The sequence below is a fragment of the Psychrobacter sp. LV10R520-6 genome (assembly GCF_900182925.1).
Classification (GTDB): Bacteria; Pseudomonadota; Gammaproteobacteria; order Pseudomonadales; family Moraxellaceae; genus Psychrobacter.
On record NZ_LT900024.1, the window covers coordinates 3113089 to 3170759 of the forward strand.

A 57671-nucleotide genomic window follows, 5' to 3' on the forward strand; every position below is an offset into this window, starting at 1 on the left:
CTGGTATTTGGGCTACTAGCGCTTTGGCTATTGTGGTTCTGATCGCTATTTTTCTGCGGCGCGCGGCTGCTCTGCTGACTGTTTGAGCGGCTATTTTCAGTATCTGTTACTTGACGTGGCTGGCGAGTTGGCTGCTGTTCAGGACGTTCTTTTTCAGCGGTTTGCCAGTCAACATTATAGCCAAGATCGCTGTGTTCTTGTTGCTGAGTGTCGGTAATACGCTCATAGCTTGTTGGGGCAAAACCATCACGGTTAAAATGCAATTTAAAGTTAGGTGATTCTAAATGTGCATGCGGCAAGATAGTAATGCGGGTACCACTGTCTTGTTCAAGATAAACCAAGCTGTCGCGTTTTTCATTTAATAAGAAGGCTGCGATATCAGTCGGTACTTCTGCTTGGACTTCCCCTTGGCGCTCTTTTAGGGCGATTTGTTCGATTTGACGCATAATCGATAGCGATAATGAACGCAAATCACGAATCATGCCGTTACCATGACAGCGCGGGCAAATATAGCCGGTCGACTCTTCTAATGAAGGGCGTAGACGCTGACGGCTCATTTCCATCAAGCCAAACTTAGAGATATCGCCAAACTGGACGCGCGCACGGTCATATTTAGTGGCATCGATTAGACGTTTTTCGACCTCTTTTTGATGCTTATTGTCATTCATGTCAATAAAGTCAATGACAATCAAACCGCCCATATCACGTAGACGTAATTGACGAGCAATTTCATCGGCCGCTTCTAGGTTGGTATGGTAGGCGGTCTCGGCGACGTCTGAGCCTTTAGTCGACTTAGCAGAGTTAATATCGATCGAGACTAGCGCTTCGGTTTGGTCGATGACGATTGAGCCACCTGATGGCAAACGAACTTCACGCTGGTAGGCGGTTTCGATTTGTTTTTCGATATTAAAACGGGAAAACATGGGCTCGTAGTCGGTATATTTACGCAGTTTTTCCGCTTGTTTTGGCATCACCGCATCGATAAAGCCAGCTGCTTCAATATAAGCGTTTTCGTTGTCAATCCAAATCTCAGCAATATCATCACGCAGATAATCGCGTACGGCGCGCGTGACGACGCCCGCTTCTTGATGAACCAAGCGCGGTGAAGGATATTTTTGATTCTGTTCTTGAATCGCCTGCCAGATATTAAGCAGATGGTTAAGGTCGTGCTGTAATTCGTCTTGGTTCTTACCGATACCGGCAGTACGAATAATGACACTCATGCCTTTGGGCAAATCAAGATTGCCCAGCATGCGCTTCATATTTTCGCGCAACTTACCTGAGATTTGACGTGAGATACCGCCGCCACGAGGGTTGTTGGGCATTAATACCAAATAACGGCCGGCTAAAGATACGTAAGTCGATAGGGCAGCGCCTTTATTGCCGCGCTCTTCTTTTTCAACTTGGACGATGAGCTCATCGCCTTCTTTAATCAGTTTTTTGATGTTTTCGTCACGTGGATTGCCGCTGAGATATTCAGCAGAAATTTCACGAATAGGAAGGAAGCCTTGACGTTGTGAGCCATACTCGACAAACACGGCTTCAAGCGAGGGCTCAACGCGGGTGACGTGGCCTTTATAGATATTGGACTTTTTTTGCTCGCGAGTACGATTTTCTAAGTCGAAATCGTAAAGATGATTGCCATTACATAAGGCAACACGAATTTCTTCGTTTTGGGTGGCGTTGATTAAAATGCGTTTCATATTAGTATCCTATGAGTACGCATGACAACGACGAGATTGTTTTTATGGTGGCAGGAGCAAGTACAGCTAATTTAAGATCAGCTGCAGATATTAAGGGACATTTAAAAAATGATAAATAAATAAGCTAGAATTGTTAACTTATAATGGCTAATTTTTTTAGCCACTAGTGGTTAACTTCAACCTAAAACTGTCAACCGGAATTCGTTATCAAGAACCAGAATAAATGAGACAGGTTGTAAGTCTGTCATCAGTCACTTTATAGCTTCATAAAAGAAGTTGTGGCTATCAAGTATCACTATTTAAGCACTGATATGCTAGTACGTTAGCGTTGTGCCAAGCTGTCAGTTGAATGTATGTCAGCTTCTTGCTATCTATATAAGTTGTAAGCCTATATCTAAGGCCTGGCATACTTTTCTCTAAGGTTTATATTTTAGATCCAATTCTTTTATTTATCAGTCTATCTTTCAAATATTATCAATATCAGCGTGAGCTTTTGTTAGGATGTTGCTGCGCTGTCATTCAGCGGGGCGTACTTGGCAAACAGAATAGTGACCGGATCATCAGCACGGTATCGTTGTGTCTTTTGTTGGTGTCGCTTAAAGATCATTATCTATTTGACCGCCAATAATCAGGCAGCGGTACATTTTTAACATCGAGCTACTATCACTTGTTCTACTGCGCGTGCCAATTAACCTTGCAAAAAAAATTGCAAATCAAATCATGGTCATGCGTTAAATGAGTAAATTGTGTGCTGTTATCGCTCAATAAATTGGATTTTTTGCCAATATTATCAATGCAATTATATGTGGTATTAATACCATTAATTGGGCACGATGCTATAGATTATCAAGCACTTCGCCCTAAAAATTAGATCAAACGTCCAACGTTATCGCGGTATATAGCGTGCACCTCGTTACTAACCAGTAATAAAGATGGCGATTGGCTGTTTACAACAATAACGATTATTGCCGTAACCTATGCGCAATTGGCGTTCAACATGCTAAACTATAGCAAATCTTTGTGTAAATACCTAACTAAAAATGACAAACTCTAAAATGACTGACGACGCACAGACCCATGAAGCCCCTGGCATCTTTAACAGCAAAACCCGTCCGCAAAGCGCCAATGATGAGATTAGTAACTTCGAAAAGGTAAATTACCTCGAAGTGACGCGCCATCAGCACGATCAGCGCTTGGATAACTTCTTGCTTAACCGTCTAAAAGGCTTGCCGAAACCCCACATCTATAAGATGATTCGCTCGGATGAGGTTCGCGTTAATAATAAGCGCTGTAAACCGCATGATAGAGTACATCGCGAAGACGTTGTGCGTATCGCGCCGGTACAGCTTGCGACCCGTGAAAAACCAATTATCAGTACTGAATTTGCCAACAGCTTACTGGCTCGTGTGGTCTATGAAGACGAAGGTATGCTGGTGCTGAATAAGCCATCAGGTATAGCGGTACATGGCGGTAGCGGGTTGAATTTTGGCGTGATTGAAGCCATGCGTGAAGTGACCGGTAAAAAGTACCTAGAGCTAATTCATCGCATCGATAAAGACACTTCAGGGCTGCTGATGATCTCTAAGAAACGCTCAGCGCTCAAAGCGTTGCAGCAACACTTAATAGATAAAACCATCCAAAAGCATTATTTATGTCTAGTAAAAGGGCAACCTGCGATCAACACGCAGCGTATTGATGCGCCCTTGCTACGTTATACCGTTGCTAGCGGTGAGCGCCGCGTCAAAGTGGATACCCAAGACCCACAATCTAAAGAAAGCCAAACGGATATTATCGTACATGGCCGTTTTATGATTAATAATTTGCCGGTAAGTCTGCTGGAAGCCAAACCACTAACAGGTCGAACTCATCAAATCCGTGTGCATTTAGCGCATATCGGTCATGCTATCTTGGGTGATGATAAATATAATGTGCATGACAAAACAGGCGTTCATCGTCTGTGCTTACATGCGTGGCGCTTAGACATTCCGGGTTATGAGCCGATTATCGCGCCGTTACCAGACGATATCGCTGCTTTATTACCAGAAGATGTTGAGTTGCCGTCAGTATAGCCAGCTGTGTTGAACCCATCCGATTTACTCAGTAACGGCTACTGTTTAGATGCTAATCTTTAAACATCAGTCGCTAAGGTCAATCTATGAGTCAGCCAAACGTTAATCACGCTACCCGGTCTACATCGATACATCTCCACCCTCAGACTGACCGAGCTATTGATACTTTGGCCACGCATGACTTAGCTGCTAAAACGTTGATTGTCTTTGATTGGGATGGCACGCTGATGGACTCAATCGGTTTAATCGTTGAGTCTATGCACGTGGCGGGTGAGGCGAATGGTTTTCATACTACTGATCAAGCGGTAAAAGATATTATCGGTCTGAGTCTGCTCACTGGGATCGAAATTTTATATCCTGAAGCAACGGATGCGCAAAAACTTGCCATCCAGCAAAGCTACGCTGATTATTATATTCCTAACAGTCACCGTACGCCGTTCTTTAGCCCTATAGAAAATATGTTGCAAACCTTGCAACAACAAGGCAAACAGTTGGCCGTAGCGACCGGTAAAAAACGTCGAGGACTTGATCGAGTATTAGAGGCCTCTGGCAGTCACGATTATTTTGAAATCACGCGCTGCGCGGATGAGTCTGGTTCTAAACCTGATCCGCAGATGCTCACCGATATCTTAAATTATACACAACAGCAAATATTCGATGCCGTATTTATCGGTGACAGTATTTATGATATTCAAATGGCGACTAAGCTTGGCATGACCAGCATTGCGGTCAATTATGGCACGGCAGCTAGTAATGAGCTCGCCGCACAGCAACCGACTTATCAAGTGGATACCCCGCAATCTTTGGCTGCGCTGTTATGTAAATAGTTCGTTATGTGAATAACTCGTTATGCGAATAGAGTAAAACATGACAAGTAAAATACAATAACAAAAAAAAGGGATTTATCGTTAATAGCGATAAATCCCTTTTTTGTTTATTACCAGCTGGGTTTATTTTGCGTCTTTCGGCTCATCGTCTGTTTGTGCAATACTGTCTTGTTCAGTAGAGGCTTGTTCATCAAAAGATGTTTTATTAACTTTCTCATCGTCAAGTTTGTACTCGTACCAATTTCCCATCACTCCCGCTAATTCATCGAGGCCTTCTTTCCTAAGCGCTGAAAACAGCTGAATAGTACAGTCTAACCCTAATTTTTTCAGCGCTTGACGGGTATTAAGTAGCGCGTTTTTAGAAGCGCCATATTTGAGCTTGTCTGCTTTAGTCAGCAAGATATGGACAGGTAATTCGCCCGCTTTTGCCCAAAATAGCATTTGCTCATCGAAAAACTTTAGGGGATGACGAATATCAGTCATTAATACCAAGCCTGCTAGGCTTGAGCGTGATACTAGATATTCCTCTAGCTCCACTTGCCATTCTTTTTTCATCTCAAGCGGCACGGCAGCGTAACCATAGCCTGGCAAATCAACCAACCGCCTATCGGTATCGCCAATGTTAAAAAAGTTAATCATCTGCGTGCGACCAGGCGTTTTAGAAGAACGAGCCAATTGCCGTTGATTGGTCAGCGCATTAATGGCTGAGGATTTACCGGCGTTTGAGCGACCTGCAAAGGCCACTTCTAGCCCTGCATCAGGGGGACAAAGACGAAAAGTAGGCGCTGAGGTCATAAACTCAGTTTGCTGTATGCGTTGACGGGCTTTGGTATTGAACGCCGCATGCTCGGCGGCAACATCTTTAAACGGGGTACTCATAAATGACTCGTTAACATTCAAAAAATTAAAAATAAAGTGGGATACAGTAGTAAAAGGTCTTAGATATAGTCAGAACTCAATAAAACGGATACACACATAGTTTCGTCGTATAACTGGCAGAAATTTTTCTAGCTTGCTGTGTAACTCCAGAGGCTTCGAAAATTTCTCCCAGCTATTCTGTACATGTTTTAAAGCGGTTTAACTATAGTTAGGTATTAAAGCATAGCTTTTAGTGGATATAGTATGAGAGACTGTTAGTCATATATAACTAGTTGTATGTAGTAATAAAAACGGTCGTTTTGAGTTACTGACCATTCTATACCATTAACTAACTGATCTATTGAAATACCTGCTACAAGCATCATATTAGTGACAGCATAACACTAAAATGTGCAGGCGCTTAGCAAAAGTTATCGGCATAATTAGCACCATTTACTAAAGTTAAACCTGATTTATCTATATTAAGCCGACATATATTGTTACAATATTTTCTTGAACAGTCGGTTAAACGGATTAAAAGAGGTGTCTCATGTATGAAATCACCACGCTTTTCTCTAGAATAAGTCGCCCTTTAGTTGGAAGTATCGCTGCGCTTGCAATTAGTACCGTAATGATAAGCACTGCTGCCGCTGATATTCCAACCACCTATAATAACTCATGTGCTGCCTGTCACGATAGTGGCGCGCTAGGTGCCATTAAAAAAGGCGATAGCGCGGGGTGGCAACAGATTATAAAACAAAAAGGTATGCCAGCATTAGTCAAATCTGTTAAAGGCGGTATGATTCAAATGCCAGCAGGCGGGCTATGTGACAATTGTAGCGATGATGATTACCGCAAACTGATTGATTATATGAGCAAATAATGGCTTGAGTGGATAAGATAAAGCGCAGGTTTAACGACCTTTATGCGCTTTTTGTTTTTTTAATCTGTATGCTGCCGCAGTGTAGATAGAAAAAACGCTAGGTGCTACGATTAAGTAGGCAAATACTATAAAGTCTTGCTATAATAATTGAAAATAAACCCTGAGATTATTAAGTACTTTCGGGCTGTTTGTGATAAAGACCTCAAAATGTATGGGTTACCTCGCTAAATAATAGATTGGCGCAGGGCTCGTACCGGGTGTCTTATTAGTATAATTACTCTAAGTGACTATTATCATAAGTGACTATTATCATAAGTGACTATTATCATAAGTGACTATTATTCTGAGTTATTATTACTCTAAGTTACAATCACTCTAAACAATGCTTACATCGAGTTAGTAGGATTTGTATCAATGAAAAAGTTAATCGCTGCCGCCAGCTTATGTGTTGCAAGTTTCAGCGTACAAGCTGCTATCACTGTTCCTAAATATGACATTAGTGCAGGCAAACAAATTGTAGAAGCGCAATGTGCCGCCTGTCATGGTGTTGAAGGGGTAAGTATTGTTCCTGCACAGCCTAATCTAGGTGGTCAAAACGTTAAGTATTTATATAAACAACTGGTAAACTTTAAGGCAGGCTACCGAAAAAACGGTCTTATGCAGTCGCAAGTGGCGAACTTGTCACAGCAAGACTTAGCCAATGTGGCAGGTTATTATTCTAACCAAGCACCTTGGGGTGTTGGTTTTGGTAATCCTGCAACCACGCAAGAAGCTTCTAAACTATTCTTAGGTGGTGACAAGTCACGCGATGTGATTGGTTGTGCAGGCTGTCATGGTCCAGATGCGGCGGGTAACGCTTGGGCTGCTTTTCCGCGATTAGGCGGTCAGCATGCTCAATATATTGCTACTCAGTTGAAACTGTTCCGTGCTGCTGGCCGTAACGATGATATCGATAGTGAAGATCAAAAAAGGGTCAATGACGCCGGTAAAGAAGGCGAAATGGGTATGATGCAAACAGTAGCTTCTAGGCTGTCAGATCGCGACATACGTATTTTATCCGATTATGTGAGCGCTATTCATTAATTGATAATTATCTAGTAATTACTAAATTAACTAGGGTCTAAAAACTTTTGATTTTAGAGCAAGTATTATTTAGTCATTAAACCCCGATTTCGGGGTTTTTTTATAGCTGGATGTCCCTATAGTATAAATAGTCATATGAGTTTTAGCTGATATGATTGTTATCAATTGCTATTACTATTTTCTGCCGTTTCTATTATTTACATTATTCACTTTTAGTCGTTTGGATTGAAATTATGATGATCCGCTATGCTTCGTATTTTGTCGCTGCACTACTGCCATTATTGCTATTTAGGTGGTTTGCACCGGCCTCAATTGGTGAAATTGATTTTTGGTTACTCTGGCTATTAGCAATGGTTTTGGTGTCGTTACCAGTCGTTTATGCTGAGATAGCATTGGCCTATCGTAGTGTGGATGCGCCTATGGCAGGAATGCAAAAGCTAACACGTGAGGCCGATGCCAGTCCATTATGGCGCAGTTTTGGTTGGTTGGCTGCGCTAGTAGCGATTGTTATTGCCGCGCTAGTGATATCAGGCGCCAGTAGCGGAATACTATCTGCTTTAACTGAGCTTAATAGTGCTCCTACCGTGCCAAGCTTTGCCGTTGCGGGTGGCTTGATGGTCATTGCTTTATTGTTAAGCTTGCTGGGTGTTGCGCCTTTGCCGATTGGCTTGGGGTTGATGCTCTTAGGGTTGGTACTGGGGGTCGCAACTGGTTTGCCGCACATTAACTTTGCCATGACTAATATTAGTTTGAGTGAATGGGCGCGTGCGGTCGCCTTAGCTCTAGTCAGTGTTGGCGCGGGTACGGGACTGTATTGGTTCGGTCAGAATTTGGTGACCAAGCAGACAACAACAGCGGTAGAAGAGGACCATTATAATACCTCAAAATCTCGCGCGCCAAAGGGACCTAGTGTCTATCGGGCTACTAAACTGGTGTTACCAATTTGGCTATTACAATTGGTTATTGGCGTTATTGCCTTATTGATTAGTGGTTTGAGTTTGCCCCCGATCGGCCAGTTATTATATTGGGTTGGGGTATTATTTGTCGCCAGCTATTTGTTACATTATAGCGCCCAACAGTTATCGCATAAATTTGGTTTAGTGGTCAGTTTGTTGATGACTTTAGTGATAGGTTTGGTATTGGTGATAGCGATACCAACTACTTGGCTGGTTGGGCTCTTGGTAATTGTCAGCAGTATAGCGGTATTATTATTATCTGTTTTTGCAGGTTGGCGGATGAAAATTAGCCATTTGCGTAAGTCTTTAAATTTCGGCAATGAAGCGTTCTATAATTTATGGCGGATAGCGATTCGTTTGATTGTACCAATAGCGCTGATCTTGGCATTGATAGGTTGGATAATTCAGTGGTTAAGCTAATGGCTAGTAGTACTGATAGTGATGCTGATGCTGTTATTAATAATAATAATGGTCTCATTGAGCCGCAGTCTCAGCAATCGAATTTGATAACGGTATATTTAGCTTATGCTGAGGATGCGCAGCGCCAACATTATTTGACCCTACAAGTTAGTAAGGGCGCGACATTATATGAGACGTTGGCGCAAGCGGGTTGGTTGGAACAGTTTGCAGAGTTAGCAATATGGTGTGAGCAAGTGGCAAACATTATTACGCCAGCTGCTAAGTTGTGGCATGTAGGCATCTATGCGCAAAAGCAGCCACTCAGCTATCAGTTGCAGCCTTTTGATCGTATTGAGGTTTATCGTAGTTTAAGCGCTGATCCGATGTCTCAGCGCAAAAGCAAAGTATCCGCTAAACAGTAAAATTGGTAATCAGTATTTAAGCTTACTTTATCTTAAGAGCCATAGTTTTTGAAACTATGAAGCAGGTAGAGACTCAAGGCCTTCTATGCGAGTGACCACCCCATTAGCATCAAAGTAAACGATTAAATGTTGGCTGGCGTTTTTGACATCGGCGATACCTTTACGTTGACCTTCTGTCCCTGCTTGGTAATCGTAGATATAATCCCAACGATTAGGCTTAAGGGTATCTTTGATCGCAGGGCTACCCAAAATATAAAGTACTTGGTTTTGGTTCATGCCCACTTTTAGCTTTTGTGCTTGTGTTTGAGTGATGGGCGTACCTTGCGGCAAATCAATCTTATAAACACTAAGCAATGAGCAGCCAGACATAGCCACAGTTGCGCTAAGCACACCAGTAATAACAAGCTTGCGTAATGCGCCTGAATGGCTTAGCGGACGAAGATTAAGCGGACGAAAAGTTAACGGCTTTATCATGATAAGATGACTCATAAAAAATGGGTTGGGCGCGGCTAAGTGCATTTGATGCTAGGCTTACCGGCAATCACCGATAAATGATACGTCATTTACTTGCAATTGCCTACCACTTACGACATTATTTACTAAATCCTATTTAATGTACCCGGCCGTTTATAGTTTAAATTCATAGACTTGCGGTAGGATTTATAGAGAAGGATACGCTAACAAAGGGCTTAGGATAAGCCGGTTGGACATCATTTTAGTTCCTAATCACCAGTAAATGACAACCATCAACGATTATTTATCTCATATTTTTTTAAGTTTTTATTTGCTAAGACTTTAACAGTCAGAAGGGATATTATGGCTTCTTTTACCAATCAAGATTTACGCAAAGCGGGATTAAAAGTAACGTTACCGCGTATCAAAATTTTAGAATTGCTTGAGCGAGCAGAACTTCATCACATGAGTGCAGAAGAAGTGTACAAGGCGCTGATCGCACAAGGTGAGGATGTGGGCTTGGCGACCGTCTATCGGGTGCTGACGCAGTTTGAGCAAGCGGGTATTGTCGAGCGCCATAACTTTGAAAATAATCTATCAGTATTTGAGATTACCCAAGATGAACATCACGATCATCTAGTCTGTGACATTTGTGGCAAGATTATCGAGTTTCATAATGAGACTATCGAAGAACAGCAGCTTAAAGTAGCAAAAGAGCATGGCTTTAAACTCTCGGGACACTCGTTGGTTCTCTATGGTATTTGTAATAACCCAGAATGCCAAGACAGTGCGAGATAGTTGTTTTAGATTTATAAATCTGTAGGTTTTTAAAAACTCAGGTTTATAAAAGCTTGGCATGACCAACAGATAAAAAACGGCTCTCACATGGGGGCCGTTTTTTTATTGTACCAATAATACCTATCTATGAATAATACCCATCTATAAGTAAGACTCAGCTATGACTAAGACTTACCCATGAACAGCACCTAGGTGATATCCAAGGATAACTTATCGGCACCTTCATTTAAGTTATGAGTGTTATTTTTACTGCTAAGTTTGATTTTTAAGCGTAAATCGTTAGGAGAGTCAGCATGCTTAATCGCCTCTTGATAAGTGATTTCGCCGTTTTCGTATAAATCAAAAAGCGCCTGATCAAAGGTTTGCATACCGCTATCACGTGAGCGGGTCATAACTTCTTTAAGTTCATGAACCTCGCCTTTGCGAATATAGTCACTGATCAGCTGTGAATTTAATAAAATCTCAATAGCAGCACGGCGCCCTTTGCCGTCGGGGGTTGGAATAAGTTGCTGTGCGATAATCGCCTGTAGGTTAAGCGATAAATCCATAAACAACTGATTGTGTCGTTCGGTCTCAAAAAAGTGAATGATACGGTCGACAGCCTGGTTGGCATTGTTGGCGTGTAAGGTTGCAAACACTAAATGCCCTGTTTCTGCATATTGAATGGCGTAGCTCATCACCTCGCGATTACGAATCTCGCCGATTAAGATGACATCCGGTGCTTGGCGCAAAGTATTTTTTAGACCGGCCTCAAAGGATAAGGTGTCAATACCTACTTCACGCTGGGTAATAATGCAGCCCCGGTGTTGATGTACAAACTCAATAGGGTCTTCTATAGTGATGATATGCCCATGAGAATTCTGATTGCGGTGTCCTATCATTGAAGCAAGCGTGGTGGACTTACCGGTACCCGTTGCGCCGACTAATAAAATAATACCGCGTTTTTTCATTGCCAGTTCTTTCAATTCTGGTGGCAGCCGTAGCTCCTCAACAGTAGGGATTTTATTTTCAATTTTCCGTAAAATCATCCCAGCCATATCGCGCTGCATAAAAGCACTGACTCGAAATCGGGCATTTTTTGCTTCATCGGTGATAGCAAATTGGCACTCGTTGGTCTCGTCAAACTCTTGTTGCTGAGTTTCTGACATCACACTTTTAACCAAATTCATGGTTTGCTCAGCATTAAGGGGTGTTTTACCGACCGCCAAAATCTGCCCATTTATTTTCATGGAAGGTGCCACATTAGCGGTAATAAATAAATCAGAACCGTTTTTATTGATCATTAACTGTAGCAGTTTATCAAAGTCCATATCGTACCTGTCTTCAGAATAAATGGAGTAAAAATGATCTCAAATAACTCTTTAACAATTATTCAAGCTAATTATTAAAAACTAAGGTCAGTAAAGAGTAAGACCAGCAAGCATAAAACCCGTCAAAAAGTTAATAGTCATACACTATTGATATTATAAAAATGCTTCTGGCTGCTTGGCGTAAGGACGGGCAACGTCTTTACTAATCGTGCCTTTGGCCACTAAGTTCTTCAGCGTTTGATCAAGCGTAATCATGCCATCGCCTGCACCGGTTTGGATAGAGGAGTACATTTGCGCGATTTTGTTTTCGCGTATCAAGTTGCGAATAGCGGGAGTGCCCAGCATAATTTCATGAGCGGCGATACGGCCACCTGTTTGACGAGGTAGGAGCGTTTGTGAGATAACAGCTTGCAGTGACTCCGATAACATCGCGCGAATCATATCTTTTTCGGCAGCAGGGAACACGTCAATCACTCGGTCAATAGTTTTAGCCGCTGAGCTGGTATGTAAGGTACCAAAAACCAGGTGTCCGGTCTCAGCTGCTGTCAATGCCAGACGAATGGTCTCAAGGTCACGTAGCTCCCCAACCAAGATGATGTCTGGATCCTCTCGCAAAGCGGAACGTAGTGCCGCATCAAAACCTAAGGTATCGCGGTGCACCTCACGTTGGTTAATCAAGCTCTTTTTGGATTCGTGAACAAATTCAATCGGATCTTCAATCGTTAATATGTGCTCTTTACGGGTCTCATTAATATAGTCAACCATTGCAGCCAGCGTTGTTGATTTCCCCGAGCCAGTAGGACCTGTCACTAATACCACGCCACGCTTAAAGTCTGAGACCCGTTTAAACACATCGCCCATGCCTAAGTCTTCCATCGTTAGAACTTTAGAAGGAATGGTACGAAATACTGCCCCAGCACCGCGATTTTGATTAAAGGCATTTACCCGAAAGCGTGCTAAATTAGGGATTTCAAAAGAAAAATCTGTTTCAAAAAACTCTTCGAAGTCGGCGCGTTGCCTATCATTCATAATGTCATAAATCAATTGATGCACGACTTTATGGGTCATCGTTGGCATATTGATACGTGTCATCTCGCCATCGACCCGAATCATCGCCTGCATCCCTGCTGAAATGTGTAAATCTGATGCTTTATGCTTGACAGTGAAGCGCAGCAAATCTTCGATACTTAAAGTACTTTTTTCAGCCATAATCGGACATTCCTATCAATTAATAAGGGTAAAATAAAAGAACCACAGAAGAGAGTTGTAATATGATTATAAGATCTCAGCGTATGATCTTATATTGAGTTGCTTTTATTACCCGCGCTATTATATTTAGCCGTAGACGTTAAATCATGTAACAATATCATAACAACACTGTTGGCATTTAACCATCTGCTACGCGAATAAAATGCAAAAATAGCAGCTGACTGGTTTGTTTTATCGAACTTTATTCAACACTAGGCTCCTCTAACAAAAACGGCCTAACAATATTCAAACAACAGTCGAATAACAATCAAACGTCTTATCTATGTGAGTCCTTTATGAATGCTACTTCTAATCATCACGATACTAATAGCTCCGACACCAATACCTTAACTAAAATTAAAGAGACTAAGAGTGATTTTGATGCAGCTCTCGATATGCACAGTCTTGACAAACATAGCCTAATTGATAACTGGCAACAAGTCCGTCAGCAAGTTGACGAAGCATGTGCGCAAGCAAAGGGTACGGCCACGGATAGCGTAACTGCGGTGACGTTACTGGCCGTCTCTAAAACCAAGCCTGCCGAGATGATAGCCACTCTAGCCCGTCAAGGACAGCGTCACTTTGGCGAAAACTATTTGCAAGAAGCTATTGAAAAAATGGCGACTCTAAAAGATCAGCCTGAAGGTGAAGAGATAGTTTGGCACTATATTGGTAGTATTCAGCGTAATAAAACCCGCGATATCGCTGAGCATTTTGACTGGGTACAAACACTTGAGCGCGACATCATTGCTAAACGGTTAAACGATCAACGTCCAGACAATATGTCGCCGCTTAATGTACTGATTCAACTCAATATCGATGATGAGGACAGTAAGTCAGGTTGCCTCTCTGAGCAGTTGCCAGATCTGATAGCCGCTATTAAAGGGTATGAGCGCTTGCAGCTACGGGGTCTGATGATTATCCCTGCTAAAGCCGATAATGACAGTTTTGCTCGAACCAAACAGCTATTTGAAGCGGTAAAAAACACCCATCCAGAACTGAGTGGGTGGGATACGTTAAGTATGGGTATGAGTGCCGACATGGCAGATGCTGTTACCAACGGCTCTACTATGGTGCGGGTTGGTACGGCAATATTTGGCGCGCGTGCTTAGAAATATTCAGCTGATAAAAGAGGATATATCTTTTGGTTACTATTAAACGATGCTTATTAAACAATATCTTCAAACTTGGTGACCAGCAGCTGAGTAATTTTAAGGTGATCTGTGGCAATAATTTCGAAGCGATAATTGGCATATTCGATTGTATCGGTTTTTTTAGGAATCTTACGCAGCATAAACATCATAAAGCCACTAATAGTTTCGTAGTTTTGGCTATTCGGCAGGTTGACGATTCCCAACGAGCGAATGACGTCTTCAATCGGCGTCATACCGTCAATAAGCCACGAGTTATCGGTACGTTGGACAATAGGCTGCTCCTCCAGCGTTACCAGTTCACCCATGACGATACTCATCACGTCCTTTAGGGTAATTACCCCAACGACCAGCGCATATTCATTAACGATGACCGCAAAGTCAGCGCCCGTAGACTTAAACATCTCTAATACCTCGAATAACGATAAGGTATTAGGAATAAACAGTGCCGGTTTTAATAGCGCTTTGTCTGTTAAGCAAACCTTTTGCTGCTCCAGCACTAAGGCCAAAAAACTACGCGACTCCACATAACCAATGATATGCTCTAAATCATCATCATGACAGATCAAAAACTTATTATGTGGCTGCTCAATCATTACCTTGACTACTTCTTCAGTGCTAGCCTGAGTATCAAAGTAAACAATATGCTCGCGTGGATTCATTACAGAAGTTACCGTACGCTCTTGCATCTCAAAGATATTTTCAATCAAATGATGCTCTTGATGCTTAATGACGCCCGCTTCAGCACCAGCGTCCATAACCGCGTAAATATCTTCTGAAGTCATATCGTCGTTGCGTACGGTTGAGATGCCTGTTAGCTTAAATATAAAGTTCGCCGCGCCATTAAATACCCAGATAATAGGCTTTAAGACAAAAATTAAAAAGATCATCGGCCGTACTAATTTTACGGCAATAATCTCAGTGTTTGACATAGCAAGGCGTCTTGGCATCAAATCAGCAAACAAGGAAAATATGCTAGTGATTAGGACAAACGACACAACAGATGCTAACGCTTCGTTATTAAACAAAAGCCCCAAATAAGGACTGATTGCTGACTCACCTATAGCACCCGCTGAGATAGCTACGGCGTTCAGAACCACTTGTACAACAGTGATAAAGCTGCCGGGATGCTCTTGCATATTCAGGACGACAAGCGCCCGTACATCACCTTCTTTTGCTAAGATTTGCAGCTTAACTTTACGAGCAGCCGCGATTGCAATCTCAGCACCAGAAACGAAGGCACTTAGCGCAATTAATAAAAGAATAAACACACTAGCAGTTAGCAAGCTCATGAAGTACTCGAATAAAAACAGGTAGGATTAAACATAACAATAGACAGACAGAGTCTGTTAACCAGTTGGAATAAATAGGAAGGGTTTTATATATAGATAATAAAAAAGCTGGGCAAGCACCCAGCTGATTATAAAACATGACGATTGTTTCTTGTAAAAAACTAAAGCTATCTCAGTATTAAGGTCTCAATATGACAGACATAAAACGATAAAATAATGATGAGCCTTTAACCTTTAATTGACCATTTGTTAACCAACGGATAACGGCGTTCACGACCAAAGGCTTTGTGACTAATCTTAGTACCAATGGGTGCCTGACTACGTTTGTATTCGCTATTATCGACCATAGTGATGATCTTGGCGATCACCTCCGCATCAAAACCCTTATCAATAATGTCTTGATAGCCCATATCTTCATCGATATATAATTTTAGAATACCGTCCAAGACCTCATAATCTGGTAGGCTGTCTTGGTCCTTTTGATCGGGACGCAGCTCAGCTGACGGTGGACGGGTTATAACGCGCTCAGGGATGACGGGCGTGTCCTCAAGGCGGTTGCGATAGCTTGCCAAGTCATAGACTTGGGTCTTATAGACGTCTTTTAGCACATCAAAACCACCCGCCATATCGCCGTATAAGGTAGAGTAGCCAACGGCTAGCTCTGACTTGTTACCAGTGGTAATGACCAAATGCCCAAACTTATTAGACAATGCCATTAAGATGACGCCACGCGCGCGCGCTTGGATATTTTCTTCGGTAGTGTCTGCAGGCGACTTATTGAATAATGGCGCAAGCGTATGACGAATGCCTTCAACCGCATCAAAAATAGGGCAAACCGTATAAGAAACGTTTAAGCGACGGGCTTGGGCTTGCGCGTCTTCTAAACTGATTTTTGAAGTGTATTCGTACGGCATCATTACCGCATAGACCTTGTCTGCGCCCAGTGCATCGACCGCGATACATAAGGTCAATGCCGAATCAATACCGCCAGACAGACCGATGATCACCCCGGTAAATCCTGAATTATTGACATAATCACGCAAGCCTACGACCAATGCTTGGTACATTTCTGACTCGCGGCTCAACGACAGTGGCGCTTTGACTTGAGTATTGAACTTGAAGGTGTTGACGTTTAAGCTGGCTAGCATAAGCTGATTCATAAAGCGTGGCGCTTCATGAGCAATAGTGCCATCAGTTTGTACCGCCATCGAGCCACCATCAAACACTAGGTCATCTTGACCGCCAACGGCATTGACATAAATAATCGGCAGCTTGTGCTCGCGACTGCGCTTGGCCAGCATAGTCTTGCGCGCGTCTTGTTTTTTTAATTCAAACGGCGAGGCATTTAGGCTGACAATAAGGTCGGCGCCTTGTTGTTTCAGCTCAGCAGTGAGGTTCTTTTCCCATAAATCTTCACAGATAAGTAGGCCAATGGTAATACCTTTATAGTCAAATAAAACTTGATTGCGCCCTTTATCAAAGTAACGGCGCTCATCAAAGACCCCGTAGTTGGGTAAGAACTGTTTATGATAAAAGCCTTTTTGATGGCCATTATGTAGGATGGCAGCGGAGTTAAACGTGCCATGATGGTCGACATGGGGATAGCCGACAATCATCACGATATCTTCAATATCACTTAAGGTAGATAGAGCACTTTTGATGCGACCGGATAAACTAGGGCGCAACAGTAAGTCTTGTGGGGGATAGCCTAGTAACGCCAGCTCTGGAAAGATGATAACATCAGCACCTTGCTCGCGCGCTTGTAATGCTAGCGTGCGCATTTTTTCGGCATTGGTAGTGATATCACCGACCAAAAAGTGCGATTGGGCTAAGGCAAAAGTGACAGTATCTTGGGTCATAGTAGTCTTACTATCCTCATTCGAGGGAGTAAGGTTGGGGGTATCAGTGTCTTTTGACATTGTTATTGTTCCTATCAATATATTGTTTAAAATTTGGTGGAGCATTATTAGTTTAAAATAGCGGGTAGTTCAAAATAGCCAGTTCAAAAGTATTAACTCAAAATAAAAATAGCTCAAAATGAATCCGAAATTATCCAAAACATTACTCTTAATTTTGAATCCGAATTCCGAATTCGCGTTATGAGTTTAAAACGTGGTGCAGGCGCTAATGTATCGCTCGTGGACAATACCCACATGCCTAAGGTATTAAACCCACATGCTTAAGGTATTAAGCATAGTTTAAAAAGTAGCCATTGAAATGGTTCAGTAGCTACCGAAGTTATTCTAAAGGTTATTGTTAGAAGTAGTTCCAAAAAAGTAGTCTTGAGAATATGTTAAGTACTAAAAACGTCGAAAATAGACCACGTAAAATTGACTTAACTCCATTTTAAAAACTTAAAAAGAGTTTCTTTAGTATAACATTAATTGTTCGCCCTACGAGAACGCAGCAGTGATTTACCCTGACCGGTGCCTGCTCATAGCGTTTGGGTAAAAGGGGGCTTAACGGCTATCGTTTTTAGAGCCTAAGTTTTGGGCGTTAAAGTTAGCGTTCAGTTAGACGCCACAAAGAAAATTGTAAGTAAAAATTACAACATATCATTATTTATTTGTTATACCTTACTGCATAATAGGGAGTTATGTAAAAAGGAATGGCAGTCATTTTGAGTCACGTGATTTTTCATGCCTTTTTATACAGAAATATTTTGTCCTTGTCCTTATACTTATTATTAACTACTATCGTCAATGGATACCGCTTATGGATATGGTCCATAGGCTGATGTTCGCATATTCATAAATTTTGCAGTAAAAGCGCGCTAGGTTTTGCTGTTCGTTGTTGGTTTATACGCTATGATTGAAAACTGGACAAAAGAATTTATTATTCAGCGCTTGCTGGCCATTACTTTGTTAGTGGTGCTGTTTATATTGTGCTTTCAAGTGGTACAGTTCTTCATTGTGCCGGCATTGTGGGCGGCGATTTTAGCCTATGTGACTTTTCCGGTTTATAAGTTTTTTCATGAGAAAGTAAGGCTTAGCTCGGATTTTAGCGCATCTATTATGACAGTGAGCATCTCTTTAATGATTGGCGTGCCGCTAGTCATTGGTATATTTATTTTGCAGCAAGAAGCGCTGAGCATCATCAGCAACTTGATTTATCGGATTAGAGTGGGCTACGTAGATGTGCCTGATTCTATTAAAGACCTTCCTATTCTTGGTCAGCAAGTCAAAGATATTCTGTGGAGAATCAATAAAAATCCTGAAGGCACGCTGGAAGCGTTTCGTCTTTGGGTACAATCGCATTTGTACTATGGCAAAGTGGCGCTTGATGTGGTGTTTAGCAGTTTTGCCAAGCTTGGTATGGCATTGATGACCCTGTTTTTCTTTTATCGTGATGGTACCAGTCTCGTACGTCAAATTCGCCAAGCATTGCGCAATATCATTGGCAATCGTATTGATGGTTATATTGACTCTGTAGGTACGACCACGCGCGCTGTGGTATATGGCATTGGCCTGACCGCATTGGCACAGGCAATACTTGCGGGTATTGGCTATTATTTCTCAGGGTCGCCAAGTCCGATTCTATTGACTATTCTAACCTTTGTGGTGGCGCTGATACCGTTTGGTACGCCATTTGCATGGGGTGCGGTGTCGATTTGGTTGTTAAGCCAAGGACATACCGCAGAAGGTATTGGCTTGGCCCTCTGGGGCGTGCTGGTGATAAGCTGGGTCGACAATCTAATTCGTCCTATCGTTATTAGCGGTGCTACCAAAATTCCTTTTATCATTATTTTTATCGGTGTTTTAGGCGGTTTAACTGCCTTTGGTTTTGTCGGTTTATTTATCGGCCCCGTTGTACTGGCCATTGGACTTGCGGTATGGCGCGAGTGGATATCTCAACATAAAAATGAAATCTTCGCGCCACAAGAAATAGTTTTAAACGACAATCAGAACCCGCTGTCTGTTGATGAGCGTACTGAAAACAACTGATAGTAAAAATTCATCAATAGAGGCGCTCAACGATGCCTAACACTATTCCTTCTCGTGTTATTAATCCTGGCGGTATGAACACTAACGTAAAAGCTAAAACTGCCCAGACCCTTACCATTATCGCTGATAGTAATATCGCCAGCCTTGATGCGTTCTTTAATCCGCAAACGCTGGGAAAAGGGGCCGAGCAGACGGTAAATGTTGTTACTGTGGCAGGACGGGATATCAATGCGCAACTGCTCGCAGACACCCAGCCCGATGTGCTATTAATACGATCTGTGACACCGATAAATGAGCGATTATTGATAGATAATCATAGCGTGAAGTTCATCGGTTCTGCGACTATTGGTACTGACCACGTTGATGAGGCTTATTTGGCTGAGCGCAATATTACCTTCGCCAATGCCGCTGGCTGTAGCAAGCATTCGGTGGCGCAATATGTGCTGACTGCTATCTTAACTCTACGTCCGCAATATTGGCAGCAGCCAATGACCCCATTAACATTGGGCATCATTGGTCTTGGCAATATTGGTAGCACGCTGGCACACTATGCAACTGATTTGGGCTGGCAAGTGCTCGGTTATGATCCGTTATTACCTGAATCAACGTTTAACAACGCCAGCTTCGCTCAGGTACTGAGCCAAAGTGATGTGGTAAGTTTGCATGTGCCGCTAACGGATGCAGAAGGCATTAAAAGCAGCAACTATCCAACACAGCATTTGATTGATGCGGCTGTTCTTGAGGCGCTGCCAGTAGATACTTTACTAATTAATAGCGCGCGCGGACCCGTGATTAAGGCCGATGACCTCGAGGCGGATATTGACCGTACAGGACGGCAGGTCGTGCTTGATGTGTTTGAACATGAGCCACAGATTACTGAGCGTTTGTTGTCGAAGCTGGCTATCGCCACCCCGCATATCGCTGGCTACACCTTAGAAGGTAAGCTACGCGGCACGCAAATAATCTATGACGCGTTATGTGAAAAATTTACCGTGATCCCTGCTCAGTCCATGCATAAACTGCTACCAGTCAATATGTTCTTATGGTCCGAGCTAAAAGCGCATCCTGACAGACTTATTAAGTTTTATGACATTATGCAAGACGATGCGTTATTACGGAGCAAGGTAGCCGACGGCCAAGTTAACGGGGCCAATTTTGACCAGCTTAGACGGGATTATCACTTGCGCCGTGAATGGCAGTTCTAAATAACCTCTATAAGTTAAATAACCTCTATAAACAGTCCCTATAAACTTTGATCGATTTTAAAATCTTCACGGTTTTAAAGAACATCGCAAATAAGTATGGGTATTACCCAAGAAACCCCTACCTCTTAGGTAGTGGGTAGTTCATGAACAGTAGTAAACAACGATGACCTTAGACAGTAAGCAAACCTTAATGCCCACGCCATCATACGCGCCAACGATGACTCTGACTATGGCGCGTAAGCGCGCAAAAATACTGCACGATATTCGGCAGTTTTTTATAGCACGCCAAGTGCTTGAGGTACAAACGCCGTTACTATCGCAGGCCGGCAATACCGATACCTTTCTACAATCAGTCACTGCTCACGTCACCTATCAAGACCAACAACGCTCCTATTATCTGCATACTTCACCTGAGTTTGCGATGAAGCGTTTACTTGCCAGTTGGCAGGTGGCTATTTATCAGATTTGTCCGGTTTTTCGTGATAACGAGATAGGGACACGGCATAATATTGAGTTCACCATGCTTGAGTGGTATCAGCCGTACTCTAGCTTAAATGACCTTGCTGCCGAGCTTGGTGAGCTGTTATCAGTGCTGTACGGCTATCCAATAGTGATGAATCATTACCGCTATGTTGACGCGTTTATGGACTTTGTCGGTATTCACCCCCTAACGGCCAGCATCGACGCGCTACAAGCGGTCGCAGAAGACAAAGGTTTAACAGGCTTTGATTTTAATAATAAAGAAGACAGTCGCCAAAGCTGGCTGGATTTATTGTTCAGTCATGCGGTAGAACCAAACCTAGGGCATGATTTGCCCACATTAATTATCGAATATCCACCTGCGACCGCCGCATTAGCAAAAACCGCTCTCGATAGGGACGGTAATATGGTCGCTAAGCGCTTTGAGTTATATATCAACGGTATTGAGCTTGCTAACGCTTATGATGAATTAGCGGATGGCACAGCACTGAGACAACGTTTTGAGCAAGACAATCAATTGCGCCGTCGTCATAACTTACCGCCGGTCCCCATTGATGAGCATTTGCTAGCCGCTTGCGATGATTTGCCACCATGTAGCGGCATTGCTGTTGGTATCGACAGACTATTGATGGTGCTAACGGGAGCAACTTGCCTACAAGAAGTAATCCCTTTCCCTAGTGGTTTGGCATAAGGCGCTTATAAGCTTTAGCACACGAATAGCCTCAATTCATATACGCCAACAACAAACATACCGACAATAAAAAACATGTCATCAATCGACCCATTCTAGATACTGTTTCTAGAAGCTATGAGCCAATTGGTGACATGTTTTGAAGGTTGTTACTTTAATATTTGCTAATGGTTAACAGATTCGTTATAAACTTGCGATAGCTTCATTTATTGGCGTATCACCATTCTGCATGCTAAAGACCTTTTTGCTCGCACTGTCATCATTTAACACCGCTACTAGCGTAGCAGCGACATCTTCGATGGCATTCTCGCCAGCATCAGTACCATTGACTGTAATTTTACCGGTACCGGCACGTTCTTTTAGGGCAGCGGCTTGAACGATAGTGTAATCAAGGGTGCTGTCGTTGACTAACCATTGGTCAGCGTAATGTTTGGCGATGTAATATTCTTTTAAATTTTCAATCGCAGAGCTTGTCCATTTGCTAGTGTCCAATGAAAACACCGTGCTGAGCATGATATAGCGCTTGATACCTTTGTCCTGTGCCGCTTGCATGGTTTTCACTGCACCGTGTAAATCTACTTCTAATAAGTCTTTATTTCCAGAACCTGCTACAAAGTATATTGCTTCAACATCATCATCAATTTGATTTTGAATGTCGTCTTTATTTGCTAATAGATCTAAATCCAATTGTGAGTAATTATCCGCATCGAATAATTTCTTTTTGTCGCGTGTGGTGCCGATTACTTGATGCTTATCGGTTAATAGTTGCTTAACCAAATCACTACCCACTCGACCGCTTGCGCCAATCACTAAAATTTTCATAATCTTTCCTATTATTTATAATGGATTTATTGTTCTAAATATTTACCATTAAGCGCCATATATGAAAAATACTACATGACAGTTATCGTTATAAAATTCTTAACGGTAAAAGCTGAATACACAGTAACAAATGCAAAGCACTTACTTCGTTATGAAGCGTGCCTATTGCATGATGTTTAGTTGCAGAATGTATAGGGTTTGCAGTAAGGAAAAGAATTTAATCTTACTATTTATTGAGACAGTAATAGAATAGCGAGAGATATAATAAAAGCGGTATAGGTAAAAAACGGTTATTAGCTTATTCATACTATAGTTGAGCCACTTTAAAACGAACACAGTATGGCTGGGAGAAATTTTCGAAGCCTCTGGAGTGACGCAGTCACACAGCAAGCTAGAAAAATTTCTGCCAGTTATACGAAACCATGTTTGTATCTATTTTATTTGGTACTGACTATACTAAATTTATTCCATCCGTTTAAGCTATTTATACATTAGGCTGTTTGCATATAAATTAGCCACGAACGAGACTATTAAGCCCATCAGCAAAAGCTTTTTTATCGCGGTCGCCATAGGGTTTTTGGCCGCTCATTTGTTGCAACTCTAACACTCCAGTACCACGCATGGTATCCATAAAATCGCGCATATTCAGCTTTTGCTTGATGTTGTTTTTATCATAAATGACTCCGCGCGTGGTTAGGACCTTGCCGCCTTTATCAAGAATATCGTTGGCCAATGGAATGTCACTAGTGATGGCCAAATCGCCTGCTTGTATGTGCTCAACGATATAATCATCGGCTTTGTCGAACCCTTGTGGCACTACTGTCATCGTTATCAATGGCGATTTGCGCAGCTTAATCGGCTGATTGGCGACGAATATTGCCATCGTTTCTGTGCGTTCAGCAGTTTTGATAATCAACTCTTTGGCAACCAGCGGCACTGCATCGCCATCCACCCAAATCTGCATTATTTTTTTGCCTCGTCATTGGTGTCTTTTGGCGTTTTATAATTTGCAGTTATGGTAGACGCTTCTTTTGCAGCGTTAAGGTCAGCTTCTTGGTTTTCAGCACCACTTGCGCTATTAAGCTCAGTATTATTTATCGCCGCGCTTTTTTTATCTAGACCCACCTTATTGGGTAATACCGCAACCAGCTTGGCCAATGCTGGCTCCAAATCGGTGACATCATTGGGCATTAAGGTAATATGGGCAATTTTTCGATCGTCACGTTCCGCCTTATGATAGCTGTGATAATGGGCACCATCTATATTTAGAACGGCGCTAATATCAGGATATTGTCCCAATACGTTGACCATAATCGCCGGATGGACGTTGTCGGTATCACCTAAAGGCAGACCTACCACGGCGCGAATATGGTTTTCAAACTGACTGGTGATTGCCCCTTCGATACTCCAGTGCCCAGAGTTGTGGACGCGCGGCGCAATCTCATTAGCAAGTAGGGAATCATGGCCGCGGGCGTCTTTAGTGACGAACAGCTCAAGCGCCATAACACCAACATAGCCGAGATGATTCATCACTGTCGTAATCGCATCTTTTGCTTGTTTAAATAAATGACTGGTACCCACTGCTGGCGCTTGAGTCTTGGCCAGCACACCATTGTGGTGATGGTTTTCGACTAAGTCATAACAGCGAACCGTACCGTCTTGCGCGCGTGCAGCAATGATGGAGACCTCACGGCTAAAGTTAATAAAACCCTCAGCTATTAATGGGGCAGGTGTCGGCGTCAATGCCCCTTTGCCGCTTACTGCCTCTTTGAGGTCTTGCCAAGCCAGCTTGATATCACTGTCTTGCTTGATAGTATATTGACCTTTGCCATCATAACCACCGCGGCTGGTTTTAAGCACGATAGGCAGTCCTAAGGTATCGCAAGCCTGTTTTAATTCGGCTTGTGAACTAACCACCATAAAGGGTACAGTGGCGATATCAAGTGTATTAAACATTTGCTTTTCTTTTAAGCGGTCTTGAGCAATATCAAGGGCAATCGGCGGCGGAAACATACCTTGTTTTGTACTGGTACTTTTTGTACCTGTACTTTTTACGTTTGACTGGGACAACTGCGCCAGCTGCTCGACGGTTACTGTTGGGGTATTTTCAAACTCTAAGGTAAACACGTCTGCTGCGGCAATAAAATCTTCTAACTGTTCGCTGCTAAAGACGCGGCCATAAAGGCTGGCAGGGCAGTCGATATTGTCTTCTAAAAACACACACTGATAACCCAACGGCAGTGCTGCTTGTGCGAGCATCATGCCGAGCTGACCACCGCCTAAGATACCGATAGTACGAATGGTTTGGGTGACAGGATAAGCGTTGGCTGTGGTCATGGAGGGCTCTTTATATTGAAAATGGGTTAAGTCGTTCAGTACGGTAAAAGGCGCGTAAAAATAGTAAAAGGTGCACGATATGCACCTTGTATTCAGTAAAACCTATCTAAAAATAAATATCAAGTTAACAAAATTCAAATTAAATCTATCTGAGCTAAAAGGTCAGGCTAAGTACGATTTATTGGCTCAGTATACTTGCATTATTATTCGCGATATTTAGTGGTTAATTATCAGCTGTTAATGATACCAGGAGTTGGGCTGGCTAGAATAGTTTCAGTTTGCGCTTTACGTAGATTATGCAGCTTAGTAGCAATTAAATTATCATGCAATGCTAAAATTTGAATGGCAAGCAGGGCGGCATTATAAGCGCCAGCGCTACCGATCGCTAATGTTCCAACCGCAACACCCTTGGGCATTTGCACGATAGACAATAAGCTGTCCCAACCGCTCAGCATTGAGGATTTTACCGGTACGCCCAAGACCGGCAGTGGCGTTTGGCTGGCACACATACCAGGTAGATGCGCCGCGCCGCCTGCGCCCGCGATAATGACTTGTAAGCCGTTGTCCTTAGCGCCTTTGGCGTAGTCGAATAATCTGTCCGGCGTTCGATGCGCCGAGACCACTTCGCATTCAAAAGCGATATCAAAATCTGCCAATAGTTGGGCGGCGGCACTCATGGTTGCCCAATCAGACTGCGAACCCATAATGATGCCAACTTTTGGTTGACCGCTAGGGGAAGTAATAGGGCTGTGTTGATCGATAGAATGGGCAGTAGCCGATGCAGTGCTCATGATAGGATATCCTCAAAACGACCATCATACAAAAGTTTTGCCCCAGCCGTAAAGCCAAGTTTTATTATTGGTAGCCCTGTACCGTTTCTAAATTGAATTAACTATAGTTACTCTAATGCTGGTTACTCAATCATGACGATATTGCACGAAATTAGCAGCTTTGAGGGGTAGAGACTGTTCAGTATCCAGCTGATAGCAAGTTAGGTAGCCGCTATCGACCGCTGCTGAATAATCAGTACAAATCACTTGAATACTGAGTGGTTCGGGCTCGCCAGTCAACCAATAATGACCAACGAACACGGGCTTATGGGTTTTCAAAGCAAAGTTTATGTTTTCAGCCATGGCATCAACTGGGATTTGTGCCAGTCCTGAATTAGGGGCGCGTGCAATTTGATGAATGGTTTGGGAGTTTAGCTCATCAAGCCACCAGCGCACTCGAACTTGCGTGCGCTCAGCGCCGTCTTTGTCGACCATGACTAGACCATCTGGTAGCGCTGTTTCTACGCCTTTTAATACGCGCTCAAGTGCTTCATAGGGCGAGGTATGCTTTTGCGCCGTCATTAATAGCGCTTCAGGCGTCAGACAATTATCGGCGGTCAGTAACGGTTTGAGTACCGCCATACTGTCCACATCCCAGCAGGCATGGACAAAACAGGCGTATTCGGTCTCAAGCCATAACGGAATTTCATAAAACCTTTGTAGCCAATATTGATGAGACTTTGAGCCAAAGGGTACTTCGGCTAGGAACGCCTCATGCTGATGATTATGGACGTCATTATGAGAGCGTAAATAGCGCTGAGGATTGCTGTTATTGTGACTGGGTTCAAGGGTAGCAAAGGTGAGTGCATTGTATTCATGATTGCCCATTACCGCGTCAGCAACGCCCGCGTCTAACATCGCAAAGACAGTCTCAAGCGTTGCTACCTGCTGTGTTCCGCGATCGATCAAATCACCAATAAATAACGCGCGATGACCGTCCGGGGGCATAAAACACTCACCATTATGGTTATAGCCTAATTGTTTAAGTAAGCCGATTAGCTTATCCGCATAACCATGAATATCACCAATAATATCTATAATCATAAGTCGTTATCAAATTCAAAGTTCTCAAAAATTAAAATCATCTCTAAAAAATGGGCGAGAGTAGCGCATTAATAAAGTGGGGCAGCACTTGCGGCTCCAGTATAATGGTCGCTATCACCCCAAATGCACCGCCCCATAGATGCGCCATATGATTGATATTGGACCCACCGCGCTTATTAGCGTAGATGCTATAAGCCACATAAGCGACGGCAAATAATATCGCTGGAATAGGAACAATGGCAAACAGGTAGATAGTCTCCCATGGCGCTAATAAAATAAAGGCAAACAGTACCGCTGAAACCCCGCCCGATGCCCCAAGGCTCAAATAGCTGGCATTGTTTCTATTCTTAATATAGCTTGGAATCATCGCAATGATGATAGCTACTATGTAAAATACTATAAAGCCATAACCACCCAAAAACGGCTCATACAGACCTTCAATAGCGCGACCAAAAAAGTATAAAGTAAACATATTGAACAGCAGATGCATACTGTCAGCATGAATAAAACCGTGCGTTACAAAGCGGTCCCACTGACCATCACTCACTGCCGGTGGATAAAAAATCAGCCGATTAAACAGCGCTTTATTTTGCCACGCTAATAAACTGACAACAACGGTAATAATAATGATAAGAGTTGTGTGGTTAAACAAAGAGTAATCCTTAGACTAATAAACAAAGACCATTAGAGTCTAATGGCTATCGCTAAGTAGCAGCTGAATAGCAGTAAAGTAATAATGTAAACGCGAGCATTGCGACTACCGATTTTCTTTTATCTCATTTTCTTTTATCTCATTTTCTTTTATCTTAAATACTTTGAAGCCAAACCACAATCATGCTCCGATAGAATTTACATACGCATACAAATCAAGAGCAATTAAGGCGGAACTCATCGCATTAACCTCATATACCCTAAGCGCTTTTTATGGTTGACTTAATAACTGCTTTCATTACTACATAATGTTATTAAGCAGCAAAAATTTCCCCCAGTCGTACTGTCTCTATTTTAAAGTAAACTGACTATAGATCCCTTATCTTTATTTTGAACGATTTTTGCAATGTTTCCACCTTAAAACTAACGCCGGTAAAGGCCGTATTTATGAATATTATTGACCAATTAGAACAAACCGTTACCCCTGCGGTATTAGGGGTAAGTGGTAGCGTGGCCCATCTCAGCTTGCTTGAGCAGTTTTATGCGATTTTAGTCACCCGCCTTGCTGTTCCAGAGGTGTACACGCAGCTGCAACGTACCGATAATCTGGTAGACCCAGTGGCGAGCCGGCCATTATTTGAGCAGCTGTGGCAACAGCCAAGTCAGCGCCGTTTGTTAATTCAAGAGCTGGCAGCCACCCATCATATCGATGAGACGACGACAGAGAAGCTGGTCACAAATGCCGCGCATTTGGCGTACCAAGAGCTTAAGCAATTGGCGAATGGACAGTTTTTGCCTGCATTTTTGCAAGCGCAGCAGCCTACTATCCGTCAGTATTTACCCGTTTGGGCGTCATCGGTCATTGCTCCTGTGGCGGAAGTAACAGAAGAGCCGCTGATTTATGAAAACAATCAAGTGACCAAAGCCGTAGTTGCGGCTGAGCAAGCGCTTGCTACTGATGATATGCCTGTAGTTATTGAAACCAATGACGACTCTGTACCTATTGCCACTGATGCTATTCATGCCAATCCTTCCACCTATCATACGTTAGATACCCGCGCAGAAGTACGCAGCCGTAATCAGCGCAATGACTTGTTAGTGCGTTTATTGTTATTGGGCGGCGCATTGCTGGCCATTGGGTTGGTTTGGGCACTATTCTTTAGACATGATAATGCTGAGCCTGTTCAATCGGTAGTGGTCGCGCCTGTGGTAACCACGCCCGAGGTGACGACGCCGCAAGTATTAATACCTGCGCAATTGATGGTTGGCGTCGATGATAGTGGTAACTTATATACCTGTTCGGCAACGGTTGGTGATGTTAATTTACAAACCTCGTTCAGACAAGCCTTAATAACCAGCTTTGGTGAGCAAGCCAGCATTTGTGATGTAACCGTGCAAGAAGGAGTAGCGACCACACTTGCAAGTATGAATATAGCCACGCTGCCCAATGTCTTAACTTTAATGAGAGCCGCGCCATTTTCACGGCTACAACTGCAAAATGACAGTATTAGATTAGAAGCGCCAGATGATATTCTATTACAGCGCTTGCTCATTGATGTGCGCACGTTAATACCAGCGATGACGATTACCACTGCTACGCCGATAGCTATTGCACAGCCTCCCACCAACACCTATGACGAAACTTATAATAATAGCAATTTTAATAACGGTGATAACAACAATGCCACTATACCAAACAATGGCAGCTCTCCCATTACTACTAATGACAATATGATAACCAATCAGCCGAACCAGCAGCCTACTAGCAATAACATCGACAATAATATTGAATCTGCGCCCCCACCACCTCCGAGAAGTATCAATAGTAACCGCAATAATCTACCGCCAAACGATCAGCCTGTTCAATCTTCAGGGCCAATGTCACAGGCCGAAGTTGATGCTATTGCCAACAACACTATTATCGCTGAGCCTGCGCAAGGGGGTCGTCCAGTTGATAAAAACGCCATTTCTAATCAATGAATTCAGTAAATTGAGATAAGTATTTAAAATAGTGTGGCTGGCTAATTCATTAATATTGTTTAAGTTTTTAACTAAAATTGCTCACTACCTCAGTATTCTGTGTAACTACTTATCGTTGTCATGTTAATGATATGTAATACGTAGTAGTTGTAGTTACGTGTAACACCTGAAAGATTACTTAAAGTATCATTTTCACAACAGCGCATTTATTGTGTGAGCTTAGCTAACACTTCTATAATGAACGCAACCAAACAAATCAATCAGCGCTAAATAAATTAATAAGGACACTTTATAATTGATTTGTATCAGAATAAATGTGTTTGTTAGCTGTTTTGAATAAGAGTGATTTTTATATCACACGAACAACAATTAATGGAGAAAATATATTATGGATATTATCAATCATTTGACAAGAACAGTCAGTCCAGCCGTGCTTGGCGATGATCAGAGCCCAGCTAAGAAAGGCCTTCTTGAGCAATTTTATGCTATTTTTGCAGCTCGTTTAGCGGATAAAGACACTTACGGGCGTTTTTCAAACGAAAACATAGCGCGTGATGATCAAGGATTTTATGACCGAGTATGGACCGATGATGCACATCGTGACCGTATATCACGCGAACTTGCCGGAGCACATAACGTTGATGCGACTGCAGCTCGTGGCCTAGTCGCTATGGCAGCACCGCTGGCATATCACGAAATCAAAAGTCTAGCTGGCACAACTCCTGTACCTCAGTTTTTAAACGACAATCTTGATAATTATCAGCATCATATCCCAGCTTGGGCAAGTGCTGTCGTACCGGCTGGTATGGTAGCTGCTGGGCCTGCTGGCGAACGCATTTCTGATACTACCAGTATGGCACCACTAGTACGGGAAGAAGAAAAAAGTGGCAGCTTTATGAAAGCGTTATTGCCAATTATTGGTTTGATTATTTTGGGTGCTTTGGCTTGGGCGCTACTCAGAGGTTGCCAAGAGAATCCTGAGCCAGTCGCAACACCGATAGTTACTGAAGAAGTGGTTGGGGAAGAAACCACGCCAGTTACGGCAATGGCAGCAGCTGAGGATATCGAGCCTGCATCACTTCGCATTGCTACCGGTGAAGGCAACATGCTATATGCTTGCCGCATCAATGCTGGTGACGAAGCACTTAACTCTCAAATCATGAGCGCGGTGCAAAATGCCTTTGGTGACGAAGCGGCTAAGTGTCGCTCAGACGTTGATGACGGTTTTGCTACAGATATGCCAGCCGCTTCAGTGCTATCAGCGATTCTACCAATCATCCAAAATTCGCCCAATGCTAGCATGATTGTTAAAGGTGATGAGATCGTTGTGAACTCGCCAGATGCTGCGTCACTTGAGCAATTGGTTGCCGATATCCAAGCAGCTGCACCTGCTATGATGGTAAGAGCAGAAGGTCCATTGGATATGCAAAATGAGATTGATAATAGCTTAGTTGCTGCAGACGCCGCTGTTGAGAAGCTGGGTGAAAATCCAGACCCACGCGATGTTGCCCGTGCACTCAGCCTTCAAGTGATTAACTTTGAGCTTGATAAAGCCTTTATTCCAGATGTTAACAAACCATTTCTTGAGCGCTCCGCTAATATTATCACTAAAGTAGCTGATATGAAGCTTATGATTATTGGTCATACTGACAGCTTAGCTTCAGATGCGTACAACATGGATTTATCTCGTGATCGCGCTGAATCTGTAAAAGAGTATTTGGTCTCTCAAGGTATTGATGCAAGCAAGCTGATGACTAAAGGTATGGGCGAGTCTGAACCAATCGCTGATAACTCAACTGAAAAAGGTCGCTTCCTTAACCGCCGTATCGAATTTACTGTTTATGATGAAAGCATGGCAGTAGATGATAATGGGATTGCTATAACTGCAGGTGATGGTGGTGATATGGGTGTAAATACAACTATGGACCCAGACTTGAACCCCTTAGACAATAACAACGATGACTTACTACCAGACGGCGATGACCCAAGCCAAGGTACAGCATTAGACCCAAAAGCCAACACTCAATAAAGATCTGATTGAACAACGCGTAGACCAGTCATACTGAATAAAAACCGCATCTATATAGATGCGGTTTTTTTGTGGTTGTTATAACAAAGTCTACTTATAGGCTGTTGGGTCTTTTGTTTCAGTAGTATTCTCGGATGATGGGATAGCAGACTGAATGGCAAAAAAAGTCTGTAGCACCGTATCTTTAGCTTGTTGCCAATGGTCAAACTGCTGGCAAGTGGAACCTAAGTCACCTTGCCATACTGGTATCTGTCCGCACATAGTTTTGATACGTTTTTGATTGGGATAGGGCAAGTCTTGAGCAGCCTCGGCAGCTTCATGTGCGGCCACTCTATCATTACATACCAGTGCAATATCACAGCCTGCCTCAATGGCTGCATGTACGCGGGCGCTAACATCACCTGCTGCTTGCGCTCCTGCCATAGACAAGTCATCAGAGAACACAACTCCATTGAAATTTAGCTGCTTTCTCAAAATATCCTGTAGCCAAATTTTAGAGAATCCGGCTGGCTTAGTATCGACTTGTGAAAACATGACGTGCGCTGGCATCAAGGCATCGAGCCATGGCAGCGTTTGAGCAAAGGGCTGCATATCACTGGCCATAATCTCATCAAAGCTACGATCATCAATGGCTTCTGAGACGTGCGAATCAGGAGCGATAGCCCCATGACCGGGGAAGTGCTTGCCTGTGGTCGCCATGCCTGCCGCTCGCATGCCGCGCATAAACTGAGTGGCTAAGGCTACGATCACTTGTGGCTCTTGATGAAAGCTACGGTCACCGATCACTTGGCTGATACCATCTCTATCGAGCACCGGTGCAAAGCTGAGATCAATCCCCACCGCCAGCACTTCCGCTGCCATCAGGTAACCACAATCATAAGCACAGCTGAGGGATCGGCTGGGATCTTGGTCAAATAAATCACCAAGTTTGCCCATGGGTGGTAATGGGGTAAAGCCTTCACGTAAACGCGCCACTCGGCCACCTTCTTGATCGACGCCAATTAGAATATCAGGATTGTGATAACGAATATCGTCGCACAGCGCACGCACTTGGGCAGCATCTGCCACGTTGCGGGCAAATAATATGACCCCGCCCACTTGTGCTTGTTTGATTAAGCTGACATCCTCAGCGGTCAGCGCTGTGCTATCAATATCAATCATTAATACGCCATACATTGCATGATCCTTAAAGTGTTATACACTGTTATTTTGTGGGCTTATTTTTTAAACGATACTAGTAAGTAGAATCAATTAAATAAAATCAATTAAATAAAATGAATCGACCTCGATTATAATCTTATTATGCCAGCTATTGGTCTTTAGGTATAACCTGACCGATCAATAAGCTGCTGATATCACTTGTTTGTTATTTAATATTTGTTACTTAATACCAGTTACTTAATAGTGAGCAACTAATGCTAAGTCAGGCGCTCATAAGCGCACAATAAATATGACAGAAAGTTTGGTAAGTGCCAGTCTAGCGTGTAATATTGTTCCTACAGTTTGAGACAGTCCAGTGGCTATGCGCATGCTAGTATTGATTGCTTTTTAGTTGTGTATAATCAATTAAGAACAATAAATTCAATCTAATTTTAGACTTTAAAATCAGTTTACGCATTCAATTTAGATATACAGTGAGAATGCCTACCTATTTGAATCAATAAAGTGCCTGCTTTATAAAGCGTTTAATACATAATAATAAAAAATAAGTATGGTGCGTTTATTGGCATTTAGTGCTAGCTTAATTGATAATTCAATTGTAAAAATAATGTAGTAGAAATGGCCAAATAGTAGAAACAGCCAAACTTGACGGACAGCGATAGATTAAGTGGTTTTTTTTGTGATAAAACAGACAATGTTTAAAATACTTCTAACTTGAGACAACTAGGTACATATAATGAAAAAACAACCAGCACAGTGGTTACTCAGTGCGGCGTCAGTGGGTATCGCTGGTCTTATTCTTACCCAAAGCTACGGCACGGCAGTCGCAAACACCGAAACTGAAGGCTTCGTACCGACGCCTGAACAGAAAATAACCACCCGCCAAGTAGCGGCCTTACTGGATCGTAGTCATTATCTTAATCAGCCTCTTGATAGCGAAATGGGCAGTGAGATTCTGTCTATGTATATTGATGGTTTAGATCCGAATCACACCCTATTCTTACAATCTGATGTCGATGAATTTAATAAAAAATATGCGGGTGATTTCGGTAATCGGCTTAAGCGCGGTGATTTGTCCGCAGGCGTAGAGATCTTTGAGCGCTATCGTAAACGTTCTAATGAATATTTTGAGATAGCCACAAAAATGCTCAAGACCGATCTTGATTTAACCAGTGATCAGACCCTCATTTTGGATCGTGAAAAACTGGGACATTTTAAGACCAAAAAAGCCCAGCGCGATTATTGGGCGCGTCAGCTAAAGTTCCAGCTGATGAGTATCACTTTGGGTCAAGAAGACGAAAAAGCCAAAGAGCAGGTCTTTTTAAATAATCCTGATATTACCCGTGGGCAAGACTTGGTACGTGATGATCAGCGAACCCCGAGTGAGATTTTACTCAATCGCTTGTCACGTCAACAAGGGCAGATGGGACGTCTTAATGACAATGAGGTCATGGAAACGGTATTAAATACCGCCATGCTCACTTACGATCCCCACAGCAACTATTATGCGCCGATTCAAGCGACTGAGTTGCAGATTCAGTCCAACCTGCAATTAGAAGGCATTGGCGTCACTATCCGGCCCGATCGTCAAAACCCAAACTATACGAGCATTGTGACCTTAGTCGATGGAAGCCCTGCGGCCAAGACCAGTCGGATAAAACCCGGTGACTTAATCATCGGTATTGCCGAAGATGGCAAAACCATGACCGATGTGGTGGGCTGGTCAACGCGTGAGATTGTCGGACTGATTCGCGGTAAGCGCGGCACTTCGGTCACGCTTAAGCTGCGGCAACCAAATACCCCTGAAGCTGGCGCCCGAACGGTGACGGTCGTGCGTGATATTATCGAGCAAGAAGAATCTGGCGTCACCCAGCGGGTGGTTGAGATTCAGCGTCCTAATATTGATGCCACGCCGAAACGCATTGGCGTCCTTGAAATACCTAGCTTTTATTTGAATTATCGCGCTCGCCGTAATGGTGAGGACTATCGTAGCGTCAGTATCGATACCGAGAGCGCCCTTAAAGAATTGAATAAAGAAAACATTGATGGTTTGGTGGTGGATCTACGCAACAATCCTGGCGGCTCTCTAGATGAAGTGGCTAAAATGCTAGGGCTATTTATTAAAAGTGGGCCTTTAGTACAAATTCGTGATAATCGCGGCAATGTTCAAGTGTACCGTGATGATGATGGAGGCGAGCAACTGTACGACGGCAAGATGGTAGTACTGACCAACTTGGCCTCTGCTTCTGCCAGTGAAATATTTGCCGCTGCTATTCAAGATTATGGCCGTGGATTGGTGGTCGGTAACACCACAACAGGTAAAGGGTCAGCGCAAATTCAACTGGATAATTTAGCTTTGGGCTCTGCAACCTTAACCCAGCGTAAGTTTTATCGTATCACGGGAGGCAGTACCCAAAATAAGGGGGTCGTCCCCGATGTTGAGCTGGTCAATATATATGATGATGCTACCTTTGGTGAGCGTGCGCAAAAAAATGCGTTACCTTGGGATACTATTAAGACAGCAGCTTATAAGCCTGAAGCGAAGTTTAGCGATAATACGTTGGCAACCCTGAATCAGCAGTCTAAAATTCGCCAGCAGAAAAATCCGCAATTTGTTTACTTAACGGCGCTAAATGACATTCGTGATATGGACGATGGAAAAAAACCAATCAATCTTGATATTAATAGCCGCCGCGCCAAGATGAAACTGATCGAGACGCGTTCGATAGAAGCGGAAAACAAGCGTTTGATAGCGACTGGTGAGCGCTCGTATGCCAACTGGAATACTTATCAAGCTGCGATGGATGCAAAATTTGAAGAACGAAGCCAAATGAAAGAGGCTGAACGCCCGCAGTTACCGGAGGACGAAGCTTATATTACTGAATCCGCTTATCTGATGTTGACCGCTGATCCAAAAGTTAACCTTAGTCCTGAAGAAAAGCTATAGGTTATAATTCGCCATAAAGTTGGTGTAAGCATATGCTTACATGTAATGACGCCTTAGCCACTTACTAACAACAGTCCAATCTGCGATTATACAGTCACAGCACGATTTGAACGATACTGTTTATTTATACTAGGGATTGGTATTTATAGGTAGTTTATAGATTGGGTCAGGGATGGCTTGCTGAGTAAGGATGATAGGGCAGGATGCCCGTTGGTTGCCTCGTACTTGGGATTGAGTATGGTGTAACGTTAACAAGGATGGTTAGTAATTGAGACCGTATAGCGCTTGTCGTTATACGGTTTTATTACGTTTGTCAGCCTGTAACGGTTAATCTATAAGTTAGTAATATAAAAGGTTTTCAGTACTATGCAATTATTTTATTTACATAAATTAAGTACATAAAAAAGCCAGTAGACATTGCTACTGGCTTTTTTTGCTTCGAGCGACTGAGTTTTAAGCAACAATTAATTTAATTAAACGGCCACCTAAAATTCAGTAATAATGCTCTATACGTTTGCTATAAGCTTAGTGCTCAACGCCGCCAGCACCATGTACATGGCCATGGCCTAGTTCTTCTTCAGTAGCCGCACGAACTTCTTGGATTTCAACATCAAAAGTTAAACGCTTGCCCGCTAACGGATGGTTAGCATCAACAGTCACTTCTTCGTCGTTCACTTCAGTTACTGTCACTAGCATTACTTGCTCGCCCGCTTGTGACTGGAACTGCATACCAGGCTGGATATCATCAACACCTTGGAAGTTATCACGTGGTACATGTTGTACCGCTTGCTCTTGGTATTCGCCATAGCCATCAACAGGCTCAACAACAGCATTGACTTTTTCGCCAGTAGATTTGCCTTCTAGTTGTTGCTCAAGGCCTGGAATGATGTTGCTGTGTCCATGTAAATAAGCAAGCGGTTGCCCTTCTGGAGACTGATCAAGGATAGTACCTTCGTCATCTTTTAGGGTATAGTTAAACTTGACGGCAGTGTCTTTTGCGATAGTAGTCATAAATTATCCTAAATATATCGATATAAAAATTTAAATACGGTTGCAATAAACCTAAAAAAGCCAATCAACCAGCTAAAAAGCCACGTCATCAGTTAATTATCGTCAGTTTATTCGGGTAACTTTAACAGTTAGCATCTTTAATTGAGATGGCCCACATAACTTTCAAGGTAAAAACCATAAAAATTGCCAATTAGTACATTAATTATTATAAAAACCGAAGTTCTCATGATAATAGCAGGGCAGTTGTTGCTTATTCACGGTTTGTCAGTTGCGTTTTTAACATAGGACTTTTACCATAATGATAAATACAACGATAAGAATTGATTATGACTAAATCTCAAATAAATGATGTAGCAACGACTACTGATATTAATTACCGGCTCAATTTTGAGCGCTTTTTGGAACATCTGGTTGATGTCACCTTAACCTTTACGGCCAGTAATGACGCTCCTTGTCTATGGTTACCGGCATGGATTCCAGGCAGTTATCTCATGCGGGAATTTGCTCGCCATATCACGGCGGTGCACTATCAAATAGAAGACAGACAGATTGTAGATGAGGATAAAGTATCTAATAAAGACCAACAGGCGACTAATCACTACAAAAACACTAATCACCGTGCCCAAAAAATAGATAAAAATACCTGGCAGCTGCCAAAAGTTGAAGCAGGGCAAGTGCTACACGTACATTATGAAGTCTATTGCTATGATTTATCGGTGCGTACCGCCTATGTTGATCAGCAGCGTTTATATGGCAATTTTACCTCGTTGGCCTTAGCGGTTGAGGGGCAAGAGCAGTCACCTGTGCAAGTAAGTTTGCTCGTACCAGAAGTGTTTTTGGCTGCCCAAAACCTCGAAAATCAACATTCAGGCAATGAAGAAGAAAGCAAAAATCTAAGCAATGTGGTGTTGGCATGCGGACTTGACGCCACTCATTTGCAAAGTGTCAGTCAAGAGGGTGATGGTCAACATGGCTATGGATTACAAGCAGATAACTACTATCAACTGATTGATCATCCGTTTGAGATTTCGATGCAACAAAGGTTTGACTTCATTATTCAAGATGATGAGCACCAAACCCTAAGCCATCGATTTTTTCTCTCGGGTAAGCATACTGCTAATATGGGACGGTTACAGCAAGATGTTACCCAAATTTGCCAGACCTATCTGAATTGGCTAGGCGATGCACCGTTCAACGATTACACCTTTATGACCTATGCCAGCGGTCAAGATTATGGCGGACTTGAGCACATCAATTCTACCAGCTTAATTATCCCGCGCCGCGATTTGCCCAGCGCCAATGAGCCAGATTTACCGAGCGCTGCTTATCAGCGTTTCTTAGGACTCTGTAGCCATGAATATTTTCATGCGTGGTGGGTCAAAACCGTACGCCCTGATGTCATGTTAGATGTTGATTTGCGCAAAGAAGCCTTTACGCCACTGCTATGGGTGTTTGAAGGCTTTACCTCTTATATTGACGACTTTATGTTGCAAGCATCTGGAGTCATTGATAAAGCCAGCTATTTGACCTTGTTAGCGGAACAAATTAATCGTTATCATCAGACTCAAGGACGTACGCAGCAAAGTGTCGCGGAATCGAGCTTTGATGCATGGATTAAGCTCTATCGTAATGATGAAAATACCGGAAACGCGGGCATCAGCTACTATAATAAAGGCGCGTTGGTAGCGCTGTGTTTGGATTTAACCCTATTACAAAAAAGCAAAGGTCGCTACCGTTTGTTCGATGTGGTCAAGGCATTTTATAGCCAAGCCAAACAGAAGAACAATCAGCGTATTGGCATTAGTTCTGCTGATATGGGTGCGGTGATTGGACAATTTATGCCAATAGCAGACTGGGAAGCGTTTGAGAGCCGCTACGTCAATGGCGTTGAAGAGTTGCCTCTTGAGCAGCTACTAGCTGCTAATGGCATTAAAATGCAAGCCGATAATAAAGAAACCGCAGACAAAAACATCCCTTGGGGCATGCGCTGTAGTGAGACCCCAGCTGGACTCAAAGTCAATCGGGTACAGCGTGATAGCCCCGCTGCCAAAGCAGGCATTTCGGCTCATGATGTGATTGTCGCGCTTGATGGTATTAAGGCAGATACTAAGCAGCTGTCTACTTTGTCAGTAGCACAACATGAGGTTGACTGCCATCTATTCCGCCGTGATGAGCTGATATGTGTAAAGGTTCAGCCAAAAACGAAAAAACAGAAAGAGCTTGAGAATAATGAGTCAGACGACGTTAACAAACCGTATCCTCATAAAGTAAGTTTGCGTTTAGCGGGGGCTGATAAGCTATCAGAATCAGAACAGGAAGCTGATAATCTTACGTCCACTCCGGTATGGCAAGCATGGCTTGAGGTAATGACACGTTATAAGGGTTAAGCCGAGAATTACCTATAGAAAAGTAGCTACTTATAAATAAGCAATTGATAAGCTCACAATAAAAAGCCCCTGCTAAACATAATTGTTTGGCAGGGGCTTTTAGCCATACGTTTTAAATTTAGACGTTAGGTTTATTAATCTTAGTAGGTTCTACGGCTTCCTTTGCATCTGAAGCGTTTTTTGTATCATCAGAAGTAACGCCAGCATCAGCGCCATAAGCAGCAATCCAGTTTTGCATCAGCTCAATCTCAGGCTGCTGCGCATCGATAATCTCTTGTGCCAGCTTACGCATTTCTTCATCTGTACCATATTTGAGCTGTATTTTTGCCATATCTACCGCACCGATATGATGAGGCAACATTCCACGAGCAAACGCCATATCTGGTACTGGATCTGCGATACCAAGCATCATCTCACCATGCATCGCGTTCATTCCATCAGCATAAGCTTTTTGCATTGCTGGTGTATCAGGCTTAGGATTGGCTGAATCAGGATGGCTGGCCAGCCACTTTTTTAGGATATCAATTTCGGTTTGCTGTGCCTTTGTAATAGCTTGGGCAAGCTGACGCATACTCACATTAGTACCGTATTTTAGCTCAATTTTAGCCATATCTACTGCGCCGCGATGATGTCCCAGCATCCCTTTAGCAAATGCGGTATCAGGATCGTTATAAACCATACCAATCATCATCTCATCACGCATTTGAGTCATCGACTTAGTGTACTCTTTGAGTATATCCGTCATTTGAGCCTCATCTCCCATCATATCGCCTTCTGTCATGTCATGACCGGCACGTGGGTCGATGTTTTCTACAGTATTAGTATCAGAGTCAGGCATCTGAGTCGATGACGGAGTGATTTCTTCCGTTGGCGTTATCTCGTCATTTTCTGTTGTCGGCTGACACCCGTAGAGCGCAAATGTCGTAGAAAGGACAGCAGCAAATAAGAAAAAACGACGAGAAATAAACATGACATATCCTTAACATGGGCGGGCTAAATGACAAGTGGACAAGACCTGCCGCGAGTATATAATAAAGTGCTGAATCTTAGCAGATAAACCTTACCAGTTCGAGACGCTACCTTTAAAATGTCGTAACGGCTTTAGATAGACTAGGTTCTAAATATACTTTAAAATTAAAAAGACGACACCAAACCTGTTCCCAAAAGCACTAGTTAACAATACCCAACTGTCTGCAGCGTTCGGTACTGAGATGAATGCGTACAAACTCTCCAACCGCCAGTGAGCCAAGCTCAAACCCTGCGACCGACCAACGAATGAGGCGCAGGCAAGGCAGACCTACATGCGCAGTCATACGTCGGACTTGACGATTCTTGCCTTCATAAATGGTCAGCATCAGCCATGAGGTTGGTACATTCTTGCGCTCGCGAATAGGCGGGTCACGTTGCCATAGCTCGACGGGTAAGTCGACTTCCTCAACCATAACAGCGATTGCCGGCAATGTCTTGCCGTCTTTAAGCGTCACACCCTTGGCCAGCTCAGCCAGTTGTGCTGGCGTGGCTACTCCCTCAACTTGCACTAAATACGTTTTACCTTGTTTTAGTGAAGACTCTTTAAAGCTATCAGCGCGTGGCGGCTGAGTGATGGCCTTATTCACTCGTCCATCATCGGTTAGGATTAATAAGCCTTCTGAGGTGGCATCGAGTCTACCCGCAATACGCAACGTTTTATCGCTAAAATATGGAGCGAGGGTTGTATGTGAGTTACCTCCATCATCGCGGAACTGACTTTGTACGCCATAAGGCTTATTAAATAATATAAGACTTGAGGTCGACATAAAATAACTATTCCTAAATTAAGTCATATCCCAACATAAGATATGATCAAACACGGATAAAGCGCTATACCGTACAATTATGACAGATAAGGCATTAAAAATTTTGTAATAAGAAAGTGGTACTCATAAACATAAGAATAAGGCGTGTGCCAATCAATATTAGTCCAGTATGCCTGTGCACCCAAAAACAAAATAAAACCATGCTACAATAGTGGTATTTATAATATTGATAGTTGCATATGACCCATGCATAAGAAAAATCATTTATAAGCCCTTTATTTTGGTACTATAGTGAGGATAAATTGTGACCTTTCTTATATATTAAATCTATAAATTAATCAACTATTGTCAACTATTGTGCAAGGTGCTTATATGCTTTGCACCTGTTCCTAATTTGTTATTAGTACTGTAGTTTCTGCAATATTGGTATCTTGTTTCGCATTAGTACTGCTATTTTTAGATCTATTTTCCATGACCTCGCCTAGCGCGCCGCTCGACCTCGCTTTTACTTATCTAGCAGGCCTTCATAACGTTATCATCATAACAGAGTGCCCAGCGTGCTTGCGACATCCAACATACAATCAAGGAGTTTGATTCATGTCCTATGATAAGGTTATCGTACCAAGAGACGGCGAAAAAGTAACCGTAAACGCCGATTTATCTTTTAACGTACCCAATCATCCAATCATTCCTTTTATCGAAGGTGATGGTATTGGTGTAGATATTACTCCTGTGATGATCAAAGTGGTTGATGCGGCAGTAGAAAAAGCTTATAAAGGCAAAAAATCAATCATTTGGATGGAAGTATATTGTGGCGAAAAAGCCTCTAACATCTATGATGGCGCCTTTATGCCAGAAGAGACCCTTGAAATTTTACGTGACTATGTGATCAGCATCAAAGGTCCATTGACCACGCCCGTTGGTGGCGGTATGCGTTCATTAAACGTCGCATTGCGTCAAGAGCTTGACCTCTATGTTTGTCAGCGTCCCGTACGTTGGTTCGAAGGCGTGCCCAGCCCAGTGCATCATCCTGAACTAACGGATATGATTATCTTTCGTGAAAACTCAGAAGATATCTATGCCGGTATTGAGTGGAAAGCAGGTACTGACGACGCGATCAAAGTAATTGACTTCTTACAAAATGAGATGGGCGTAACCAAAATTCGTTTCCCAGAAAACTGTGGTATCGGTATTAAGCCGGTATCAAAAGAAGGGTCACAGCGTCTGGTACGTAAAGCCATTCAACATGCTATCGATAATGATTTACCCAGTGTGACTCTAGTTCATAAGGGTAACATCATGAAGTACACGGAAGGCGCGTTTAAAGACTGGGGCTATGAGCTTGCAACTGAGCGCTTTGATGCTGAATTGCTAGACGGTGGTCCATGGATGACTATGAAGAACCCAAAAACAGGTAACGAGATCGTCATTAAAGACGTGATCGCTGATGCATTCTTACAGCAAATCTTAATGCGTCCTGCGGATTACTCAGTAATCGCTACTTTGAACCTAAACGGCGACTATATCTCTGACGCCCTAGCGGCAGAAGTTGGGGGTATTGGTATCGCACCAGGCGCTAACAAAGGTGGCGCAATCGCTGTCTATGAAGCGACTCATGGTACAGCACCTAAGTATGCGGGCCAGAATAAAGTAAACCCCGGCTCGCTTATTTTGTCGGCTGAGATGATGCTGCGTGATATGGGCTGGACAGAAGCTGCCGACCTCATTATCGAAGGCATTCAAGGCGCTATCAAGAATAAAACAGTCACTTATGACTTTGAGCGTTTAATGCCGGATGCTATCCTATTAAGTACTTCTGAGTTTGGTAAAGCGGTGATTAAGCACATGGATGCCTAATCGTGTTATTCACTTTATACCCTTTGTTAGTTAAAAAGCCATTTACTTAAAGGTAAATGGTTTTTTTATGAAGTTTTAAAACGTCCTAATAAATAAAATATAATAAAAAACACCCCAATAGTCTTAGACTGTTGAGGTGTTTTTTGTATGGGCTTAAAAAGCCTTAAAGTGCAAAGTTGCTTAAGCCTAATTACCTAAGCACAATGGCTTAAGTGCAATGAGCTAAGCTCAGTTACTTAAGAAGAGTTACAACGATGCAATCGCCTCATTGAATAAGGTGCTTGGACGCATCGCTTGCTTGAGCAATGCCTCATCGGCAAAGTAGTAGCCATTAACATCGACAGGCTTGCCCTGAACGTCATTCAGTTCTTTAACAATCGCGTCTTCATTGCTGGTTAGCTTTTCGGCAAGTGGCGCAAACTGTGCTTGTAGCTCCGCATCGCCACTTTGTGCCGCCAGCTCTTGAGCCCAGTACATGGCCAGATAGAAGTGACTGCCACGGTTATCCAGCTCACCAGTTTTACGTGAGGGACCTTTGTTATTTAATAACAGTGTTTCTGTGGCTTTATCAAGCGTATCCGCCAATACTTGCGCTTTGGCATTGTCGTTGTTGGTTGCCAAGTGTTCTAAAGAGACCGTCAAGGCCAAAAACTCACCTAGAGAATCCCAACGTAAATGGTTTTCCTCAAGCAACTGTTGAACGTGCTTTGGTGCAGAACCACCAGCGCCCGTTTCAAACAAACCACCACCTTTCATCAGCGGTACTACTGACAACATTTTAGCACTCGTTCCTAATTCTAGAATGGGGAACAAGTCAGTTAAATAGTCTCTTAGGATATTACCCGTAACAGAGATAGTATCAAGACCACGAGCGACGCGCTCTAAGGTATAACGCATCGCGCGAACCTGTGACATAATTTCGATGTGCAGGCCTTCGGTGTCATGATCTTTTAGGTAGGTTCTAACTTTTTTGATCAGTTCATTTTCGTGTGGACGGTAAGAGTCTAACCAAAAAACGACAGGCATATTTGATTCGCGCCCGCGGCGCACAGCCAATTTAACCCAATCTTGAATCGGCTCATCTTTGACCTGACACATGCGCCAAATATCGCCCTTTTCAACACGCTGCTCAAGCAATACTTCACCGGTGTCAACGTCAACAATACGAGCCATACCCGCATCGCTGGCTTCGAAAGTTTTATCGTGTGAGCCATATTCTTCTGCTTGTTGCGCCATTAAGCCCACATTAGGGACGGTACCCATCGTGGTTGGGTCAAAATTGCCATGCCATTTACAGAAGTTAATCATTTCTTGATAGATACGCGCAAAGGTAGATTCTGGCATGACCGCTTTACAGTCATACATTTTTCCATCAGCGCCCCACATTTTACCACCTGAGCGGATCATGGCGGGCATAGAAGCATCTACAATAACGTCACTGGGTGAATGGAAGTTGGTAATACCTTTTGATGAATCAACCATAGCAAGACGGGGACGATGTACTTGGCATGCATGTAAGTCGCGCTCAATTTCTTCACGCTTACTGGTTGGTAGCTCTGCAATTTTTTCGTACAAACTTGCCATGCCGTTATTGACGTTAATGCCTAACTCGTCAAAGAAAGCGCCGTGCTTCTCGAAAGCATCTTTATAATATATTTTAACCGCATGTCCAAATACGATAGGGTGAGAAACCTTCATCATGGTTGCTTTTACGTGCAATGAAAATAAAATGCCCGCTTCACGGCAATCTTCCATTTCACGCTCATAAAATTCACATAGCGCTTGTTTGCTCATGAACATCAGGTCTATGACTTCTTTGTCAAGCAATGCAATCTCTGGTTTTAAGACCTTAACAGTGCCATCTTCAGCTAAGCGTTCCATACGTACGGTACGCGCTTTGTCTAAGGTGATAGATTGCTCGCCAGCATAGAAGTCGCCACTGTGCATGTGCGATACGTGCGTCTGTGACCATTGCTTCCATTCACCCATAGAATGCGGATGCTTGCGAGCAAAATTCTTAACCGCTTTCGGTGCACGGCGGTCTGAGTTACCTTCACGTAAAACAGGGTTAACCGAACTGCCTAAACTCTTACCGTAGCGCTGACGAATTTCTTTTTCTTCATCCGTTTTTGGATCATCTGGAAAATTAGGTATCGCGTAGCCTTTGTCCTGCAACTCTTTAATGCACGCTTTTAACTGGGGAGTAGAGGCACTGACGTTAGGCAATTTAATAATATTGGTGTCAGGTTCCTGCGTTAGTCTACCAAGCTCAGCTAGATTGTCGGGAACGCGTTGTTCTTCCCTTAAGTAATCGGAGAATTCAGCCAACACTCGCGCTGCAACAGAGATATCCGTGGTTTCAATAGAAATTCCTGCGGTGTGAGTAAACGCTTTAACGATAGGCAAGAATGATAGAGTCGCTAGCGCTGGGGCTTCGTCAGTTTTTGTATAAATAATTTTTGACATTGTAGTAGGGCATTCCTTTTGGTTGTCGTTGATAATAAGGCTTAAATATAATTCAATGATTCAATAGTTCTATACAGCCCTTATGCAATAATGGGCTATGCGGTTAGATCAAATATATTATAGGTAGTCTTTTGGAGAGTTTCGAGCCTGCTTAGAATTTTTCTCTCGTTAACTTTGGTTAACATTCATTAAAAAGGCACTTTGACTATTTAATCTAAACTGCCTGAAAGTGAAGTGCTGACGCCGCATTTAGTTCATTCACTATAAATCCGATACCAAATACGATGTCAATCTCGCATAGTGAACTAAGTATACTCTTTGCGCTCGTATCGTGCGTATCTGAATTATATTAAACTATTAATAACCCCACTCTCAACTATCATAATTTTTGGCGTAGGCTGTGGCTTTAGCCCAGCGTTTTTGGCAAATTGTTACGATTGACTGGGCTAAAAGCGCCAGCCTACGATAGCCCCTATTAAGTTGAGAGTCGCGTATTAATACCCATATTCTATCAGTCATCAGCGTAAATATCATCCTTTCCATAGCATCGCTGTTTTTTAAATATAAGTAATAAAACTGATAGACACATTGTAAATATAAGTAACAGACAAACAGCCTTTACTGTTATTTTAAAAAATAAACAAACCGTAAAGTCACCTATATTCTTGTAGGAAGCTTTCTTTATAGAGTGTTACTACACTTGATAAGGCCTATAAGCCTTTAATTTTCCGTACTCTATGCTATGAGCAACCTTCAGTGAGCCTAATAGCAGCTGGAATACCAATCTCTATCGTTTCCACATTACCTTGTAGCTGTGCAAGTTGACTGGGTGTCCATTTATCTAACTCAATATCTACATCACTAGCAGTATTAATAATTTTTTTACCGCCTACTATATTGTATTTAATTTTCAGAGGCAGATCGTTCACTGTGCTCGCTTGATTGGTGCTATTGGTAGTAGCGCGCTTGTCTGAAATATCATGAATGAGATGGTAGTAGTTACCTGATTGATCATATTTATCGACTTCATAAACCAGATTGTTATTATGAGACGTCATGACTTCATCAACTGAATCACCTACATTAATGTCTATATAAAATGACGTTGTGGGGTCCTGAATGACTATTAATGCTACCTTATCATCTATAATTTGATATAACACCGAGGCACGTTCTCCGTACTCTTTATCAATATAGGTTAGTTTTGGATTGCTCACGTAATAGCATTGTGTATTATCATTGCTTTCCTTAGTTAATCCCTGATCAACCAAAAGCTCAGGGGTAATAATCTGCCCAAAGCTTAGATTTTGGTACCCTGATAGACTGACTGTATTTTGACTTGCTGTGGTCAGACTAGTATCTGTTATTTTTGCCATGTGAGCGATTGATACAGTTTGGTCATTAGCAGCAATAGTGCTTTCGACATCAGCTGTATCGGCGATGATCACTTCGTTTTGCGCTGTATTGTTGGAGAGTATCGATTTATCACAACCTGATAAGACGATGGCGAGATTGACAACGACTAATGGCAGCAGTAAGGTTCGACATGCTGTAAGAAATATAGGGCGATGGACGGTCATTTTTTTATCCTAATTTATAACCTATTTGACCTATAAAATAGCATTTATATTCGGCCAATTTTAGAGTAAGTTGGCAGTAATACTATATCGGTTTTCAGTTCATGCTAGTAATTATACTTGCAAATTGTGACAGCAACACAGTAGAAATTTGCTAGGCTAATGAATAACTAAATAATTAATAATATAGTGGCAATTAAAAATATGACTATGAGCTTACAGTATGCGTTACTGGGTGATAGCAGTTGGCAAAGTCAGGCAGATTGGCAGACCCCTGATACCCCTTTTATGTCGTTTGCCTTTTGGCAAGCATTGAGTGACACCGGTGCCATTGGCGAGCGGGCAGGCTGGTTGCCTATTTTTGTATTGGTTTACCGCCAAAACGAAGTAGATACCGATATGGATTCTGCTACAGATGATAGTAGTATTAATGGCAATAATAATGATAATACAGCTCTTATGCAGCCTGTTGCGGTGATGCCGGTGTTTGTAAAAGGCCATCATCAAGGTGAGTTCGTATTTGATCATGCTTGGGCAGAAGCGTATGCGCGTTATGGTATTGACTATTATCCGCGCCTAGTGACTAGCGCACCATATACGCCCATCACCGGCGAGCGTTTATGGTTGGCGAAAGGTGAAAGCCTTAGTGCCGAGATTGTACAGACCGCCATTGCAGGAGTGGATGATATTGCGCAGCAAGTAGGCGCATCAGGCTGGCATGGATTGTTCGTCACGCCTGAGCTTGCCAAACTGGCGACAGTAGAAACGTCTGCTATACCTAGTGCTGACGAGATAGATAATATAATACAAGGCCAGAATGCCGAATCAGATAACGCCTCTCTAAATACACCAATGCTTGAGCGCCAAGGCTGTCAGTTCTTATGGCAGAATAAAAACTTAACCGAAGACGGACAACCCTTTACAGACTTTGACGCCTTCTTAATGACCTTAAAAGCTAAAAAGCGTAAAACCATTCGGGCTGAGCGTAGAAAAGTCGCTGAGCAAGGTATCAAATGCTATCGAAAATGTGGCAATGATATTACTGATGCGGATTGGAAAGCATTTTACCATTGTTATGTAATGACCTATGCAGTACGCGGTCAGCAGCCGTACTTAACCGCTGATTTTTTTACGGCATTGGCGCAAAGCATGCCAGAGAATCTGTTTTTAGCGCAAGCTTGTGACAGTAAGGGTGAGATTATCGCCAGCAGTTTGTTCCTATACGACGTTCCTGACAATACGACAGATTTAACAACGGCTACCTTATACGGTCGCTACTGGGGCGCACTGGGTGAGTACGATAGTCTGCACTTTGAGCTGTGTTATTATCAAGGAATTGAGTTCGCCATCGAGCAAGGTTTGACTTATTTTGATCCTGGAACGCAGGGAGAGCATAAGCTGATTCGTGGCTTTATCCCTACTAAGACCCATTCGTTACATCGTATATATGATCCACGCTTTGTACCGGCGATTGCAAATTTCTGTAGCGAAGATCGTATGCGTATGGCGCAATATCGCCAGCAAGCGCACGCAGCATTGCCATTTAACGTCGATAATATGCCTAATTTTGATAGTGATGCTTAGCCGTTATTTCCCAAATATGTAATCTCATTCCTAATGATATTTAGCCTTTGACTATGTCTAATTTTAAACTTTCTTGTATGCTTAAAAATTCTCCACCTTTAGAGCTGTTGTCATGGCTCAATACTGAAGGCTCTTTGACTGCAGTATTAGAAGCAAAAGCGGGGCAGCCGTTACGAGTTCAGCGCAGTTTTGAAGGCTATCGCCAACTGTCTTTAAGTCAAAAGCAGCAGCTCGGGCTACAAGGCTCAGCACTGAATCGGCCGATGCTCGCATGGGTACGTGAAGTGCAGTTATATGGCAACGACGAGCTACCGTGGGTATGGGCACAAAGCATTTTTCCATTATCTAGTTTAAAAGGTCGCGCGCGCCGTCTGCAACAGTTAAAAGGCACACCCATTGGTTACGTGTTATTTAAGCGCTGCCGCACACTGCCCAATCAGCGCTGTATCTGCCATACCTCTAAGGGATGGCAACGACAAACACGTTATGATTGGTATGGGCGCAAATTTCTCATCAGTGAAACTTTTTTGCCGCAATTTTGTCAAAAACTGCTGGACATTTAAATATATCATTAGTAAAATAAAATAGTTGACCAATTGGTCAACTATTTTATTATTTTCTCTCGTTATTAGATTTTTATTTAACAACTTCCATATAAATTTATAGTTGCTAATCAGATTTTATATTTATAAGTAACTGATTCATATATATTTATATAGTAAAAATATGGCCATGTATCCTACTCAAGATAAGGTGAGATTTTTTGCGTTCGTAACATAAAGTTTCATGGTACACTTGTTTTGCAGCAAATTTAAGATGCAAGATCGTATCAAAATTATTGCTGAGTATGATGAGCCGATTATAGGCTGACCCCTTTTGATAGTTCTATTCTAATAGCTCTATGCTAATTAAACCCCTTCTAATAAAAGTCACCTCACTCTATAGGACATGAATATGTTTAAAGATATATCGATCAAGGAATATGATCCCGTACTTGCTGAAGCTATGGCAGCCGAAAGCGTTCGTCAAGAAAACCATATTGAGCTTATTGCTTCAGAAAACTACTGCTCACAAGCGGTAATGGAAGCACAAGGTACCGATTTAACCAATAAATATGCTGAAGGCTATCCAGGCAAGCGCTATTATGGTGGTTGTGAGCATGTAGACGTTGTTGAGCAATTGGCCATTGACCGCGCAAAAGAATTGTTTGGCGCAGAATATGTAAACGTCCAGCCACACTCAGGCAGCCAAGCGAACTCAGCCGTATTTTTAGCACTTCTTGATGCAAATGACACCATTCTTGGCATGAGCCTTGATGCGGGTGGTCACTTGACTCATGGCGCGCACATTAACTTTTCAGGCATCAACTACAACGCCGTACAATATGGTTTAGTTGAAGAAACGGGTCTTATCGATTATGACCAAGTGGATAGCTTAGCGCGTGAGCACAAACCTAAAATGATTATTGCAGGCTTCTCAGCGTACTCGCAAGTTGTCAATTGGCAGCGCTTTCGTGATATCGCGGATGAAGTAGGTGCTTACCTATTAGTCGATATGGCACACGTTGCCGGTCTTGCTGCTACTGGCGTTTATCCAAACCCAGTACCGTTTGCCGATGTAGTGACCACCACCACGCATAAAACGCTACGTGGCCCACGCTCAGGTATGATTCTTTCTCGTGATGAAAAACTTGCGAAAAAACTAAACTCAGCGGTATTTCCGGGCAACCAAGGTGGCCCGTTGATGCACGTAATCGCTGCTAAAGCGGTTTGTTTTAAAGAAGCTTTAGAAGACAACTTTAAGACTTATCAGCAGCAAGTGGTTAAAAACGCCCAAGCAATGGCCACTGTTATTCAAGAACGTGGCTATGAAATCATCTCTGGCGGTACTGAAAATCATCTAATGCTTATCAGCTTAGTCAAGCAAGAAATGACGGGTAAAGAAGCAGATAAATGGTTGGGTGATGCACATATTACTGTCAACAAAAACGCCGTGCCCAATGATCCAAAATCTCCGTTCGTCACGTCTGGTATCCGTATCGGTACTGCAGCGGTGACTACGCGCGGCTTTGATGAAGCAGACGTAACAGAATTGGCGGGTTGGATGTGCGATGTTATAGACAGCCGTGGTGATGAGCAAGTGATTGCTGATACTGTCAAAAAGGTCGAAGCACTTTGTGCTAAAAAACCAGTTTATGCTAAAAACCAATAAGCAGCTTTTGATGAGCTAAAATTAGCTTTTATGAGTTTTAAATAAATTGAAATAACAACCGCTTGGCTTATGCTGGGCGGTTTTTTTATTTTGAAAAAATAACGTTAACGTGGGTGTAAGTAAATAAGACCCATGAAAAAGCAAAATACGTCTTATATTGAAAATGCTATAAATTCAGCGCACAAAAAAAACGCCAGCATAAATGCTGACGTTTTTAAATGGCTAAAATCTATGGAAAAGCGTGTTGCTTAACTAAGCACGAGTTTCGCCATGACCATAAACGATCCATTTCTGTGAGGTCAAGCCTTCAAGACCAACTGGACCACGGGCATGAATCTTATCGGTTGAGATACCAATCTCAGCACCTAAACCATATTCAAAACCATCAGCAAAGCGACTTGAAGCGTTAATCATGACGCTTGCTGAGTCTACTTCACGGATAAAGCGCTGCGATTTACTATAGTTATCGGTGATAATCACGTCAGTATGTTGGCTGCCATGAGTATTAATATGCTCGATGGCTTCATCAATTCCTGCTACGACCTTGACGGCCAGTATGGGCGCTAAATATTCAGTATCCCAGTCCTCTTCAGTTGCGGCTGACAGATGACCTTTAAGCTTAGGATTGTCATTCAAAATCGCTTGCGACTTGTCATCGAGACGCAGTTGCATGGCATCATCAGCTTCTATAATAGCCTCAGCAATTTGTGGCAACAAGTCATCAGCGACCGCCTCATCAACCAATAACGTTTCCATAGTATTACAAGTGCCATAACGATGAGTTTTGGCATTGACGCTGACTTCGATAGCAATCTTTGGCTCGGCATCGCGATCGATAAAGGTATGACAGTTGCCATCTAGATGCTTAATTACAGGCACTTTTGCATCACGGCTAACGCGTGCAATTAAGCCTTTACCGCCACGTGGGACAATCACATCGACATATTCGGTCATGGTAATTAATTCACCAACCGCAGCGCGATCAGTAGTTTGTAGTACTTGGACGCTATGCTCAGATAATCCAACATTTTTTAGACCGCGATGGATACATTTAGCAATCGCTTGGTTAGACTCAAACGCTTCAGAACCGCCACGTAAAATAATGGCATTGCCCGATTTGAGCGCTAGTGATGCCGCTTCCAAGGTAACGTTGGGACGCGATTCATAAATCATACCAACCACGCCGAGAGGCACACGCATTTTACCCAAATGGATTCCTGACGGCTGAAAAGTCATATCAGTGACTTCGCCAATAGGGTCGGGGAGTGTTGAGACGTCTTTTAGGCCTTGGAGCATACCTGCAAAACGCTCATCATTTAGCTCTAAGCGGTCAAGTAGTGCTGCGTCAAGATCATTTTTTTGACCCTTATCCATATCAATCTTATTTGCAGCTAATATGTCCTGTTTTGCGTTGACCAATTCATCATGAATGGCCATGAGTGCTGAATTCTTACTACCGGTATTGGCAGCGGCAAGAGCACGTGAGGCCGCGCGCGCTTGCTGACCGACTTCTTGCATGTAAGCGGTAATATCTGTGGTATTCGATTGACTCATAAATCAATTTCCTTATGTCTGTAAATTGGCTATAAAGGTTTATATCTGATTTTTATAAAAATAGTTTAAATAAGATAAAGTGGATTAAAAGCGCTGAAAATCTGCTAATTATCCTTAATAATCAATAAAAATAGGGGTTTTATCGTTTTTATAGCGTTCTACTATTTAACATAGAGGAGATTAGAGTGATAGTAAAGACGAATTTGTGAACAGCACCTGTCTATAGAGCAGTGCTTAATGCTGCTCTAGCTACTTTGTAGCCGTTTTTAACGACAGTTAGTGGTTATTCGATAACATGAATTTTATAGCATGACAGATTTACAGTTACGTATTTTTAACACAACTCTGCTGTAATTACTAAGGTAGCTGGGTTTAATTGTCAGTATAGTGAAATGCTAAATAGTTAAATGTTGATTAACGTTACATTGACTACGTTTTCTTCATTAATGTTTTATTCATTAACGTCTTACCTATCAGTTCTTACCTATAAGTATAGCTTTCAAGGCTATTACTGCTGACCAGAAAATGGAGAGTCGAGATGACTACTATCAATAGAGAGACCAAGACAATCACCCAACCATCAATATCTAGAAAATGGCTGTATATGTCGTTAGCAGCTGCTGCATTAACACTCAGTGCTTGCGCAGATAAAGGCGCGGCCACTACTGAAGAGGATCCTAGTGTCGACGCACAATCTACGGTTGAGCAACAAGCAACTGGGGTGGCAAGTGCAGACACTTCTAATGAGCCTATGTCTAATGAGCCCATGGTTAATGATGATATAGGTATTGCCACTGCTGATGAAGGCGTCGCTATTGATGATTCTGAGGTATTAGATGGTAGCGAACAAGAGGAGCATGTCTCGACTTATTAATTCAGCAGATAAAACAACGCTCACTACGCTAAGATGATAAAATAAGGCTCAGCGTTGCAAACGCAGTCTGGGCTGTTTTTATGCAAATAATAAGCAGAAAAACAGATGGAGAATTTGCCTTTTTGTTCTGTTATAAGCGACAATGTGCAACTGATGCGCTTGGATGACGAATCGTATGATAATAATGAGTAGGTAATGAGCAAATATCATTACAATCGTTGTTTGTAGCTGGCTTATTTGTAGTTATTTTATTTATAGATGGCTTCTCCATAAAAAGCTTCTTTATAAGCACTTTGATAGTGACCTATCAAACGGTTATTTTCATACTGTTTGCACTGCTCTCTATTATTTACATTTTTACTCATATTCATTGGAAGTCTGCTAAGCCATGCTTGATATTGCAAAAAATCCGACTCGACCTATCGCTTTAGATCTCCAAAACGTTCATAAAAGCTTCGGCTCACTGGCAGTGCTAAAAGGGGTTTCCCTCACCGCATACGATGGTGACGTAATCTCTATCCTAGGCTCTTCGGGCTCTGGTAAATCTACCTTACTACGCTGTGTTAATCTGTTAGAGAAGCCAACACAGGGTAGTATCAGTATTGGTAATGAAGAGCTTATACTAAAGCCTAATAAGTCTGGCGAGATGCAAGCTGCAGATATCAAGCAGTTAGAAAGCTTGCGCGCGCGCGTGGGCTTCGTGTTTCAAAACTTTAACTTATGGCCGCATAAAACGATTTTGCAAAATATCATTGAAGGGCCAACGCAAGTCTTAAAAATCAAAAAAGATCAGGCTATTAGTGATGCTGAAAAGTTACTTGATAAGGTCGGTCTGCTCGATAAGAGAGACGCCTATCCGGCGAACTTATCGGGTGGTCAGCGTCAGCGTGTGGCGATTGCAAGGGCGCTTGCTATGCAGCCCCAAGTATTATTGTTCGATGAACCTACCTCCGCCCTTGATCCCGAGCTGGTCAATGAAGTGCTCGCGGTCATGCGTGATTTGGCAGAAGAAGGGCGTACCATGCTGATTGTTACTCATGAGATGCGCTTTGCTCGGGAAGTGTCAAGCCAAGTGGTGTTTTTACATCAAGGTGTTATTGAAGAAATGGGCACGCCTGAACAAATTTTTGATAATCCTACCTCTGAGCGTGTTAAAGACTTTATGGCAGCGCATCGTCAAAACTAACACCCGTTGTCAAGTAAACTCCCATCTCTAAGCGAAATCCCATCTCCAAGCTAACACTTGAATTGTTAGCATAAGCCGAACGGTTAGGCCAGTCTTAACCTCATCCTCTATGTCATTTAACAAACCTCGCGCAGAAATCCCCTACCTCTTAGGTAGTAGGATGAAGGCGTTATTGACTAAATCCAAATAAATTGTTAGTGTTATAGGATTCAGTCTAAAATATTAAAGGTGTTGATAACAAATGCTCTTAGATAATAATTCACACTCAGTATTTTTGCTAAAATATCACCTAATACTGGTTACTAAGTATCGCAGAGAGGTTTTTGATGACGCTGTATCAGATAGAGCTAAAGCAATATTTGAGCGTATCGCCCCTGACTATAAACTTGAGGTCATTGAGTGGAATCACGATAAAGATCATGTTCATATTTTATTCAAAGCCCATCCCAAGAGCGAGATCAGTAAGTTTATTAATACCTACAAATCAGCAAGCAGTCGCTTACTCAAAAAAGAATTTCCTCAAATCAAAGAAAAACTTTGGGAAGATAAATTTTGGTCACAATCATTTTGTTTGATTACGACAGGGGGCGCACCTCTTGACGTAATTAAGCAATATATTATAGATCAGGGAAAATAATGACCAAGCAAATCCTTAAAGCCTATAAGTGCAGACTGTACCCAACCGATGAACAGCAAATATTCTTTGCTAAGTCATTTGGTTGTACGCGCTTTATTTGGAATAGGATGCTTAATGATAAGATTGAGTATTACAAAGCAACCAAAACCGAACTAAAAAACACCCCAGCTCAGTACAAGACTGAGTTTGAATGGCTAAAAGAGGTGGATAGTTTGGCTCTGGCTAATGTCCAGCAAAACCTACGCAGTACTTATAATAAATTCTTCAAACAAGGCTCAGGCTTTCCTAAATTCAAGAAAAAAGGCTTAAAAGACAGTTACACCACCAACAATCAAAAAGGTACAGTAGCGGTCACAAACAACACCGTTAAGTTGCCTAAAATTGGTCACATCAAGGCGAAGATACACCGTTCTATCAATGGATTGATTAAAAGTGCCACCATCAGCAAAAGCCCATCGGGTAAATACTACGTCAGCTTATTGGTTGAAACAGTGGTTGATGACATGCCTAAAACTCAATCAAATATCGGCATTGATTTAGGAGTAACAGACTTTATCGTCCTATCGGACGGGAGTAAAGTTGCTAACCCTAAGTTTTTATCGAGATTGCAAGATAAATTAGGGCGCGAACAAAAGATACTAGCCAAACGCAGGTTGGTTGCTAAAACTCAGCAGCGCAAGCTGTCTGAAAGCCGTAATTACCAAAAGCAGCGCCTAAAAGTTGCCAAGGTTTACGAGAAAATCACCAACACCCGCAAAGACTTCCTACACAAGCTCTCATTCAATATCATCAAAAACCACGATGTTATTGCCATTGAGGATTTGAACGTAAAAGGCATGGTTAAGAACCGTAAACTTGCAAAAGCCATATTAGACAGCTCATGGTCTACTTTTACCACCATGCTTGCCTATAAAGCAGAATGGTATGGTAAAGAGCTTGTCAAAATAGACCGATGGTATCCATCCTCTAAAACCTGCTCAGGCTGTGGTCATTTGCTTAGCAAGGATGAATTACCCTTGTCATTGAGATCATGGGTTTGCCCTTGCTGCTTGCGAAATAACGATAGAGATATCAATGCCAGTATCAACATCCTAAATCAAGGATTGACACTGGTAACGCTCAAAACTGTCGGTGCGACAGGGTTAGCTTAGTGAATTTGTCTAACCTCTGATACAGAATATCGTATCAAGTATGGGTATTACCTAAGAAACCCCTACCTCTAAGGTGGTGGGTAGTTCATGTTCCTTTTTAACACTCCTTATTAAATTGATAGGTTGGTCTTTTATTACTCTATAATGACAGTCAATATGCAAAATGTTTGTTTTTGATAATTGAGTCAGGTATTATCGATAATATTATAGGCTGTCAATAACAGCCCCTATTTTATTTTTTTCGCTGATTTTATCATCTGGCAGGGACGTCAGAGAGTAAAATATCAGAGACCTCTATCAGAACATAAGGAACGCATAATGTCGAATTCTCGCCTATTGTGGTCATCGATGACCATGTCAGCAGCGATGGTACTGAGTGCTTGTAGCCAACCTGCTAACGAAGCCACCGATGCCAACGCTGATGCTCCTGTTGCAGATGTGGCCGGCAAGACCATTCGTATCGCCACCGAAGGCGCTTACCCTCCTTTTAATTATACCAATGCCGATGGCAGTCTATCTGGCTATGACATTGATGTGGCTAATGCCCTGTGTGAGCAAATGCAAGCCAAGTGTGAGATCGTCGCTCAAGATTGGGACGGTATTATTCCAGGGTTACTTGCTCAGAAATATGATGCGGTTGTCGCTGGGATGTCTATCACGCCTGAGCGCCAAGAAAAGGTCGATTTTACCGAACCTTACTTTGCCAATACTATGGTATGGCTGACCGATACTGAAGGCAGCTTTGATCCTATGGCCATCAAGAATTTAACGCTTGGCGGTCAACGTTCAACGACTCCCGGCGCCTACTTACAAGACAACTATGAAGGCAAAGACGGCAATACCGTTCAGTTATATGACAACTATGACAACGCCTATTTAGACCTAAAATCTGGTCGTAGCGATGCGGTATTGGCCGAAAAAGTCTCTGCTAAATCATGGTTAACAGACAATCCTGATGGCTTCGGTATCGTTGGTGAAGAGATTGACAATGATGACAATATTGCCGTTGCTGTCCGTAAAGGTGACCCACTCAGAGACGACTTTAATAAAGCCCTCAGCGAAATCCGTAGTAACGGTGAGCTGACGCGTCTTGAACAGGCAAACTTTGGTAACTAAATTGCGGGTCCACACACTGCGGATTAACATATTAAGGAATAACAAATATGACAATTTCAATGACATCGTCAATGACAAAAAAAGTCTTGTGGTTGGCACCGCTCAGCGCAGCAATGCTTATGCTGGCGGGCTGTAATAACAGCTCAACACCAGAAGATAGCGCCGCGACCGATACGGCTACCGACACCCCGATAAATGTAAAAATCGCTACCGAATCCAGCTATAAGCCTTTTAGTTATACAGACGCTGACGGCAAGCTTATCGGCTATGAGATTGAACTGGTTGATGCACTATGTGCGCAAATGAAAGCAGATTGTGAACTTATCTCGCAAGATTGGGATGGTCTTATCCCAGGTCTAAATGCGCAAAAGTTTGATGCCATTATCGCTGGCATGTCGATTACTCCTGAACGCAAAGAAGTAGTAGAGTTCACCGATCCCTATTTCCATACTGGCATTATCTTGATTGGTAAAAAAGGTGATGACATCAGTGTTGAAGGTCTAAAAGGTCAACCAGTGGCGTCACAGCGTTCAACCGTAGCATCGCAATACTTGCAGGATGAGCATGCAGAAGCCGATATCAAGCTTTATGACACCCAAGATAATGCCTATCTGGATCTAACTTCAGGTCGCGTTCGCGCGATGATGTCAGATAAAGTAACCGGTATTGATTGGCTAAAAACAGAAGCTGG

The 57671-nt window shown here is 42.7% G+C and carries 45 protein-coding genes (2 of these 45 only partly in view); 25 read left to right on the forward strand and 20 right to left on the reverse strand.

The window, feature by feature from the left end; genetic code table 11:
- Nucleotides 1-1703, reverse strand: partial view of an Rne/Rng family ribonuclease gene (locus U1P77_RS13065; RefSeq protein ID WP_321155387.1) — the start only. The gene continues 2824 nt to the left of window position 1, outside the view; 1703 of the gene's 4527 nt are visible here — the first part of the coding sequence; the start codon lies at nucleotides 1701-1703; its stop codon lies off the left edge, out of view.
- Between the two features lie 1055 nt (nucleotides 1704-2758).
- Here U1P77_RS13065 and U1P77_RS13070 point away from each other — a divergent pair.
- Together U1P77_RS13070 and U1P77_RS13075 are read left to right on the forward strand one after the other, a co-directional pair.
- The gene (locus U1P77_RS13070) at nucleotides 2759-3772 is read left to right on the forward strand and encodes an RluA family pseudouridine synthase (protein WP_321155388.1); all 1014 of its coding nucleotides are present in this window, start codon (nucleotides 2759-2761) and stop codon (nucleotides 3770-3772) included.
- Between the two features lie 86 nt (nucleotides 3773-3858).
- Nucleotides 3859-4599 carry an HAD-IA family hydrolase gene (locus U1P77_RS13075; RefSeq protein WP_321155389.1) on the forward strand — a complete coding sequence of 247 codons (741 nt, stop codon included), beginning with the start codon at nucleotides 3859-3861 and terminating at the stop codon, nucleotides 4597-4599.
- Nucleotides 4600-4722: 123 nt separating this feature from the next.
- On the opposite strand, the gene yihA is transcribed toward U1P77_RS13075, so the two are convergent.
- Nucleotides 4723-5478: a ribosome biogenesis GTP-binding protein YihA/YsxC gene (yihA, locus tag U1P77_RS13080; protein ID WP_321155390.1), complete on the reverse strand. Its 756-nt coding sequence runs from the start codon at nucleotides 5476-5478 to the stop codon at nucleotides 4723-4725.
- A gap of 529 nt (nucleotides 5479-6007) precedes the next feature.
- Here yihA and U1P77_RS13085 point away from each other — a divergent pair.
- The 4 genes from U1P77_RS13085 (at nucleotide 6008) to U1P77_RS13100 (ending at nucleotide 9200) form a co-directional block, all read left to right on the forward strand.
- On the forward strand, nucleotides 6008-6340 hold the full coding sequence (locus U1P77_RS13085) for a c-type cytochrome (RefSeq protein WP_321155391.1): 333 nt from the start codon (nucleotides 6008-6010) through the stop codon (nucleotides 6338-6340).
- Nucleotides 6341-6754: 414 nt separating this feature from the next.
- Entirely contained in the window at nucleotides 6755-7423 is a 669-nt protein-coding gene (locus U1P77_RS13090; protein WP_321155392.1) for a c-type cytochrome, read from the forward strand.
- Between the two features lie 233 nt (nucleotides 7424-7656).
- On the forward strand, nucleotides 7657-8799 hold the full coding sequence (locus tag U1P77_RS13095; RefSeq protein ID WP_321155393.1) for a hypothetical protein: 1143 nt from the start codon (nucleotides 7657-7659) through the stop codon (nucleotides 8797-8799).
- Entirely contained in the window at nucleotides 8799-9200 is a 402-nt protein-coding gene (locus tag U1P77_RS13100) for an RnfH family protein (RefSeq protein ID WP_321155394.1), read from the forward strand. Before U1P77_RS13095 ends, U1P77_RS13100 begins: the two co-directional genes overlap by 1 nt.
- A 54-nt stretch (nucleotides 9201-9254) precedes the next feature.
- Here U1P77_RS13100 and U1P77_RS13105 read toward each other — a convergent pair whose 3' ends face one another.
- On the reverse strand, nucleotides 9255-9689 hold the full coding sequence (locus U1P77_RS13105) for an outer membrane protein assembly factor BamE (protein WP_321155395.1): 435 nt from the start codon (nucleotides 9687-9689) through the stop codon (nucleotides 9255-9257).
- A 327-nt stretch (nucleotides 9690-10016) separates the two neighbouring features.
- On the opposite strand from U1P77_RS13105, the gene fur reads away from it, so the two are divergent.
- Nucleotides 10017-10451 carry a ferric iron uptake transcriptional regulator gene (gene fur, locus U1P77_RS13110; protein WP_321155396.1) on the forward strand — a complete coding sequence of 145 codons (435 nt, stop codon included), beginning with the start codon at nucleotides 10017-10019 and terminating at the stop codon, nucleotides 10449-10451.
- A 188-nt stretch (nucleotides 10452-10639) separates the two neighbouring features.
- Here the strand turns inward: fur and U1P77_RS13115 are convergent, their stop codons facing one another.
- A complete protein-coding gene (locus U1P77_RS13115; RefSeq protein ID WP_321155397.1) occupies nucleotides 10640-11761 on the reverse strand; it encodes a PilT/PilU family type 4a pilus ATPase in 1122 nt (373 codons plus the stop codon).
- A 153-nt stretch (nucleotides 11762-11914) separates the two neighbouring features.
- Nucleotides 11915-12970, reverse strand: a complete 1056-nt coding sequence (locus U1P77_RS13120; RefSeq protein ID WP_321155398.1) for a type IV pilus twitching motility protein PilT — start codon at nucleotides 12968-12970, stop codon at nucleotides 11915-11917.
- Between the two features lie 434 nt (nucleotides 12971-13404).
- On the opposite strand from U1P77_RS13120, the gene U1P77_RS13125 reads away from it, so the two are divergent.
- Complete coding sequence (locus U1P77_RS13125) at nucleotides 13405-14121, forward strand: YggS family pyridoxal phosphate-dependent enzyme (protein WP_321156706.1); 717 nt, start codon at nucleotides 13405-13407, stop codon at nucleotides 14119-14121.
- A gap of 56 nt (nucleotides 14122-14177) precedes the next feature.
- Here the strand turns inward: U1P77_RS13125 and U1P77_RS13130 are convergent, their stop codons facing one another.
- Nucleotides 14178-15452: a polyamine export protein PaeA gene (locus tag U1P77_RS13130; protein WP_321155399.1), complete on the reverse strand. Its 1275-nt coding sequence runs from the start codon at nucleotides 15450-15452 to the stop codon at nucleotides 14178-14180.
- Nucleotides 15453-15679: 227 nt separating this feature from the next.
- Complete coding sequence (locus tag U1P77_RS13135; protein ID WP_414479019.1) at nucleotides 15680-17371, reverse strand: NAD+ synthase; 1692 nt, start codon at nucleotides 17369-17371, stop codon at nucleotides 15680-15682.
- A gap of 888 nt (nucleotides 17372-18259) precedes the next feature.
- On the opposite strand from U1P77_RS13135, the gene U1P77_RS13140 reads away from it, so the two are divergent.
- The 3 genes from U1P77_RS13140 to epmA all read left to right on the forward strand — a co-directional run bounded on the left by U1P77_RS13140 (nucleotide 18260) and on the right by epmA (nucleotide 21772).
- The gene (locus U1P77_RS13140; RefSeq protein WP_321155400.1) at nucleotides 18260-19396 is read left to right on the forward strand and encodes an AI-2E family transporter; all 1137 of its coding nucleotides are present in this window, start codon (nucleotides 18260-18262) and stop codon (nucleotides 19394-19396) included.
- 74 nt (nucleotides 19397-19470) lie between these two features.
- A complete protein-coding gene (locus U1P77_RS13145) occupies nucleotides 19471-20601 on the forward strand; it encodes a 4-phosphoerythronate dehydrogenase (RefSeq protein WP_321156708.1) in 1131 nt (376 codons plus the stop codon).
- Between the two features lie 163 nt (nucleotides 20602-20764).
- On the forward strand, nucleotides 20765-21772 hold the full coding sequence (epmA, locus tag U1P77_RS13150; RefSeq protein ID WP_321155401.1) for an EF-P lysine aminoacylase EpmA: 1008 nt from the start codon (nucleotides 20765-20767) through the stop codon (nucleotides 21770-21772).
- A 183-nt stretch (nucleotides 21773-21955) separates the two neighbouring features.
- On the opposite strand, the gene U1P77_RS13155 is transcribed toward epmA, so the two are convergent.
- From U1P77_RS13155 to U1P77_RS13180, 6 genes are all read right to left on the reverse strand, one after another.
- A complete protein-coding gene (locus U1P77_RS13155; RefSeq protein ID WP_321155402.1) occupies nucleotides 21956-22594 on the reverse strand; it encodes an NAD(P)H-binding protein in 639 nt (212 codons plus the stop codon).
- 511 nt (nucleotides 22595-23105) lie between these two features.
- Complete coding sequence (locus tag U1P77_RS13160; RefSeq protein WP_321155403.1) at nucleotides 23106-23558, reverse strand: YaiI/YqxD family protein; 453 nt, start codon at nucleotides 23556-23558, stop codon at nucleotides 23106-23108.
- Nucleotides 23558-24931 carry a 5-(carboxyamino)imidazole ribonucleotide synthase gene (locus U1P77_RS13165; RefSeq protein ID WP_321155404.1) on the reverse strand — a complete coding sequence of 458 codons (1374 nt, stop codon included), beginning with the start codon at nucleotides 24929-24931 and terminating at the stop codon, nucleotides 23558-23560. Before U1P77_RS13165 ends, U1P77_RS13160 begins: the two co-directional genes overlap by 1 nt.
- Nucleotides 24932-25161: 230 nt before the next feature.
- Nucleotides 25162-25722 (reverse strand): 5-(carboxyamino)imidazole ribonucleotide mutase, encoded by a 561-nt coding sequence (gene purE / locus U1P77_RS13170; RefSeq protein ID WP_321155405.1) that lies wholly within the window; start codon nucleotides 25720-25722, stop codon nucleotides 25162-25164.
- Between the two features lie 126 nt (nucleotides 25723-25848).
- On the reverse strand, nucleotides 25849-26805 hold the full coding sequence (locus tag U1P77_RS13175; RefSeq protein ID WP_321155406.1) for a metallophosphoesterase: 957 nt from the start codon (nucleotides 26803-26805) through the stop codon (nucleotides 25849-25851).
- 43 nt (nucleotides 26806-26848) lie between these two features.
- The gene (locus tag U1P77_RS13180) at nucleotides 26849-27457 is read right to left on the reverse strand and encodes a rhomboid family intramembrane serine protease (RefSeq protein ID WP_321155407.1); all 609 of its coding nucleotides are present in this window, start codon (nucleotides 27455-27457) and stop codon (nucleotides 26849-26851) included.
- Between the two features lie 446 nt (nucleotides 27458-27903).
- Here U1P77_RS13180 and U1P77_RS13185 point away from each other — a divergent pair, with 446 nt between their 5' ends.
- Complete coding sequence (locus U1P77_RS13185; RefSeq protein WP_321155408.1) at nucleotides 27904-29436, forward strand: hypothetical protein; 1533 nt, start codon at nucleotides 27904-27906, stop codon at nucleotides 29434-29436.
- A gap of 388 nt (nucleotides 29437-29824) precedes the next feature.
- Nucleotides 29825-31465 carry an OmpA family protein gene (locus U1P77_RS13190; RefSeq protein WP_321155409.1) on the forward strand — a complete coding sequence of 547 codons (1641 nt, stop codon included), beginning with the start codon at nucleotides 29825-29827 and terminating at the stop codon, nucleotides 31463-31465.
- Nucleotides 31466-31555: 90 nt separating this feature from the next.
- On the opposite strand, the gene nagZ is transcribed toward U1P77_RS13190, so the two are convergent.
- The gene (nagZ, locus tag U1P77_RS13195) at nucleotides 31556-32641 is read right to left on the reverse strand and encodes a beta-N-acetylhexosaminidase (RefSeq protein WP_321155410.1); all 1086 of its coding nucleotides are present in this window, start codon (nucleotides 32639-32641) and stop codon (nucleotides 31556-31558) included.
- Nucleotides 32642-33362: 721 nt separating this feature from the next.
- On the opposite strand from nagZ, the gene U1P77_RS13200 reads away from it, so the two are divergent.
- Complete coding sequence (locus U1P77_RS13200) at nucleotides 33363-35573, forward strand: carboxy terminal-processing peptidase (protein WP_321155411.1); 2211 nt, start codon at nucleotides 33363-33365, stop codon at nucleotides 35571-35573.
- A 525-nt stretch (nucleotides 35574-36098) separates the two neighbouring features.
- Here U1P77_RS13200 and U1P77_RS13205 read toward each other — a convergent pair.
- Nucleotides 36099-36584, reverse strand: a complete 486-nt coding sequence (locus U1P77_RS13205; protein WP_321155412.1) for an FKBP-type peptidyl-prolyl cis-trans isomerase — start codon at nucleotides 36582-36584, stop codon at nucleotides 36099-36101.
- Between the two features lie 326 nt (nucleotides 36585-36910).
- Here U1P77_RS13205 and U1P77_RS13210 point away from each other — a divergent pair, with 326 nt between their 5' ends.
- A complete protein-coding gene (locus U1P77_RS13210; protein ID WP_321155413.1) occupies nucleotides 36911-38971 on the forward strand; it encodes a M61 family metallopeptidase in 2061 nt (686 codons plus the stop codon).
- 118 nt (nucleotides 38972-39089) lie between these two features.
- On the opposite strand, the gene U1P77_RS13215 is transcribed toward U1P77_RS13210, so the two are convergent.
- Together U1P77_RS13215 and U1P77_RS13220 are read right to left on the reverse strand one after the other, a co-directional pair.
- Nucleotides 39090-39941: a CopM family metallochaperone gene (locus U1P77_RS13215; RefSeq protein ID WP_321155414.1), complete on the reverse strand. Its 852-nt coding sequence runs from the start codon at nucleotides 39939-39941 to the stop codon at nucleotides 39090-39092.
- A gap of 199 nt (nucleotides 39942-40140) precedes the next feature.
- Nucleotides 40141-40767, reverse strand: coding sequence for a pseudouridine synthase (locus U1P77_RS13220; RefSeq protein WP_321155415.1), 627 nt, complete (start codon nucleotides 40765-40767; stop codon nucleotides 40141-40143).
- 597 nt (nucleotides 40768-41364) lie between these two features.
- Between U1P77_RS13220 and icd the strand changes: the two genes are divergently transcribed.
- Nucleotides 41365-42624, forward strand: a complete 1260-nt coding sequence (icd, locus tag U1P77_RS13225) for an NADP-dependent isocitrate dehydrogenase (protein WP_321155416.1) — start codon at nucleotides 41365-41367, stop codon at nucleotides 42622-42624.
- Between the two features lie 246 nt (nucleotides 42625-42870).
- Here icd and U1P77_RS13230 read toward each other — a convergent pair whose 3' ends face one another.
- Nucleotides 42871-45090, reverse strand: coding sequence for an NADP-dependent isocitrate dehydrogenase (locus tag U1P77_RS13230; RefSeq protein ID WP_321155417.1), 2220 nt, complete (start codon nucleotides 45088-45090; stop codon nucleotides 42871-42873).
- Between the two features lie 740 nt (nucleotides 45091-45830).
- Nucleotides 45831-46670 (reverse strand): hypothetical protein, encoded by an 840-nt coding sequence (locus U1P77_RS13235; protein WP_321155418.1) that lies wholly within the window; start codon nucleotides 46668-46670, stop codon nucleotides 45831-45833.
- Nucleotides 46671-46877: 207 nt separating this feature from the next.
- Between U1P77_RS13235 and U1P77_RS13240 the strand changes: the two genes are divergently transcribed.
- The 3 genes from U1P77_RS13240 (at nucleotide 46878) to glyA (ending at nucleotide 50462) form a co-directional block, all read left to right on the forward strand.
- Complete coding sequence (locus U1P77_RS13240; protein WP_321156709.1) at nucleotides 46878-48251, forward strand: GNAT family N-acetyltransferase; 1374 nt, start codon at nucleotides 46878-46880, stop codon at nucleotides 48249-48251.
- A 77-nt stretch (nucleotides 48252-48328) separates the two neighbouring features.
- Nucleotides 48329-48814 carry a chorismate--pyruvate lyase family protein gene (locus tag U1P77_RS13245; RefSeq protein WP_321155419.1) on the forward strand — a complete coding sequence of 162 codons (486 nt, stop codon included), beginning with the start codon at nucleotides 48329-48331 and terminating at the stop codon, nucleotides 48812-48814.
- 391 nt (nucleotides 48815-49205) lie between these two features.
- Complete coding sequence (gene glyA, locus U1P77_RS13250; RefSeq protein WP_321155420.1) at nucleotides 49206-50462, forward strand: serine hydroxymethyltransferase; 1257 nt, start codon at nucleotides 49206-49208, stop codon at nucleotides 50460-50462.
- Nucleotides 50463-50714: 252 nt separating this feature from the next.
- Here the strand turns inward: glyA and U1P77_RS13255 are convergent, their stop codons facing one another.
- The gene (locus U1P77_RS13255; RefSeq protein ID WP_321155421.1) at nucleotides 50715-52016 is read right to left on the reverse strand and encodes a glutamate-5-semialdehyde dehydrogenase; all 1302 of its coding nucleotides are present in this window, start codon (nucleotides 52014-52016) and stop codon (nucleotides 50715-50717) included.
- Between the two features lie 538 nt (nucleotides 52017-52554).
- Between U1P77_RS13255 and U1P77_RS13260 the strand changes: the two genes are divergently transcribed.
- The 6 genes from U1P77_RS13260 to U1P77_RS13285 form a co-directional block, all read left to right on the forward strand.
- Nucleotides 52555-52890: a hypothetical protein gene (locus tag U1P77_RS13260; RefSeq protein ID WP_321155422.1), complete on the forward strand. Its 336-nt coding sequence runs from the start codon at nucleotides 52555-52557 to the stop codon at nucleotides 52888-52890.
- A 388-nt stretch (nucleotides 52891-53278) separates the two neighbouring features.
- Nucleotides 53279-54076 (forward strand): ABC transporter ATP-binding protein, encoded by a 798-nt coding sequence (locus U1P77_RS13265; RefSeq protein WP_321155423.1) that lies wholly within the window; start codon nucleotides 53279-53281, stop codon nucleotides 54074-54076.
- 241 nt (nucleotides 54077-54317) lie between these two features.
- Nucleotides 54318-54713, forward strand: a complete 396-nt coding sequence (tnpA, locus tag U1P77_RS13270; protein ID WP_321155424.1) for an IS200/IS605 family transposase — start codon at nucleotides 54318-54320, stop codon at nucleotides 54711-54713.
- Nucleotides 54713-55864 (forward strand): IS200/IS605 family element RNA-guided endonuclease TnpB, encoded by a 1152-nt coding sequence (tnpB, locus tag U1P77_RS13275; protein ID WP_321155425.1) that lies wholly within the window; start codon nucleotides 54713-54715, stop codon nucleotides 55862-55864. The genes tnpA and tnpB overlap by 1 nt, the downstream gene beginning before the upstream one ends.
- A gap of 318 nt (nucleotides 55865-56182) precedes the next feature.
- Complete coding sequence (locus tag U1P77_RS13280; RefSeq protein WP_321155426.1) at nucleotides 56183-56980, forward strand: transporter substrate-binding domain-containing protein; 798 nt, start codon at nucleotides 56183-56185, stop codon at nucleotides 56978-56980.
- A 47-nt stretch (nucleotides 56981-57027) separates the two neighbouring features.
- Nucleotides 57028-57671, forward strand: the 5' portion of a protein-coding gene (locus U1P77_RS13285; protein WP_321155427.1) for a transporter substrate-binding domain-containing protein. Its footprint extends 301 nt past the window's final position; the window shows 644 of its 945 coding nt (coding positions 1-644); the start codon lies at nucleotides 57028-57030; its stop codon lies off the right edge, out of view.

Coding starts and splice junctions, on each gene's coding strand:
- U1P77_RS13070 (WP_321155388.1), top strand. CDS start 2,759: ATGACTGACGACGCACAGACCCATGAAGCCCCTGGCATCTTTAACAGC.
- U1P77_RS13075 (WP_321155389.1), top strand. CDS start 3,859: ATGAGTCAGCCAAACGTTAATCACGCTACCCGGTCTACATCGATACAT.
- yihA (WP_321155390.1), bottom strand. CDS start 5,478: ATGAGTACCCCGTTTAAAGATGTTGCCGCCGAGCATGCGGCGTTCAAT.
- U1P77_RS13085 (WP_321155391.1), top strand. CDS start 6,008: ATGTATGAAATCACCACGCTTTTCTCTAGAATAAGTCGCCCTTTAGTT.
- U1P77_RS13090 (WP_321155392.1), top strand. CDS start 6,755: ATGAAAAAGTTAATCGCTGCCGCCAGCTTATGTGTTGCAAGTTTCAGC.
- U1P77_RS13095 (WP_321155393.1), top strand. CDS start 7,657: ATGATGATCCGCTATGCTTCGTATTTTGTCGCTGCACTACTGCCATTA.
- U1P77_RS13100 (WP_321155394.1), top strand. CDS start 8,799: ATGGCTAGTAGTACTGATAGTGATGCTGATGCTGTTATTAATAATAAT.
- U1P77_RS13105 (WP_321155395.1), bottom strand. CDS start 9,689: ATGAGTCATCTTATCATGATAAAGCCGTTAACTTTTCGTCCGCTTAAT.
- fur (WP_321155396.1), top strand. CDS start 10,017: ATGGCTTCTTTTACCAATCAAGATTTACGCAAAGCGGGATTAAAAGTA.
- U1P77_RS13115 (WP_321155397.1), bottom strand. CDS start 11,761: ATGGACTTTGATAAACTGCTACAGTTAATGATCAATAAAAACGGTTCT.
- U1P77_RS13120 (WP_321155398.1), bottom strand. CDS start 12,970: ATGGCTGAAAAAAGTACTTTAAGTATCGAAGATTTGCTGCGCTTCACT.
- U1P77_RS13125 (WP_321156706.1), top strand. CDS start 13,405: ATGCACAGTCTTGACAAACATAGCCTAATTGATAACTGGCAACAAGTC.
- U1P77_RS13130 (WP_321155399.1), bottom strand. CDS start 15,452: ATGAGCTTGCTAACTGCTAGTGTGTTTATTCTTTTATTAATTGCGCTA.
- U1P77_RS13135 (WP_414479019.1), bottom strand. CDS start 17,371: ATGTCAAAAGACACTGATACCCCCAACCTTACTCCCTCGAATGAGGAT.
- U1P77_RS13140 (WP_321155400.1), top strand. CDS start 18,260: ATGATTGAAAACTGGACAAAAGAATTTATTATTCAGCGCTTGCTGGCC.
- U1P77_RS13145 (WP_321156708.1), top strand. CDS start 19,471: ATGAACACTAACGTAAAAGCTAAAACTGCCCAGACCCTTACCATTATC.
- epmA (WP_321155401.1), top strand. CDS start 20,765: ATGACCTTAGACAGTAAGCAAACCTTAATGCCCACGCCATCATACGCG.
- U1P77_RS13155 (WP_321155402.1), bottom strand. CDS start 22,594: ATGAAAATTTTAGTGATTGGCGCAAGCGGTCGAGTGGGTAGTGATTTG.
- U1P77_RS13160 (WP_321155403.1), bottom strand. CDS start 23,558: ATGCAGATTTGGGTGGATGGCGATGCAGTGCCGCTGGTTGCCAAAGAG.
- U1P77_RS13165 (WP_321155404.1), bottom strand. CDS start 24,931: ATGACCACAGCCAACGCTTATCCTGTCACCCAAACCATTCGTACTATC.
- purE (WP_321155405.1), bottom strand. CDS start 25,722: ATGAGCACTGCATCGGCTACTGCCCATTCTATCGATCAACACAGCCCT.
- U1P77_RS13175 (WP_321155406.1), bottom strand. CDS start 26,805: ATGATTATAGATATTATTGGTGATATTCATGGTTATGCGGATAAGCTA.
- U1P77_RS13185 (WP_321155408.1), top strand. CDS start 27,904: ATGAATATTATTGACCAATTAGAACAAACCGTTACCCCTGCGGTATTA.
- U1P77_RS13190 (WP_321155409.1), top strand. CDS start 29,825: ATGGATATTATCAATCATTTGACAAGAACAGTCAGTCCAGCCGTGCTT.
- nagZ (WP_321155410.1), bottom strand. CDS start 32,641: ATGTATGGCGTATTAATGATTGATATTGATAGCACAGCGCTGACCGCT.
- U1P77_RS13200 (WP_321155411.1), top strand. CDS start 33,363: ATGAAAAAACAACCAGCACAGTGGTTACTCAGTGCGGCGTCAGTGGGT.
- U1P77_RS13205 (WP_321155412.1), bottom strand. CDS start 36,584: ATGACTACTATCGCAAAAGACACTGCCGTCAAGTTTAACTATACCCTA.
- U1P77_RS13210 (WP_321155413.1), top strand. CDS start 36,911: ATGACTAAATCTCAAATAAATGATGTAGCAACGACTACTGATATTAAT.
- U1P77_RS13215 (WP_321155414.1), bottom strand. CDS start 39,941: ATGTTTATTTCTCGTCGTTTTTTCTTATTTGCTGCTGTCCTTTCTACG.
- U1P77_RS13220 (WP_321155415.1), bottom strand. CDS start 40,767: ATGTCGACCTCAAGTCTTATATTATTTAATAAGCCTTATGGCGTACAA.
- icd (WP_321155416.1), top strand. CDS start 41,365: ATGTCCTATGATAAGGTTATCGTACCAAGAGACGGCGAAAAAGTAACC.
- U1P77_RS13230 (WP_321155417.1), bottom strand. CDS start 45,090: ATGTCAAAAATTATTTATACAAAAACTGACGAAGCCCCAGCGCTAGCG.
- U1P77_RS13235 (WP_321155418.1), bottom strand. CDS start 46,670: ATGACCGTCCATCGCCCTATATTTCTTACAGCATGTCGAACCTTACTG.
- U1P77_RS13240 (WP_321156709.1), top strand. CDS start 46,878: ATGAGCTTACAGTATGCGTTACTGGGTGATAGCAGTTGGCAAAGTCAG.
- U1P77_RS13245 (WP_321155419.1), top strand. CDS start 48,329: ATGCTTAAAAATTCTCCACCTTTAGAGCTGTTGTCATGGCTCAATACT.
- glyA (WP_321155420.1), top strand. CDS start 49,206: ATGTTTAAAGATATATCGATCAAGGAATATGATCCCGTACTTGCTGAA.
- U1P77_RS13255 (WP_321155421.1), bottom strand. CDS start 52,016: ATGAGTCAATCGAATACCACAGATATTACCGCTTACATGCAAGAAGTC.
- U1P77_RS13260 (WP_321155422.1), top strand. CDS start 52,555: ATGACTACTATCAATAGAGAGACCAAGACAATCACCCAACCATCAATA.
- U1P77_RS13265 (WP_321155423.1), top strand. CDS start 53,279: ATGCTTGATATTGCAAAAAATCCGACTCGACCTATCGCTTTAGATCTC.
- tnpA (WP_321155424.1), top strand. CDS start 54,318: ATGCTCTTAGATAATAATTCACACTCAGTATTTTTGCTAAAATATCAC.
- tnpB (WP_321155425.1), top strand. CDS start 54,713: ATGACCAAGCAAATCCTTAAAGCCTATAAGTGCAGACTGTACCCAACC.
- U1P77_RS13280 (WP_321155426.1), top strand. CDS start 56,183: ATGTCGAATTCTCGCCTATTGTGGTCATCGATGACCATGTCAGCAGCG.